This is a genomic window from Pseudomonadota bacterium, from assembly GCA_036339585.1.
GTDB lineage: Bacteria > Pseudomonadota > Alphaproteobacteria > UBA8366 > UBA8366 > UBA8366.
Genome location: JAYZAS010000004.1, coordinates 1 through 57,671, shown reverse-complemented (window position 1 = coordinate 57,671; position 57,671 = coordinate 1). Strand labels below are relative to the sequence as shown.

General features: G+C 45.5%; 52 protein-coding genes, 1 tRNA gene and 2 riboswitches (1 of these 55 running past the window's edge). Of the genes, 31 read left to right on the top strand and 22 right to left on the bottom strand.

Going from position 1 to position 57,671, the window contains the following annotated elements; genetic code table 11:
- Positions 1-175, bottom strand: partial view of a tetratricopeptide repeat protein gene (locus VX941_03155; GenBank protein MEE2932403.1) — the start only. Its footprint begins 1,595 nt before the window's first position; only the first 175 of its 1,770 coding nucleotides appear in the window; its start codon is at positions 173-175; its stop codon lies beyond the left edge, outside the window.
- Between the two features lie 99 nt (positions 176-274).
- Here VX941_03155 and VX941_03150 point away from each other — a divergent pair.
- Both VX941_03150 and VX941_03145 read left to right on the top strand, forming a co-directional pair.
- A tRNA-Leu gene (locus tag VX941_03150) sits at positions 275-361 on the top strand.
- A gap of 202 nt (positions 362-563) precedes the next feature.
- Positions 564-2,228 carry an acetolactate synthase large subunit gene (locus VX941_03145; protein ID MEE2932402.1) on the top strand — a complete coding sequence of 555 codons (1,665 nt, stop codon included), beginning with the start codon at positions 564-566 and terminating at the stop codon, positions 2,226-2,228.
- Positions 2,229-2,412: 184 nt separating this feature from the next.
- Here VX941_03145 and VX941_03140 read toward each other — a convergent pair whose 3' ends face one another.
- Positions 2,413-3,378 carry a hydroxymethylglutaryl-CoA lyase gene (locus tag VX941_03140; protein ID MEE2932401.1) on the bottom strand — a complete coding sequence of 322 codons (966 nt, stop codon included), beginning with the start codon at positions 3,376-3,378 and terminating at the stop codon, positions 2,413-2,415.
- Positions 3,379-3,620: 242 nt separating this feature from the next.
- On the opposite strand from VX941_03140, the gene VX941_03135 reads away from it, so the two are divergent.
- The 3 genes from VX941_03135 to VX941_03125 all read left to right on the top strand — a co-directional run bounded on the left by VX941_03135 (position 3,621) and on the right by VX941_03125 (position 7,404).
- Positions 3,621-4,706, top strand: a complete 1,086-nt coding sequence (locus VX941_03135) for an iron-containing alcohol dehydrogenase (protein ID MEE2932400.1) — start codon at positions 3,621-3,623, stop codon at positions 4,704-4,706.
- Between the two features lie 642 nt (positions 4,707-5,348).
- Positions 5,349-5,936 carry a cysteine hydrolase gene (locus VX941_03130; protein MEE2932399.1) on the top strand — a complete coding sequence of 196 codons (588 nt, stop codon included), beginning with the start codon at positions 5,349-5,351 and terminating at the stop codon, positions 5,934-5,936.
- Between the two features lie 247 nt (positions 5,937-6,183).
- On the top strand, positions 6,184-7,404 hold the full coding sequence (locus VX941_03125; protein ID MEE2932398.1) for a CoA transferase: 1,221 nt from the start codon (positions 6,184-6,186) through the stop codon (positions 7,402-7,404).
- A gap of 135 nt (positions 7,405-7,539) precedes the next feature.
- Here the strand turns inward: VX941_03125 and leuD are convergent, their stop codons facing one another.
- Both leuD and leuC read right to left on the bottom strand, forming a co-directional pair.
- On the bottom strand, positions 7,540-8,169 hold the full coding sequence (leuD, locus tag VX941_03120) for a 3-isopropylmalate dehydratase small subunit (GenBank protein MEE2932397.1): 630 nt from the start codon (positions 8,167-8,169) through the stop codon (positions 7,540-7,542).
- Positions 8,170-8,179: 10 nt separating this feature from the next.
- Positions 8,180-9,580, bottom strand: a complete 1,401-nt coding sequence (gene leuC / locus VX941_03115; GenBank protein ID MEE2932396.1) for a 3-isopropylmalate dehydratase large subunit — start codon at positions 9,578-9,580, stop codon at positions 8,180-8,182.
- 134 nt (positions 9,581-9,714) lie between these two features.
- Between leuC and typA the strand changes: the two genes are divergently transcribed.
- Together typA and VX941_03105 are read left to right on the top strand one after the other, a co-directional pair.
- On the top strand, positions 9,715-11,523 hold the full coding sequence (typA, locus tag VX941_03110; GenBank protein MEE2932395.1) for a translational GTPase TypA: 1,809 nt from the start codon (positions 9,715-9,717) through the stop codon (positions 11,521-11,523).
- A 20-nt stretch (positions 11,524-11,543) separates the two neighbouring features.
- The gene (locus VX941_03105) at positions 11,544-12,371 is read left to right on the top strand and encodes a DUF547 domain-containing protein (GenBank protein MEE2932394.1); all 828 of its coding nucleotides are present in this window, start codon (positions 11,544-11,546) and stop codon (positions 12,369-12,371) included.
- On the opposite strand, the gene VX941_03100 is transcribed toward VX941_03105, so the two are convergent.
- The gene (locus VX941_03100) at positions 12,368-13,165 is read right to left on the bottom strand and encodes an SDR family NAD(P)-dependent oxidoreductase (protein ID MEE2932393.1); all 798 of its coding nucleotides are present in this window, start codon (positions 13,163-13,165) and stop codon (positions 12,368-12,370) included. The two genes, VX941_03105 and VX941_03100, sit on opposite strands and share 4 nt — an antisense overlap.
- 183 nt (positions 13,166-13,348) lie before the next feature.
- Here VX941_03100 and VX941_03095 point away from each other — a divergent pair, with 183 nt between their 5' ends.
- The 3 genes from VX941_03095 to VX941_03085 all read left to right on the top strand — a co-directional run bounded on the left by VX941_03095 (position 13,349) and on the right by VX941_03085 (position 17,433).
- Positions 13,349-14,317 carry a threonine/serine dehydratase gene (locus tag VX941_03095; GenBank protein ID MEE2932392.1) on the top strand — a complete coding sequence of 323 codons (969 nt, stop codon included), beginning with the start codon at positions 13,349-13,351 and terminating at the stop codon, positions 14,315-14,317.
- A gap of 491 nt (positions 14,318-14,808) precedes the next feature.
- Positions 14,809-15,777 carry a sterol desaturase family protein gene (locus VX941_03090; protein MEE2932391.1) on the top strand — a complete coding sequence of 323 codons (969 nt, stop codon included), beginning with the start codon at positions 14,809-14,811 and terminating at the stop codon, positions 15,775-15,777.
- Positions 15,778-15,783: 6 nt separating this feature from the next.
- Positions 15,784-17,433 carry a glycosyltransferase gene (locus VX941_03085; protein MEE2932390.1) on the top strand — a complete coding sequence of 550 codons (1,650 nt, stop codon included), beginning with the start codon at positions 15,784-15,786 and terminating at the stop codon, positions 17,431-17,433.
- Here VX941_03085 and infA read toward each other — a convergent pair whose 3' ends face one another.
- Both infA and VX941_03075 read right to left on the bottom strand, forming a co-directional pair.
- Entirely contained in the window at positions 17,434-17,652 is a 219-nt protein-coding gene (infA, locus tag VX941_03080; protein ID MEE2932389.1) for a translation initiation factor IF-1, read from the bottom strand. It lies immediately after the preceding gene.
- Between the two features lie 83 nt (positions 17,653-17,735).
- On the bottom strand, positions 17,736-18,209 hold the full coding sequence (locus VX941_03075) for an Lrp/AsnC family transcriptional regulator (protein ID MEE2932388.1): 474 nt from the start codon (positions 18,207-18,209) through the stop codon (positions 17,736-17,738).
- Positions 18,210-18,340: 131 nt separating this feature from the next.
- On the opposite strand from VX941_03075, the gene VX941_03070 reads away from it, so the two are divergent.
- Positions 18,341-20,713 (top strand): transketolase, encoded by a 2,373-nt coding sequence (locus tag VX941_03070; protein MEE2932387.1) that lies wholly within the window; start codon positions 18,341-18,343, stop codon positions 20,711-20,713.
- Here VX941_03070 and VX941_03065 read toward each other — a convergent pair.
- From VX941_03065 to VX941_03055, 3 genes are read right to left on the bottom strand one after another with little or no spacing between them, the layout of a single operon-like run.
- Positions 20,710-22,050 carry a TldD/PmbA family protein gene (locus tag VX941_03065; protein ID MEE2932386.1) on the bottom strand — a complete coding sequence of 447 codons (1,341 nt, stop codon included), beginning with the start codon at positions 22,048-22,050 and terminating at the stop codon, positions 20,710-20,712. The two genes, VX941_03070 and VX941_03065, sit on opposite strands and share 4 nt — an antisense overlap.
- A gap of 13 nt (positions 22,051-22,063) precedes the next feature.
- Complete coding sequence (locus VX941_03060) at positions 22,064-22,354, bottom strand: hypothetical protein (GenBank protein ID MEE2932385.1); 291 nt, start codon at positions 22,352-22,354, stop codon at positions 22,064-22,066.
- Between the two features lie 2 nt (positions 22,355-22,356).
- Positions 22,357-23,871 (bottom strand): UbiD family decarboxylase, encoded by a 1,515-nt coding sequence (locus VX941_03055; protein MEE2932384.1) that lies wholly within the window; start codon positions 23,869-23,871, stop codon positions 22,357-22,359.
- A gap of 80 nt (positions 23,872-23,951) precedes the next feature.
- Here VX941_03055 and VX941_03050 point away from each other — a divergent pair, with 80 nt between their 5' ends.
- The gene (locus VX941_03050) at positions 23,952-24,707 is read left to right on the top strand and encodes a hypothetical protein (protein MEE2932383.1); all 756 of its coding nucleotides are present in this window, start codon (positions 23,952-23,954) and stop codon (positions 24,705-24,707) included.
- A gap of 28 nt (positions 24,708-24,735) precedes the next feature.
- Here the strand turns inward: VX941_03050 and VX941_03045 are convergent, their stop codons facing one another.
- Both VX941_03045 and ubiA read right to left on the bottom strand, forming a co-directional pair.
- On the bottom strand, positions 24,736-25,377 hold the full coding sequence (locus VX941_03045) for a 50S ribosomal protein L11 methyltransferase (GenBank protein MEE2932382.1): 642 nt from the start codon (positions 25,375-25,377) through the stop codon (positions 24,736-24,738).
- Between the two features lie 12 nt (positions 25,378-25,389).
- A complete protein-coding gene (gene ubiA / locus VX941_03040; protein ID MEE2932381.1) occupies positions 25,390-26,310 on the bottom strand; it encodes a 4-hydroxybenzoate octaprenyltransferase in 921 nt (306 codons plus the stop codon).
- Positions 26,311-26,513: 203 nt separating this feature from the next.
- On the opposite strand from ubiA, the gene VX941_03035 reads away from it, so the two are divergent.
- Together VX941_03035 and VX941_03030 are read left to right on the top strand one after the other, a co-directional pair.
- Entirely contained in the window at positions 26,514-27,281 is a 768-nt protein-coding gene (locus VX941_03035; GenBank protein ID MEE2932380.1) for a 16S rRNA (uracil(1498)-N(3))-methyltransferase, read from the top strand.
- A 47-nt stretch (positions 27,282-27,328) separates the two neighbouring features.
- Positions 27,329-28,693, top strand: a complete 1,365-nt coding sequence (locus VX941_03030; protein ID MEE2932379.1) for a glutamate--cysteine ligase — start codon at positions 27,329-27,331, stop codon at positions 28,691-28,693.
- A gap of 96 nt (positions 28,694-28,789) precedes the next feature.
- On the opposite strand, the gene tldD is transcribed toward VX941_03030, so the two are convergent.
- Entirely contained in the window at positions 28,790-30,223 is a 1,434-nt protein-coding gene (gene tldD / locus VX941_03025) for a metalloprotease TldD (GenBank protein ID MEE2932378.1), read from the bottom strand.
- Between the two features lie 264 nt (positions 30,224-30,487).
- On the opposite strand from tldD, the gene coxB reads away from it, so the two are divergent.
- The 12 genes from coxB to VX941_02965 all read left to right on the top strand — a co-directional run bounded on the left by coxB (position 30,488) and on the right by VX941_02965 (position 42,325).
- Positions 30,488-31,456 (top strand): cytochrome c oxidase subunit II, encoded by a 969-nt coding sequence (coxB, locus tag VX941_03020; GenBank protein MEE2932377.1) that lies wholly within the window; start codon positions 30,488-30,490, stop codon positions 31,454-31,456.
- Positions 31,457-31,491: 35 nt separating this feature from the next.
- Positions 31,492-33,108 carry a cytochrome c oxidase subunit I gene (gene ctaD / locus VX941_03015; GenBank protein MEE2932376.1) on the top strand — a complete coding sequence of 539 codons (1,617 nt, stop codon included), beginning with the start codon at positions 31,492-31,494 and terminating at the stop codon, positions 33,106-33,108.
- Positions 33,109-33,129: 21 nt separating this feature from the next.
- Positions 33,130-34,047: a heme o synthase gene (cyoE, locus tag VX941_03010; GenBank protein MEE2932375.1), complete on the top strand. Its 918-nt coding sequence runs from the start codon at positions 33,130-33,132 to the stop codon at positions 34,045-34,047.
- 10 nt (positions 34,048-34,057) lie between these two features.
- Positions 34,058-34,225 carry a hypothetical protein gene (locus VX941_03005; GenBank protein MEE2932374.1) on the top strand — a complete coding sequence of 56 codons (168 nt, stop codon included), beginning with the start codon at positions 34,058-34,060 and terminating at the stop codon, positions 34,223-34,225.
- A gap of 5 nt (positions 34,226-34,230) precedes the next feature.
- Positions 34,231-34,812 carry a cytochrome c oxidase assembly protein gene (locus tag VX941_03000; GenBank protein ID MEE2932373.1) on the top strand — a complete coding sequence of 194 codons (582 nt, stop codon included), beginning with the start codon at positions 34,231-34,233 and terminating at the stop codon, positions 34,810-34,812.
- A gap of 56 nt (positions 34,813-34,868) precedes the next feature.
- Positions 34,869-35,732 (top strand): cytochrome c oxidase subunit 3, encoded by an 864-nt coding sequence (locus VX941_02995; protein ID MEE2932372.1) that lies wholly within the window; start codon positions 34,869-34,871, stop codon positions 35,730-35,732.
- A 333-nt stretch (positions 35,733-36,065) separates the two neighbouring features.
- The gene (locus VX941_02990; GenBank protein MEE2932371.1) at positions 36,066-36,764 is read left to right on the top strand and encodes an SURF1 family protein; all 699 of its coding nucleotides are present in this window, start codon (positions 36,066-36,068) and stop codon (positions 36,762-36,764) included.
- Between the two features lie 5 nt (positions 36,765-36,769).
- The gene (locus VX941_02985; protein ID MEE2932370.1) at positions 36,770-38,257 is read left to right on the top strand and encodes a carboxypeptidase M32; all 1,488 of its coding nucleotides are present in this window, start codon (positions 36,770-36,772) and stop codon (positions 38,255-38,257) included.
- Positions 38,257-39,000: a sulfite exporter TauE/SafE family protein gene (locus VX941_02980; GenBank protein MEE2932369.1), complete on the top strand. Its 744-nt coding sequence runs from the start codon at positions 38,257-38,259 to the stop codon at positions 38,998-39,000. Before VX941_02985 ends, VX941_02980 begins: the two co-directional genes overlap by 1 nt.
- A gap of 66 nt (positions 39,001-39,066) precedes the next feature.
- Positions 39,067-40,458 carry a threonine synthase gene (gene thrC, locus VX941_02975; protein ID MEE2932368.1) on the top strand — a complete coding sequence of 464 codons (1,392 nt, stop codon included), beginning with the start codon at positions 39,067-39,069 and terminating at the stop codon, positions 40,456-40,458.
- Positions 40,459-40,466: 8 nt separating this feature from the next.
- A complete protein-coding gene (locus VX941_02970; protein MEE2932367.1) occupies positions 40,467-41,729 on the top strand; it encodes a pitrilysin family protein in 1,263 nt (420 codons plus the stop codon).
- A gap of 11 nt (positions 41,730-41,740) precedes the next feature.
- Positions 41,741-42,325 carry a GNAT family protein gene (locus VX941_02965; GenBank protein MEE2932366.1) on the top strand — a complete coding sequence of 195 codons (585 nt, stop codon included), beginning with the start codon at positions 41,741-41,743 and terminating at the stop codon, positions 42,323-42,325.
- Between the two features lie 85 nt (positions 42,326-42,410).
- Here the strand turns inward: VX941_02965 and VX941_02960 are convergent, their stop codons facing one another.
- Complete coding sequence (locus VX941_02960) at positions 42,411-43,001, bottom strand: YqgE/AlgH family protein (protein MEE2932365.1); 591 nt, start codon at positions 42,999-43,001, stop codon at positions 42,411-42,413.
- Positions 43,002-43,202: 201 nt separating this feature from the next.
- On the opposite strand from VX941_02960, the gene VX941_02955 reads away from it, so the two are divergent.
- Complete coding sequence (locus tag VX941_02955; GenBank protein MEE2932364.1) at positions 43,203-45,302, top strand: protein-disulfide reductase DsbD domain-containing protein; 2,100 nt, start codon at positions 43,203-43,205, stop codon at positions 45,300-45,302.
- Positions 45,303-45,423: 121 nt separating this feature from the next.
- On the opposite strand, the gene rnhA is transcribed toward VX941_02955, so the two are convergent.
- Together rnhA and VX941_02945 are read right to left on the bottom strand one after the other, a co-directional pair.
- Positions 45,424-45,882 (bottom strand): ribonuclease HI, encoded by a 459-nt coding sequence (gene rnhA, locus VX941_02950; GenBank protein MEE2932363.1) that lies wholly within the window; start codon positions 45,880-45,882, stop codon positions 45,424-45,426.
- A complete protein-coding gene (locus tag VX941_02945; protein MEE2932362.1) occupies positions 45,879-46,841 on the bottom strand; it encodes a homoserine kinase in 963 nt (320 codons plus the stop codon). The genes rnhA and VX941_02945 overlap by 4 nt, the downstream gene beginning before the upstream one ends.
- A gap of 273 nt (positions 46,842-47,114) precedes the next feature.
- Here VX941_02945 and VX941_02940 point away from each other — a divergent pair, with 273 nt between their 5' ends.
- The 4 genes from VX941_02940 to gcvP all read left to right on the top strand — a co-directional run bounded on the left by VX941_02940 (position 47,115) and on the right by gcvP (position 52,415).
- Positions 47,115-47,672, top strand: coding sequence for a hypothetical protein (locus tag VX941_02940; protein ID MEE2932361.1), 558 nt, complete (start codon positions 47,115-47,117; stop codon positions 47,670-47,672).
- 85 nt (positions 47,673-47,757) lie between these two features.
- Positions 47,758-47,853, top strand: a riboswitch (glycine riboswitch).
- A 3-nt stretch (positions 47,854-47,856) separates the two neighbouring features.
- Positions 47,857-47,946, top strand: a riboswitch (glycine riboswitch).
- Between the two features lie 59 nt (positions 47,947-48,005).
- Complete coding sequence (gcvT, locus tag VX941_02935; GenBank protein MEE2932360.1) at positions 48,006-49,124, top strand: glycine cleavage system aminomethyltransferase GcvT; 1,119 nt, start codon at positions 48,006-48,008, stop codon at positions 49,122-49,124.
- A 22-nt stretch (positions 49,125-49,146) separates the two neighbouring features.
- Positions 49,147-49,524, top strand: a complete 378-nt coding sequence (gene gcvH, locus VX941_02930) for a glycine cleavage system protein GcvH (GenBank protein MEE2932359.1) — start codon at positions 49,147-49,149, stop codon at positions 49,522-49,524.
- Positions 49,525-49,526: 2 nt separating this feature from the next.
- Positions 49,527-52,415 carry an aminomethyl-transferring glycine dehydrogenase gene (gcvP, locus tag VX941_02925; protein ID MEE2932358.1) on the top strand — a complete coding sequence of 963 codons (2,889 nt, stop codon included), beginning with the start codon at positions 49,527-49,529 and terminating at the stop codon, positions 52,413-52,415.
- Positions 52,416-52,511: 96 nt separating this feature from the next.
- On the opposite strand, the gene VX941_02920 is transcribed toward gcvP, so the two are convergent.
- The 6 genes from VX941_02920 to VX941_02895 form a co-directional block, all read right to left on the bottom strand.
- Positions 52,512-52,991 carry a F0F1 ATP synthase subunit B gene (locus tag VX941_02920; GenBank protein ID MEE2932357.1) on the bottom strand — a complete coding sequence of 160 codons (480 nt, stop codon included), beginning with the start codon at positions 52,989-52,991 and terminating at the stop codon, positions 52,512-52,514.
- Positions 52,991-53,482, bottom strand: a complete 492-nt coding sequence (locus VX941_02915; GenBank protein ID MEE2932356.1) for a hypothetical protein — start codon at positions 53,480-53,482, stop codon at positions 52,991-52,993. Before VX941_02915 ends, VX941_02920 begins: the two co-directional genes overlap by 1 nt.
- A gap of 35 nt (positions 53,483-53,517) precedes the next feature.
- The gene (locus VX941_02910) at positions 53,518-53,742 is read right to left on the bottom strand and encodes a F0F1 ATP synthase subunit C (protein MEE2932355.1); all 225 of its coding nucleotides are present in this window, start codon (positions 53,740-53,742) and stop codon (positions 53,518-53,520) included.
- A 74-nt stretch (positions 53,743-53,816) separates the two neighbouring features.
- The gene (locus VX941_02905; protein ID MEE2932354.1) at positions 53,817-54,554 is read right to left on the bottom strand and encodes a F0F1 ATP synthase subunit A; all 738 of its coding nucleotides are present in this window, start codon (positions 54,552-54,554) and stop codon (positions 53,817-53,819) included.
- Positions 54,555-54,556: 2 nt separating this feature from the next.
- Positions 54,557-54,919, bottom strand: coding sequence for an AtpZ/AtpI family protein (locus VX941_02900; GenBank protein MEE2932353.1), 363 nt, complete (start codon positions 54,917-54,919; stop codon positions 54,557-54,559).
- 182 nt (positions 54,920-55,101) lie between these two features.
- Positions 55,102-57,671, bottom strand: a 2,570-nt coding sequence (locus VX941_02895) for a chromosome partitioning protein ParA (protein ID MEE2932352.1), incomplete at its 5' end; no start/stop codon positions are given.

The following is a 57,671-nucleotide window of genomic DNA, read 5'->3' as shown; positions in this document are numbered from 1 at the left end:
TAAGTGCAACGCCTAGCAGGCAATGGATTTGTGCATTATTAGGCAGGGCGTCAATAGCTTTTTTGTATAATGGCACTGCTGCAGCTGGGCTGCCATTTTTGTGGAGATCAAGCGCTGCTTTAAACACATTAGCCACATCGGTTGCCGTATCATTTATTTTTATCTCATCAGTCATAATTTCAACAGGTTAACGGCTTTTCTTGAAATGTGCTTCTGCTTTGTTTTATTGACCCAACAATATGCACAAGTATTATGTAAACAAATAGCGAACGAGGCCCCTGTGGCGGAATTGGTAGACGCGCTGGATTCAAAATCCAGTTCTGGCAACAGAGTGAGAGTTCGAGTCTCTCTGGGGGCACCATTCTTGGTTCAACCATGGGAGGTAGACCCAAGATTTTCCTTTGAAAAATCATTTATTAATTAATCACCGAAACGCCTAGGTTGTTGTTTGTTTGCCATCACTGTTTATCAAGGGAACTCGAATTTGGCGATATTACTTTGGTTTTATCAGCTGCTTGTAATTGAAATATGGTTCAATATTGTTCTAGGGAAGGATGATATACATGAAAGCCTCTGATCTATTTGTGCAATGTCTTGAGGCGGAGGGTGTGGAGCGTATCTTTGGCGTGCCGGGCGAGGAAAACGCCGATATGATGATCTCACTGATGGACAGTAACATTGACTTTGTCCTCTGTCGTCACGAGCAGGCAGCTGCCTTTATGGCAGATGCTTACGGTCGGTTGACTGGTAGAGCTGGCGTGTGCCTTGCTACTTTGGGCCCGGGAGCCACCAATTTGGTTACAGGTTTGGCTGATGCAAATATGGACCGGGCGCCCGTAATTGCCATAATCGGCCAAGGCTCAACTATGCGGTTGCATAAAGAAAGCCATCAAATAATGGACTCGATTCGAATGGTGGAGCCAATTAGCAAGTGGACACAAACCATTGTTGCGGGAAGTAATATTACAGAATGTGTTCGGAAAGCTTTTAAAATTGCTGAGACTGAGAAGCCGGGGCTTTGCGTGCTCGAGCTACCTGAAGATGTAGCAAAGGAGGAAGTCGAAGGTATGCCGATGGTGCCCACTAAGGTGCGTCGTCCTGGTGCTGATTATAAAGCAGTAGCATCGGCGGTTGAGCTAATAGTAAATGCCAAGCAACCAATTATACTAGCAGGAAATGGAGCTATTCGCAAACGTGCTGCGGCTCAACTAAAACGTCTTGCTCATAATACAGGTATTGGCGTTGTAAACACATTCATGGGTAAGGGCGCGATTCCCATGGATGATGAACACTGTCTTTTCACCATGGGATTAGGCTCTGGCGATTATAATAACTTGGCATTCGACGACTCAGATTTAATCATTTCTTGTGGGTACGATCTTGTTGAATATGCTCCTTCGGCATGGAACCGCACAAATAAAAGATCGAAGCGTATTGTCCACATTGATTTTTTGCCAGCCGAAGTAGATAGGGATTATGTCCCAACGATTGAGGTTATTGCTGATCTTGCCGATGCATTATGGCAGATCAACGAAATGCTTGAGACGCGATATAAGGCAAAGCTGCCACTTTTTGACATTAAAGGTCGTGCGAGCCTGCGCAAAAATATGGCTGATGATTTCATCGCAGAAAAAGATGACCTATCTTTTCCGATGAAGCCACAGCGCATCATTTACGATGTACGTAAATTTATGGGTGATTCCGATATTCTGTTATCGGATGTCGGGGCTCATAAGATGTGGATTGCACGATATTATCAATGCAAGGAACCTAACACTTGCCTCATTTCAAACGGGTTTTGCACCATGGGATTCGCAATGCCTGGCTCAATTGGTGCAAAGTTGGCATTCCCAGAACGAAAGGTTCTATCGATTTCCGGCGATGCTGGCTTTGCTATGAACCTTCAGGAACTAGAGACCGCGGTTCGGCTAAAACTTAATATTGTGGCCATGGTTTGGATTGATGGTGAATACGGACTGATAAAATGGAAGCAACAGGTAGGATTTAATGGTAGACACAGTAATTTAAAATTCGGCAATCCCGATTTTAGAAAGTTAGCTGAGGCTTATGGTATGTGGGGCACTGAGATTAAGAAACCAGAAGAACTGTGTCCGGCTCTCGAGGCTGCATTTAATCAAAACGGCCCCGCGTTGGTTGCTGTCCCTGTAGATTATAGCGAAAATATGAAGCTAACAGAGCGACTTGGAAACGTATCTGTTAAAATGTAATGCTGTAATCTGTTGTTGTTATATTAAATAACAGTTATGTGATTCAGTGGGAGCCCGAACCAACGCCTAGGCCGCCTCAGCAACTGTCGCGCTGTGTGCACCCTTTTCAATCTGTAGCACGTTTCCACGTTCCTACTTGGCCTACAAGATGTAAGCAAAAACAATAAGCATTAGGTTTATTACCTTAGGGCGTTACATTAAGCCGCTGCCTGATTGCTGCTAATGATCCACCTTTGGCAACACACGCTGGAGTGTCATGGCCAACAACTTTGGTAGCTACATTCGAGGCCTCAATCAATGCATCAAGATCGAGACCGGTTTCAATACCCATTTCACTGCACATAAATGCGAGGTCTTCAGTAGAAACATTACCAGCCGCACCTTGATGCTTTGCAAATGGACATCCGCCTAACCCAGCTATGGATGAGTCAAATCTGTCAACGCCCATCTCCAAGCCAGCATAAGCATTTGCGATCCCCATTCCTCGAGTATTGTGAAGGTGCAACCTAATGGGCATGTCGGGGTATTTATCTTTCACCGCCCCCACGCCGCGCTTGATGCTTAGCGGTGTGGCCCAGGCCATTGAGTCTGCTAAACTAAAAGATTCAATATTCAGCTCAAATTCTTGAGCTAGGGAAAGCGTGCTGTCCACCGCTTGCAAAAGATTTTTTGCAGAAACGTCTCCCTCAAAATTACAGCCAAATGCGGCATTAATGCCAGCCCGAGTTACAGAAACATTTTTTTTCAAACAGAATTTGATAAGCGCGCGTGTTTTTTCTAGGTGTTGTTTAAAGTCTCGGTTCAAGTTGCTGATTAAGAAATGCTCAGAAGCATACAAAGTGATTTTTAGGTCTACACTCAAGTGCTGGAATGCCATTGCTTGTTCGAGGCCGCGTTCATTAAACCAAAGAGCCGAATATTCAACTTTGGGGTTTACCATAATTCCGTCAGCCACTGCTGCGGCATCAGCCATGCCTGGAACTCGCTTTGGATTTACAAATGAGCAGATCTGGATGTGCTTAAGCCCAGTATTTGACAGTGAGTTTATAAGACGGATTTTATCATCTGTTGATATTGGACCCTTCTCTATTTGAAAGCCTTCCCTAGGGCCCTCTTCTGATATGTGCACGTATTTTGGATAATCACTCATTTTTCACTCCAACATACAATAATAAGTTACGGGATTCACCTTCGTGTCGAGAAAAGTGCAAAAACTTGGCAAACACCTATATTGCCACAAAAGTATATGGTAAACCTCGCAGACGCCGCTATCAAAATATTTTAGGGCGTTTTGTGAAACTATGGGCGAAACAAGAAATTCCAATATATGAATGTTACCTAGGTTTCAAATGACATTGAAACTCCGGTGGAGGGTAACGCGGAGGTTGCTGTATGAATGAATTCTATAATCCGGTTAAAGCGGTTTTTGGACCTGGTAGCTTTGATAAGTTGCCGGAACTTATTGCAGATCGGGTTTATGCAATCGTAACTTACGATGAGGAATTTTCAATGCAACTCGTTCGCCGGCTGGAAGATGCTGGTAGAAGTGCAGCAATCATTATTAATAATGTAAAAGCTAACCCTGACTTTCCAGAAATTGAGGCTGGGTGTGAGGCATTGAAAAAACTTCCATATTTGCCTGAAGTTTTTGTAGGCCTTGGCGGTGGGTCTGCCATAGATACTGCGAAAGCACTTGCAGTATCCGGGGGTGATTGGACGCTTCTCAAAGAACATTTGATCACCGGCGGTGGGCGCGCTGACGAACTCAAAAAACCTTGTGTCATAGCGGTGCCCACCAACGCAGGTACTGGTTCGGAGATGTCGCTTGGTGCTGTTATCTGGGACCGTGCAAACGGAGGCAAATGGGGTGTGCGCTCTAATTATGGTTTTCCTGATTACGCCATAGTAGATCCAGAACTCACTCTCACTCTTCCTAGAGATCAGACAATCTCGACCGGTCTTGATGCACTGAGCCATGCTCTGGAGAGTATATGGCAAACCAAGCGAAATTTCATAACTCAGCCAATTGCAGAACAAGCGGCCCGTGATGTAATACGGTGTCTTCCTCTGTTGGTCGATGACCTAACTAACCTAGATCTGAGGAAGACGATGTCTGCAGCTGCAATGAAAGCAGGCATTGCCCTTTCACAGACGCGTACGTCGATCGCACACCAATTATCCTATGGATTGTCACTAAACTACGGAATTCCGCACGGTATAGCGTGTGGTTTCTCTTTGCCGATGGTAATGAGCTGGTCAATAGGTTTTGATCGTAATTGCGATGTAAGTCTGAAAGCAATATTTGGTGATAATCTTGACACTGGCGTTCGTGATTTTGAAGAGTTCTTCGATAGATTGGGAGTGTCCCGTAACCCAACTACATATGGGCCATCACAGAGTGAATGGGACAAAATGGTCATGGATGCTGCATCTGGCATAAAAGGCCAAAATTTTCTTGGTAATCCCAAATCATCATAATTTAATACTAGCGCCAAAACTGTTTCTTAACCTTTCTTTGAACTCGACGCTTGAATGCTAGGGATTGATAAGAACTGCCACAACAAAAAAGGTTATTTATCCCACAGTATGCCTTCGTCTGTTGCGTCAGTGCGCGACGCCGTACATTATTTGTTAAGAAACATAATTAGAGAAATAGCAAGCTTGTTTATAGGTTTTTCGCCTCGAATTTGTGCAGGCTGACCGACTATGCTGGCATTTGCATTAGCTTATCTAAGTGGGTCCGGGCTGGCCCATGGGCAAAAAATGAGCAGAGCTAGATCGAGTTTCAAGGCTGTAATGAATTATATTGATTATATAATTGGCGGCGTGCACGAAACGTCAGTTTGGAATATTATTGTCTGGTTTGGGTTGGGTGTTGCCATCGTGTTGGGTTTATGTTCGCTTGTTCTGTCAGTCATATATCGCTGAAGAAAGAATTGAAAAAGTGTAATTATCAACCACGGGCATACAAAAACATATTGAAATATTTGAGATGAGGGATCCATCAATATCACTTTCTTAGTTGCAGTGATGGCTGGGCAAAAAAATCCGGGATAGAGAAATAATAGGAACCATGACCATCGTCGGTTTGGATGCGTTAATAATATATGGGAGTAATGTATGGCTAAGTCAGTCTTGTTAATAGGAGATATGATAAATGATCTCGTCCACGAAGGTGGTCCCAGCCCATATTTAATGGAGGTGAAGCGGCGCAAAATTATTGAAAACAATGCTTTTACAATAGATAAGGCTCGCGAGGCTGGCATTCAAATTGGTTTTATTCGGATTGGTTTTTCCTCTGATTATCGTGAGGTTTCCGAAAATTCTCCATTGTTTACCGGCGCTATGAAGGCCGGGCGATTTAAGCTTGGGACATGGGGAACTGAAGTGCACCCCGATCTATCACCGAAAGATGGTGACTTTGATATCATCAAGCACCGCGTAAGCCCATTTTATGGAACCCGCATGGACCCGCTTCTTAAAGCGCAAGGCGTAAAGAATATTTATATAACTGGTATTTCGACGTCTGGGGTTGTTCTATCGGCGGCTAAAGAAGGCCATGATCGGGATTTTGTAGTAACGATTATAGAGGATTGCTGTTGCGCCGGCTCAGAGGATGATCATCAAGCAGTGCTTCATATCTGTAAGAGGTTTGCTTCTATAACTAAGAGTGACAAAGTGGATTTCAAATATCACTTGGATGATTAGAGCTGCACCAGCTTCCGGCGATAACTAAAGTATGAGTGCTACGGCTTTAAATAACATTAGTTGAATATGCCCTGTAAGTTATCGGGGAATATAAGAAATAGCGAAACGGATTTTGAAATATGAATTACTACGAACAAGTGCATCCTACGTGAGATCTGGGTTATCGGGTGCTGCATAGTGAACACTTGAAACAGAGAATTGATGTTTCTCGGGCGATATGCCGACTGTCATGGAAAGGTTGCTAGGAATGGATGAGAGAAAAAGACTCCCGCCACTTGATGGCATTCGGGTGGTTGATATGACCCAAGTAATTGCTGGGCCATTTTGTTCGACAATGTTAGCTGATATGGGGGCGGAATTAGTTAAAATCGAGCGCGCCCACATTGGCGATGATACTCGTCACATGGGTCCTTACAAAGGCAGAAAATCAGAAGATCAAGACTATTTTTTTGCAAACAATAGGTCACGCAAGAGTATTGCACTCGATTTAAAGGATCGGCGTCATCAGAAAATTGCCCAAGCACTTGTGGGAGAGGCTAATGTGTTCGTTGAAAATTATGCTCCGGGGAAAGTTGAAGCTTTAGGGCTCGGCTGGAATAAGCTCAAAGCTGTTAATCCACGTCTAGTTTACTGCTCGATTTCGGGTTTCGGACAGACTGGGCCAAATTGTAATAGGCCCGCACTTGACCCAATTATCCAAGCTGCTTCTGGGTTAATGAGTGTTACGGGCGAACCCTCTGGAGAGCCAATGCAAATTGGTGCGCCAGTGGCGGATGCTATTGCTGGAATGAACGCTGCATATGCGATAGTAAATGCAATCCGCGTAGCAGAAAGAGATGGCGAGGGGCAGCATATCGATATAAGCATGCAGGATGCTATGATAGCAGCGCTTGGCCCACGTATGGGGCAAACGCTAAACGCAAATGAGCAACCCCCTAGAGTGGGTAATGCAAACCCCCTTCGCGCGCCTGCCGATATATACAGGGCTAATGATGGCCAGTATGTCAGCATAATCTGCCATCATGATGGGTTTTGGTCAGGAATTTGTCGTGCGCTTGGTAAGCCGGAATGGATACTGGATGAAAGCCTACGCACTTCTGCTCAGCGGGCAGAACGGCGGGATGAAGTGAATGAGATGGTCCGGGAGATAATTCAGACACGCACGGCTGATGAATGGATTAAACTATTGGATGCAGAGCGTGTGCCTGTCTCCAAAGTTTTAGATTATGGTGGGGCTCATGCGGATAGCCAGGTAGTTCACAGGGGTCTTATAAGAGAATTTGACCACCCAAAATCCGGGCGGATACGCATTATTGGGCCCCCTTGGATAACGACTATGGAAGAGCCGGAATTTTTTCCTCCACCACTCTTGGGCCAGCATACAGCAGAAGTGTTAGTAGATTGGCTTAGTTGGGAAAGAGATGAGGCAGAGCATTTTGCAAAGGATGTTGGCGCGGAGGAAGCGTGATCTTCTTTTTTGATATGAAAATTAGTATACGCGAGTAGGTTACGCAGAATGGGATGGTGTCATTGCCCCTTGTATTTTCAAACTGAAATATATCCTATCAGATGAAACTCGCTCTATCTCCTTCCAAAACAGAAGCTAAGTTGGCTTTTGCACCTTCATGAAAGGCTTTGACTTATGATGGTTTGCTTCAAAAGCTTTAATTGCATCCATATACTGCTTTGTAAGAGAGATGTCGTCCAAACCTTTTAAAAGGCAGCGCCTTTTAAGTGGGTGCATATTGAATTCATACTCAGTTCCATCAGGCGCTATGACCTTTAATTCCTCGAGGTCCACAGTTATTTTGGCGCCAATATTTTTAAAAAGCTGCGAGCGAAGCTCATGGCATGCCTCTTGGCTTAGCTGTACAGGGCACAACCCGTTCTTAGTCATATTATTATAGTGGATATCACCAAAACTAGCTGCGATGACGGATTTTATACCGAATGATGCCATGGCGTAAACTGCGCTCTCACGACTTGACCCAATCCCCCAGTTGTGATCGGCAACTATAATTTCTGCTTTTTTATAGGGCTCTCGATTGAATATAAAATCGGTATTTCTTGGCTTGCCATCGTTAGTAAAGCGTTGGTCATGGAACATTACCTTTTTTAAATACGGATCCCCGATAGGAAGCTTATTGAACCGAGTAGGACAAAGTTGATTAGTGTCTACGTTGATTTCATCAAATGGACATGCGATCGCGGTTAATTTTGTGAATGACTTCATTCTAATTCAGTTACTCCAAGTTACGAACATCGGTGAGTTTGCCGGTTATTGCTGCGGCTGCAGCCATAGCGGGACTTGCGAGATGTGTTTTACCGTTCGGCCCCTGACGTCCTTTGAAGTTGCGGTTTGATGTTGAGACACAGCGTTGCCCATCATTCAATAAGTCACCGTTTAATGCGGTGCAAAGTGAACATCCGGGTTCGCGCCAATCGAAACCGGACTTAGTAAAAATCTGATCCAAACCTTCTGCTTCTGCTTGGCGCTTAATCGACTTTGATCCCGGGACCACCCAAGTTTCAACCTTCGCAGTACCTTTTGCTGCGACTTCTGCTGCGGCGCGTATGTCCTCAATACGTGAATTTGTACAGGATCCTATGAAAACTCGCTCAATTTCTATTTCTTCCATGCCCATGCCCGGTTGAAGGTCCATATAATCGAGTGCTCCTTGAATTTCGCGACGCTGGTCTTCATTTTCAGCATCTTCGGGAAAGGGAATAGTCCCGGTGATCGGCAACGTCATTTCCGGATTAGTCCCCCAGGTAACCATTGGATCCAATTTCTCAACTTCAAGTGTTTTTTCATCTGCAAATACAGCATCCTCGTCGCTGGGTAGCGAGCCCCAATATTCGACGGCCTCTTTCCATAGTTCCCCTTTTGGTGCGTAAGGTCGACCCTCTATATATTCATATGTTGTTTCATCTGGAGCGATCATGCCCATCCGGCCAGCTGCTTCAATTGTCATGTTGCAAACTGTCATTCGTTGTTCCATGCTCATGGTCTGTATGCAAGAACCGGCAAACTCGATTGCCTTACCCACACCGATCCCAACTCCGAATTTTGCAATGACCCCTAATATTATGTCCTTGGCATGGACTCCAAACGGCAGAGTTCCGTCAATATTTATTCTTAAGGGGGAAGGCCGTTGTTGCCACAGGCATTGAGTAGCCATGATATGCCCTGCCTCTGATGCTCCAACTCCAAAAGAGATACTACCAAACGCCCCATGTGTCGATGTGTGTGAGTCTGCTCCGCACAGAAAAATACCGGGTTGCGAAATACCCTGTTCCGGCGGAACTACGTGTAAAATTCCTTGATCAGGGTCATGAAATCCGAAATAGCGCACACCAACTTCAGATGTGTTTTTTTCCATAAGTTCAAGCATTCCGCGAATTTTATTATCTCTTACTCCGGGGATGCCGCCCTCTGTAGTCTCCGTTGGCATGTAGTGATCGGCAAAGCCGAATACCTGTTCTGCTCTGTATGGGGGCATCTCGATGTTGCGTAACATTGTAAAAGAATGCCGCGATCCCTCATGTACCAATAGGCGGTCAACGTAAACAAGTGTTTCGCCTTCCTCCTCAGCTACTACATGGCTATCCCATATTTTATCAAATAGTGTTTTGCCTGGCATGATTATACTTTGTCTCCTTGCTCTCTATATTTATCGCCCAGCTGGGTAACTAGGGCAAGTTCCGACATCGTTTTTAATTGAATTATTCAAAAGCTTCGCTTGCGATAAGTGTGTTGCATCGGTATATCCCAACTATGGATCTCCGTAATATCGCTATTATTGCACATGTCGACCATGGGAAGACGACGTTAGTTGACTGTTTGTTACAGCAAGCAGGCGCTTTCCGTGAAAACCAACATGTTGCGGAGAGAGCCCTGGATTCTAATGATCTGGAGCGAGAGCGCGGTATAACGATTTTGGCAAAATGTACCTCAGTCGAACGCGATGGGATCCTTATTAACATCGTCGATACACCCGGGCATGCAGATTTTGGTGGTGAAGTAGAACGGATACTGTCGATGGTTGATGGTGTGGTAGTGCTTGTGGATGCGGCTGAGGGCCCCATGCCACAAACCAAATTTGTACTTTCAAAGGCACTTTCGTTGGGCCTCAGGCCGATTGTGTTTATCAACAAAGTTGACCGACCTGAACAAGAGGCCGACAGAGTTCACAACGAAATATTTGACCTCTTTGCAGCTTTAGATGCAGATGAAAGTCAACTTGATTTTCCTGTGCTTTTTGGGTCGTCGAAAGAAGGTTGGTGTGCGCGCGACATCGAAGGACAGCGGGAGGATATGTCAGCATTATTTGACATGGTGCGTGACCATGTGAGCCCCCCAGAAATTCAAAATGATGGCGATTTTCGGATGTTAGCCACTACGCTTGAGGTTGACCCTTATCTTGGCAGGCTCCTTACAGGTCGGATTGTTGCCGGGAGCTTAAGACCAAATACGACCCTCAAGGCATTGGGACGTGATGCTAACGTTGTAGAAGAGGCTCGAGTTACAAAAGTACTCGCCTTTCGGGGGCTCGAGAGGGTTGCGCTTGAGGAGGCCGAAGCCGGCGACATAGTTGCTATTGCGGGTTTTGAGAGTGCCACAGTTGCGGATACAATCTGTGATAATCACTATAATGTGCCAATTCCTTCGCAACCTATCGACCCTCCCACGCTTGCAATGACATTTTCAATAAATGACTCCCCACTTGCGGGACAAGACGGTGATAAGGTTACGTCTAGAATGATATGGAGCCGACTGAAACGTGAGGCCGAGGGAAATGTTGCCATCCGTATTTCGGAAACTGATAACCAAAATGCTTTCGAGGTTGCAGGGCGTGGGGAGTTGCAATTAGCTGTCCTAATTGAAACAATGCGTCGTGAAGGCTATGAGCTCTCAATAAGCCGTCCAAGGGTATTATTTAAAGAGGACGAAGAAGGTAGCGTCATCGAGCCTGTAGAGGAGGTGGTGATCGACCTTGACCAAGAATTCTCGGGCGTTGTTGTTGAAAAAATGAATAAACGCAAGGGAACATTGCAAGATATGCGCCCCTCGGGCGCTGGAAAACAGCGGCTTTCCTTTATAGCGCCCTCACGGGGGCTAATCGGATATCACGGTGAATTTCTGACGGATACTCGAGGTACCGGTATTATGAACCGATTGTTCAATGGTTATGAACTTTTCAAGGGAGAGATTGAGACGCGTCGAACCGGTGTAATGATTTCGACAGAAACTGGTAAATCAGTCCCATATGCACTTTGGAACCTTGAGGAACGCGGCGCGTTATTCATAGGCGCTGGAATGCCTGTATACCAAGGAATGATAATCGGTGAACATGCGCGAGGTCTTGATCTCGAAGTCAATCCTACGAAAACAAAGCAACTGACAAATATTCGTGCCTCTGGGAAAGATGATGCGGTAACGCTTACAACTGCAACCACCATGAGTTTGGAACAGTCTTTGGCATACATAGCCGATGATGAACTGGTTGAGGTGACACCCGGTGCTATTCGAATAAGAAAGAGATATCTTGACCCACATGAACGCAAGCGCAAAGCCCGAAAATAGCTTAAGTTGTGGGCTTTGATATGGCTCGGCATATTATTCTTTTAGTATGTTGGGGTGTCATTTTTTTTACTTCAATAAGCGAAGCGGCACCAAAAAAACAGCTGTGGAAGCGGTGGTTAGAACACGATCCACAGTCACAATTTATCATTGACCATCAATCATGGAACGCCTTCCTAAGTCGGAATGTTTTGGTTGGCCGAGATGGAATAAACCGGATCGATTATGCTAATGTGCCCCATGCAGACCGTAAGAATCTTAAGTATTATATAGAATTTCTGGGAGCGGTTACCATCAGCCGATACAGAAGATCCGAACAGCTTGCTTATTGGCTAAACCTCTATAATGCGCTTATCGTTAGGCTGGTAATCGAGAATTACCCTATTAAATCTATCAAAGAAGTCGACATCTCACCAGGGTTCTTTGTTAACGGACCATGGGGCAAAAAATTATTTGATGTGGAGGGTGTTCCTATAAGTTTAAATGATATAGAGCACAGAATACTTAGGCCTATATGGCAAGATCCGCGAATTCATTATTTAATTAACTGTGCCTCTATTAGCTGCCCAAATTTGCAGCCGATAGCATTAACCGGACGGAATGTCTCGGCCATACTAGAGGCAGCGGCTAGGGAATTCATAAATCATCCACGCGCAGTATCTCATGATGGAGATCAACTAATACTTTCAAAACTATACCAGTGGTATGCGGAAGACTTCGGAGGGGATGATGACGGTGTAATCTTTCACATTTTGAAATATGCAAACCCGCGTCTCAAAGAACGTCTTAGGCAACATAAAAGTATAACAGATTTTAACTATGACTGGAGCTTAAATGAGGGCCAACTTTAGCGTTGCCGCCTGAAAAATTGGCCGATGCCTCGCGCGAAGAGCTGGCGTGGCAGGACTGTCGGAGCGAGAGCAAGACGTATAATATTATTACTTATTAAAACCGTTCGTTTTCCTAGGGACTCCAATGCTTTCTTAACGACAGCGTTCGGTTCCTCCATTGACATTGGCATTGTTCCAAAAAAACCGGCTCGTTCGAAAAATTGCGTGCGGGTTGTGCCTGGGCACAGAACTAAAATGTCAATTGGTTCCTTCCTCATTTCCTCGGCTATAGCCTCGCCCCAATGACGCTCGAAAGCTTTAGTGGCAGCATATGTGGATAGATAAGGGATAGGCATTACGGAGGCGGTGCTAGACACAACAATCATACCTGCTCGGCTATGATTTTTCCGTGCACGGGAGATCATCTTAGGGAGTAATGTGTGGCTAAGCTCCAAGACGGCTGTGATGTTGACATCTAACATTTCGCGTTCTCGTTCCAATGGTGTTTCAATGAAAGCACCGTATGATCCCAGGCCGGCATTATTAATAAGGAGGTCTATGGGCGATGACTTTACTTTTGATATTAGTTTTGACCGGCCACTAGCCGTCGCCAAATTTGCCTCTATAGTTTGCACAGTGCGATGATCATTTGAAAGCTGATCTGATAGTTCAGCAAGTTTTTGTTTGTCTCGCCCTGTTAAGATTAAGTTGGTGGATGTTGGCAACAGTCTCGCAAAACTCTCTCCAATCCCGCTAGTGGCGCCAGTTATTAGGACGCAGGCGTATTGAATATTTGACATAGCATCGTTTAACATTATGCAAATTCACTCCACGTATTTTATACTCGTTTTTAAAAGTATTGAGCTTAGAAATGCTTTTCCGTCAATATTACACTTTTCGGTGCGCGGTAATGTAATTTACTTTTCTCGATAATCGACATCTTTTCATTTTATTGTTAACTGATTTATTTTTTTAGACATTGCTTTGGCATTAGAACCATGAATGACCTTTTAAGTCTGGCTGATATTAAGACAGCACAATCCAAGTTGCCGGAAGTTATTCGAACGACTCCAATCGTTCCTGTCTCCCGTGATGCGAAAGAAATCGGCAATGAAACTCTCTTTCTTAAATGTGAAAATATGCAGGTTACTGGAGCATATAAAGTGCGCGCTGCCTTCACTGCAATGCAAACATTGAGTGATGCCGATAGAGTTGGTGGCATAGTTGTGGCATCATCTGGGAATTTTGCCCAGGCCTTTGCCTATGCTGGTCGATTAATGCAAACTCCCGTTGCAGTGGTAATGTTAGAGTCTACAAGTCCATATAAAATTGCACAAACTAAAGGGCATGGCGGTGAGGTAATTTTTTGCGGTAGCGATGCTATGAGTCGCCAACCGACGGTTGATCGTGTAGCCCGGGATCGCGCGATGAAAAGTATCGACACATGGGAATATCCACCATTAATGGCCGGTCACGCATCGATAGGCATGGAAATCCTCCAGCAATGTCCTGACGTAGAACAGGTATTGGTGCCAGTCTCTAGTGGTGGAGTAGCAGGAGGTGTTGCGACAGCAATCAAATTACAACGTCCAGACGTGCGTGTGGTCGGGATTCAACCAGAACAAGCGAATGCAGCGTTTTTGTCTGTAAAGGAGGGTAAGCCAGTTGAAATTGATAACTGGGATACAATTGCTGATGGTTTGTCAGCGAGGAGACCTGGCGAGTTTCCCTTCAGACATCTGCAAGCATATTTAGATGATATTGTGCTAGTGAGTGAGCGAGAAATAGCTAACGCTTTCCGAACCATTCTTTTTCGTGCAAAGCAGGTTGGGGAGCCGGCAGGTGTGGTTGCGGCAGCCGGATTTCTATCTGGAAGGGTAAACACAAAAGTTGTGACTGTAGCTGTTCTGACGGGCGGTAATGTTGGGGAAGACGTCGTACAGGTTATGTTAAAGATGGGTGCGTAATATTTTTGTCCCGGAATTGACTCCTATTATGCGAGATCGTTGTGGCATATTACACCCCTGATGATTAACGCAATGAGACAATGTATATCCGAATTAAATGACACATCGCGTTAACATTCAAAAATTTATAGCCTTTAACTTCTCTCCTGTTAATAATTCAATAGAGCTCCGAAAAATGCAGCCATACGTATATGGTTGACGCACTAATCTGGGATTAACATGATAACTATAATAGTTTTTTAAAAGGTTTAAAAAGGTTGCTCAACGTTATTGTGGTGTAATGAAAGGCGAGTTCCATAAAAAGGAAGGGGTTAGTCTCGTTCGTATCCACCTTGAGAATATAACTCCTAACGGTAGGCTTAAGGTTAAAAGAAGTGAGGGGTCAGAAAGCGACACCTTCGCGCACAAATTAACAATACCCCTGTGAAAAGGTTAGTGTGTATAGATGCAAACTTGGTAGCGAAAAGTAAAATTCTCAAGAGTTAGTCAATATGGCCATTACAAAGGATGTAACTCATAACAAAACGGGATGGTTTCGTGATCTCATTAGGTCTATCACATGGCCTACGTTAGTGATTGCTTGTGTATGGATGGTCCATTTGGGGATCTCAAAAGGTCAGCCGGTAATTTATTTCAACATCACTTATTTTTCACTCGCGCTAATTATTTGCGTTTTGGAGCGAATGATTCCTCATGAGGAGGTCTGGTTGAAGAGCGATGGTCAAATCGCTGCAGACCTTGGTCATACAGTTCTGAGTAAAATGCCTGCACAAATATGGGCAGGTTTGATAATAATCGGTATTTTGGAAGTTGCTGGTAACAATGGGGGAGTTCTGTGGCCAAATACCTGGCACCCAGCAATCCAAATTGTTTTAGGGCTTTTGGTGGCTGAATTTGGACTTTATTGGGCGCACCGATGTGCCCATGAATGGCCCATCCTTTGGCGATTCCATGCAGTTCATCACAGTATTGTGCGGCTCTGGTTTGTGAATACCGGGCGATTCCATGTCTTGGATGCTATGGTAAGTATCTCGCTTGGTCAGGCGATGTTATTAATGGTCGGAGCACCCGAGTTTGTGATGTTGTGGGCAGCTATGTTAACTCCTTTCATTGGCTTTCTCACGCACTGTAACATTGATATGCATTTTGGGCCTTTGAGTTATATCTTCAACACTCCTGAACTTCACCGGTGGCATCATTCGAGATCGAAAGGGGAAGGAAATAACAATTATGGAGAAAATTTTGTGCTCTGGGATCAACTTTTTGGAACTTTTTATAACCCACCCCGCCGTCCATCACCAAATATTGGGATTGACGATTATATGCCACAGAGTTTTTGGGGTCAGTTAAAAATCCCCTTTGTCTGGGAACGACAGCAAGCAGAGACACCTACCAAAGAGGCATCCTCAATGAATAACCTAAGAGTAAAAAAAAGTCCTAAACATCTAAGAACATCATAGTTCAAAATGACTACAGCCCTTCATTTCACCCATGCGATTCATCACGATAGTCAAGTGACCGGCATCCGGGTAGCAGTTGACGGCATAGTTGACGCTTTTTTGAGATACGCCGCCCAAGATAAAATGTGGTGCGTAGCCCCAGAAGAGGAATTATTTCAATTTTTTGTTGAGAAAGCAGTACATGCAGGTCGATCAGCAGATTCTTGCATTCATTTAACGGATACGCAGGCTAAAGAATTTTCAAAGGTTAGCTGTCTACTCAAACCAGAGCCATCGATTGCGCATATGGCGTGGAATCGGCGACAAGGTAGCCAGAGAGCTTACAGTTTATGTGGAGTGAGTCATACAATGTCCACCTCCAACGTAATGAAGGCGGTTGGTGATTGTATTACTAATCCTCTGCAGAGCTGGGATGCCATAATTTGCCCCTCAATGGCTATCCGGGACTCAATCCATTCTCTTTGGAATGGCTGGCGGGAATATCTTGGGCAGCGATTTGACTCTAGAATCCGTTGCCCTATTCAGACACCTGTGATCCCGCTCGGTATCGATTGCCAAAAATTTTCTAAAAACCGTGATCCAATTTTAAGAGTCAAGCAAAGGGAAATTTTGGGTGTCAGCAAAGACCAGGTGGTTGTTTTATTTTTAGGTAGGCTGAGTTATTTCGCGAAGGCACATCCCTTGCCACTTTTCTTGGCTGCAGAGCAGGCTGCTAAAGAAACCGGTAAGCAGATACACTTAGTCTTCTATGGATACTTTCAGAGTGAAAAGTTTGAAACAGAATTCCGCGACGCGGCTTCTAGCTTTTGCGAAAAGGCGATGGTATCATTTGTGCTAAACACAGAGTCTGAATTCACAGAAGGTGTGTGGGCTGCGGCAGATATTTTTGTATCTCCTTCAGACAATATCCAGGAGAGTTTTGGGCTTACACCGATCGAAGCAATGGCCTCGGGTTTGCCAGTAATAATCAGCGATTGGGATGGTTATCGAGATGCAATTTCGCACGGAGTCGAGGGTTTCCTGATCCCAACGCTTATGCCGGCACCTGGTAATGGGGTAGATCAAGCTCACCGTTATTTGTCAGAAGAGGATAATTATGGGGAGTACTTAGCAGGTGTCTCCCAATCAACAGCTGTTGATGTGCGTGCATTAGTTTCGGCGCTTGTAACGCTGATTGAAAATAAAAGTCTGCGGCAGAGTATGGGTAACGCCGGCATTTTACGAGCAGAATCTAGGTATGATTGGAAGCAGGTGATTCCTCAATATGATGCATTATTCGCAGAGCTTGCGGAGCGACGCAAGGTTGACCCAGAAAGTGCGGAGCGAAAGGTTGGGAGCTCTGCCTTCCCCTTAAAGCCAGACCCTTTCCAAATGTTTGAGGGCTTTTCGTCTGCAACACTCTCGTGGGACGATCAATTGGAGCTATCACAAGGGTCTCCGAATGCTCTCACTCGCCTTATAAAGCATAGAATGAACTATTTCGCTCCAACCCTTTTAGTTCCACCCAAGGAGCTACCTACTGTTCTATACGTTATTAAGAACAACCCAGGCATTACGTTAGCCGACCTTTCTAAAAAACTTGGCAATTCAACAAAAGCACAAGTTATGCGTACGGCTTCCTGGTTAATAAAGCTAGGTATTTTGGAGCGAAGATAATTATTTGAACCGGTACGTAATCCGCCCTTTGGTAAGGTCATAAGGGGTCATTTCAACGGTCACGCTGTCACCGGCGAGAACACGTATGCGATTTTTCCGCATTTTCCCTGAAGTATGTGCAAGCACTTCATGATCATTTTCTAGCGTCACACGAAACATAGCATTAGGCAGCACCTCGGTGACTGTGCCCGAAAATTCAATTGGTTCCTCCTTGGCCACGTACATTCCTTTCAGCCATATTGTTAATTCCTGAACATTAGGCAAGGCAGAGAAAAAAACAAGGTTTACTTTTCTCTCGGTAACTATTCTAACGTTTCTAGCGGCAACGCTGTTCTATATTTTACTTGTTTGAGGGCGAAACTAGAATTTATTGAAGCAACGCCATTGATTCTAGTTAAATGATTGATCATAAATTTTTCGTAGGCAACAAGGTCGGCTACAACTACTCTAAGTAGATAATCAGAATCGCCCGTCATCAGATAACACTCCATAACTTCAGACCTTGACAGTACAGCATCCTCAAAAGTTTCGAGTGCGGATTCAATTTGGCGTTCCAGGCTTACTCGTACAAATACACTCACGGGAAGGCCGACACTTGCAGGGTCAAGCAATGTAACCCGGCGCTTGATAACCCCGTCCTTTTCGAGTCTCTTTACCCTTCGCCAGCAGGGAGAGGGAGAGATCCCAATGCGCTTAGCTAGTTCGGCATTGGATATTTGTGCATCCTCTTGCAGAACATTGAGAATTCGGCAATCAATAATGTCAAATTGAAACAAAACGGTATTTTATGGAGCTAAATAGGTTAAACATTGCTAAGGATGAACATATTATTGGAATTAAAGCAATGAAATTCCTCTTAAGTTGGGAGTATTATTAACCACTAATATTTCACTTTTGGAAAAATCTCATGGCAGAACAACACCAGTTCTCAAAAAATGGTACAGCCAAGGTTCTTTTACAGGAGCGGTTATCGGATCTTTGTGAAATTGAAAAAAAGGTGCTTTGGCTATCGTCGTGGATGATACACAACGCAAATCATATTCGGCCAGGACGCGATGGCTTAAAAGTAGGGGGGCATCAATCTTCCTGCGCTTCAGCGGTAACTCTTCTTACAGCACTCTTTATGGAAATTTTGAGGCCGGCTGATAGAATCGCAATAAAACCGCACGCGAGTCCTGTCTTTCATGCCTTGATGTATCTTTTCGGGAGACAAAGTGTCTCTAATCTGCAGGGTTTTCGCGCGATGGGTGGGGCTCAGGCATATCCCTCCCGCACTAAAGACACTGATGATGTTGATATTTCAACTGGATCAGTAGGGCTCGGGGTTGGGTTTACTCTCTGCGCTGCCTTGGTTCAGGATTACGTTAAGTATCAAAAGCGCATGGGCGATGATATTGAGCCGGGACGATTTGTTGCTCTGATGGGCGATGCGGAGCTCGATGAGGGCAATGTATTTGAAGCTTTACTTGAGGGTTGGAAGCACAAGGTTCGAAATCTCTGGTGGATAATAGATTATAATCGCCAGAGCCTCGATGGAGTTGTTAATGATCTCTTGTTTCAGAAAATTCAGAGATTTTTCGAAACGGTGGATTGGGACGTAGTAACACTAAAATATGGGAAAAAATTGGAGCAGGCCCGAAAAGGTCCCGCCGGCGAAGCATTACTGCAGTGGATTGATGATTGTCCGAATGACCTTTATTCCGCACTTACCTACAAGGCCGGCGCTTCATGGCGCAAACATCTCAAAAAGGGACTTCGTGGCACGTCGGGTTTGGAAGAGTTACTTGATAATCACGATGATGACGCTCTCCATAGTTTGATGACAAATTTAGCGGGCCACGATATGGAGTCCGTGCTTGAGGCCTTTAATAAGGCATCCCCAGAGCATCCAACTTGCTTTGTAGCTTACACGATTAAGGGTCATCGTATGCCTTTTGCTGGGCACAAAGATAATCATGCTGGCCTCATGAACGCAGAGCAAATGGCCGTTTTTAGAAACGAAATGGGTATCAAAGATGGTGAAGAATGGTCATTTGATTCTGGCTTGAACCTAAGGGGTGAAAGACTCGAGCAATTTCTCGCTTCCGCGTCTTTCAATGATGATTCGAATCGTCGGCATGTTGCAGCTAGGGTGGAGGTGCCAAAATACTTCGACATTCGCACGAACACACAAAGTTCAACTCAGCAGGGATTCGGCCAACTAATGAACCAGCTTGGGCGCACTGAAAGCGAACTGGCTGATGCCATCGTCACAACGTCACCTGACGTGACAGTTTCAACGAATCTCGGTGGGTGGGTAAATCAGCGCGGACTTTTTGACCGGCAAGGCAAGAAAGATGTATTCAAGGAACAAGATGTAGCATCACTCCAGAAATGGTCAAAATCTCACTCAGGCCAACATATCGAACTTGGGATCGCAGAAAATAATTTATTTCTGATGCTTGCCGCAATGGGGCTTTCGGAACCGCTTTTTGGCGCGAGGGTATTGCCTGTGGGAACTCTTTATGACCCTTTTATCAACCGTGGACTCGATTCGTTGCTTTACGCTTGTTATCAGGACGCTCGTTTCATGGTGGTGTCCACTCCGTCAGGAGTCACCTTGGCGCCTGAGGGTGGAGCACATCAATCTATCAACACTCCTTTGATTGGTATGGGCCTTGATCGCCTTTCCTATTTTGAACCAGCTTTTGTGGATGAGTTGGGCATCATAATGGCTTGGGGTTTTAGGCATATGCAAGCACCAGTAAGTGAAGGTGGGGGCTCAGTATATTTGCGGCTTTCGACCCGTCCAGTGCAACAACCGGACAGGAAGGTAACCCAAGAACTGATAGATGGAGTAACGGCTGGGGCCTATTGGGTCAAGGCACCATCTCCAGGTGCTGACTTAGTAATTGCATTTTGTGGGGCACTTGCTCCTGAAGCGATTTCTGCTCATTCAGCGGTTATTGAAGACGCTCCAGGCGCGGGACTGCTTGCTGTAACCTCGCCTGATCTTCTTCATCAAAACTGGATTAAAGCAAAACGAAGTAAAAATGAAATTTCGCACATTGAGAGAATTTTAAGACCCTGTGCTGGTGATGCTGATATTTTGACCGTTCTGGATGGTCATCCGGCAACACTTTCATGGCTTGGTTCCGTGGGGTCATATCGATGCACTGCACTGGGTGTGGAAAAATACGGCCAATCGGGAACCATCAGTCAACTGTACCGAGAACACATGATAGACCGGGACTCAATATTGGAAGCTGCCGCAACTATTTTCTTACGTCGATTAAACTAACTGCCAGCGACTGTCATCCCATCTACACGGAGTGTGGGGCAATTCGTGCTATAACGAAATTCGAGATCGTTTGCGGGTGTTAAGTTTAAAAACATATCTTTTAAATTACTCGCCACTGTCATTTCGCTCACTGGGTATGTGATTTGACCGTTTTCAATCCAGAAGCCTGAAGCTCCGCGACTATAATCGCCTGTAACCCCATTGATGCCAAAACCCATCATGTCGGTAATGTAAAAGCCCTGCTTAATTTCTTTAATTAAGTCTTCTGGTGTTTTAGTTCCTGGTGTCATGTGTAGATTCGTTGTTGCTGGGCTAGGAGGGGAGGACGTACCGCGGGATGCACGACCGTTGCTGTGGACGCCAAGTTGCCGCGCTGATCTTAGATCAAGAACCCATTCAGTTAGAATCCCGTCTTTTACAAGTTCAATTAGGTGGTTTTCTAAGCCCTCAGCATCAAAGGGCTTGGATGCGAGACCACGTTTGCGGTGTGGATCGTCAATAATGGAAATATTGTCAGGGAGGATTTTTTCTCCTAATTCATTTTTTAAAAAACTTGTCCCCCTAGCAATTGCACTTCCATTAATAGCACCGGCCAGATGCCTAATAATGGAATTTGCGATCCTAGGTTCATATACCACTGGTACTTTAGCACTTTGCGGTTTACTGGGGTTGAGCCGCCGCACGGTTCTTTCACCAGCTCGACGACCTACTGCCTCAGGGTCATCTAAATCGGACCTAAATACAGCAGATGTATAATCGTAATCCCGCTCCATCGCAGTCCCTTCCCCTCCGAGCACGCATGCGCTTATGCTAAAGGACGAGCTTCGGTAGCTACCTACGAAGCCATTGGTCGCTGCTAACAAAACTTCACTCTGCATCCATCCAGCTTCTGCACCCTCAGAATTAGTAATTCCGTTCACTTCTAATGCAGCACCTTCAGCAGATCGAGCCCACTCAATAAGGGTGTTTGTGTCAGGTTTTGACTCATCAAACATTTCTAGCTCTGGAGGCTCTTTTTTTTGTAACTGGTCGGGGTCAGCAAGGCCGCAGTATTCATCCTGAGGAACAGCTTTGGCCATGGCTACTGCTCGCTCGGCTAAATTATTAAGTGCGCTGGGTGTTTGATCTGAAGAGGAGACCACGGACTGTTTTTTGCCCTTAAAAACACGAAGTCCTATATCTGCATTTTCTGCACGTTCTATGTTTTCAGTTTTCCCAAATCGTTGAGAATGGCTTAAAGATTCTTGGTGCACATAAACCACCTCGGCAGCATCGGCGCCTAATCCAGTGGCTTTTTTTAGTAAACACTGCAACTTGTTGAAAGTTTCCTCGCACACAAATATTCTCCCATTAACCAGTACGAATGCATGACACAACACTAAATGTTGCAACTAAGATTAAAATACCGCTACACAAGATCACCTGACGCCGGCCTCTGGTCCAATCGTCAGTAGTTATTACTTTGGACTCCTTCTCTTGTGTTTGTAACGTTTCATCGCCGCCGGCCAGTCGGCGTGTAATTTTTTTATGAGTAGAGGCAAAAGTCTTGTCAGCTGAACGCATGCGACGTCGAATGTGAAATACAAACCAGAAAGCAAAAACTCCAAAAAGAGCAGGAATAAGCAACTCAGTTGAATTCATGTTCATTTCCATATGGCCCGTCCCTTGCCAGGCAAGCCAAATTCATCCCACATCTGATCAATTTTTTCGATGACAGTGTCACTCATTCGAATAGTGCTGCCCCAGTCACGTTTAGTCTCTGGTGGCCACTTGTCGGTCGCATCCAAGCCAATCTTTGAGCCTAAGCCCGGAACGGGACTCGCAAAATCTAGATAATCTATCGGTGTATCCTCTAGAACCGTTATGTCACGAGCTGGGTCCATTCGTGTCGAGATAGCCCATATAACATCATTCCAATTTCTGGTGTCTATCGTATCATCAACCACCACCACCCACTTCGTGTATGTAAATTGGCGTAGGTAAGACCAGACTGCCATCATTACACGTTTCGCATGGCCGGGATAGGCTTTCTTAATTGCGACAACAGCTAGACGATAAGAGCAGGCCTCTGGGGGCAGCCAAAAATCAACTATCTCAGGAAATTGTTGCTGAAATAAGGGTATAAAAACTTCATTCAAAGCTTCGCCGAGTATGCTTGGTTCGTCTGGCGGTCGCCCTGTAAAAGTGGAGTGATAAATTGGATTAGCTCGCTGTGTTATTGCCGATACAGTGAAAACTGGGAATGGCTCTTGTGCATTGTAATAACCTGTATGATCCCCATACGGACCTTCCGGCATTGTATTGCTGAGATCCACATGGCCCTCCAGTACAATCTCTGCTTCGGCGGGAACTTTAAGTGGGACTGTTTTGCAGTCTACTAAGCTGATACTTTTCCCTTTTAGGAGGCCTGCAAATTGATATTCTGATATAGTATCTGGCACCGGTGTAACTGCTGCTAGTAATGTTGCTGGGTCGGCTCCGATCACCGCTGCGACTGGTATGGGATCGCTTTTTTGCTCAGTCCAGCGCGCGGCCTGTTGCGCACCGCCGCGATGAGCAAGCCATCTCATGAGAGTAGTTCTACGGCTTTTTACCTGCATGCGATAAATGCCGAGATTGTAGCTGTCTGACTTATTTCCAATTGGATCAGGGCCTTGAGTAACAACCAACGGAAAGGTTATAAGGGGCGCTGGTTCATCGGGCCAGCAAGTCTGGATAGGATATCGTGTTAGATCGATTTCTTCTCTCTCAAACAGTACTTCTTGACACGGCGCCACCTTAACTTTTTTTGGTCTCATAGCAATTATTGATTTGAGGAGTGGAAGTTTTTGCAAAGCGTCGCCTATCCCCACTGGTGGTTCTGGCTGTCGAAGAAAGGCCAGCATCTTACCCACTTCTCGCAACTCTTCGGGCGATCTCCCCATCCCAAGCGCCACTCGTTCCACCGTGCCAAAAAGATTTACCAACACTGGCACATGAAATTCTTTTCCATCACCCCCGAGTGGATTTTCGAAGAGTACTGCTGGACCTTTCTCTGCTAATAAACGAGTTTGTATTTCGGTCATCTCTAATTCGGTTGAAACCGGCGTTTTAACTCGCTTTAGTAGCCCGCGTTGTTCTAAGTCAATAATAAAATCTCTAAGGGAATTGTAAGTCATGGTAATAAACTAGTGCAAAAATAACCTAGAAGCGAAATTTGTTTTTTAGCAATATTATGCCACTTATTGGAGACCACTTCATGGCAAATGATGTGACCGAATTGAGCAGCATTTTGAAACGAGCACGAGATTACCCCTATTGGGCCCCAAAACGCTCTTATACATGGGATACGAGAGCTGAAATGGATAATGTTAGACCATTTGATCCAAATTTGGTGCAACATTGCTGGCCGGTCTTGGCGGTCGGGTCAAATCGCTCTCCCCAACAACTATCGCGCAAATTTAAAGAATTCGATGCGGGGCCAATAGCAGTGCAATACGGAAGAATTGCCGATTTCGACGTTGTGTATGCTGCCCATATCAGCGCATACGGTGCTGTGCCAGCAATGCTTCAGCGTGCACCCGGCGTGCAAGCTAAGATAGCGATAACGTGGTTGAGTGATGAGCAATTAGATATCATGCATCACACCGAAGGTAATTATCATTTCGGCGAAATAGAGCATGTGCAGCTTTCACTCGAACACAGCGATCCAATTGAATCGGCTTATCTATACGTTGGTAAGCATGGTAGTTTGAACATAAGTAATCAGGCTATTGGGGTACACGATATAGCAGCTGTCAACAGGCCCTACACGAGCGCCAAATCCGTTGAAATCATAGAAATGTTAAGAGAACGTCTTGGGGCCTCCGAGAATCCTGACAACTTCATTTTACGTTTGGTGAATGATGACCACTATCGTAATACTATTATTTCCATTTTAGCAGCAAAGGCTCAGCCTTTCGATTACCCCGTCAATATAATTGAAAAGGATCTTTGCGGGTCTCGAGAGTGCTAGTTTTTTAAAAAAAACCTGGAGGCCTTAGTCATAAAACTCGCCAAACTTGCGCATTTCGTAAATCAGTATCTTCCAGTCGGGATTCGGTTTTCTTGCGATATTTTATAACTCTCTTTAAGCCATTCTTTGGTAGGTAGATACGCTGAGGATCGCCAACAAAAACCTTTGACCCGCTACCTACAAGTGATTTAAGCCATGTAGTTATTGTGAGAGACATATTGTAATCGTAGTATACATCTGCTGCGAACACTGTCGCCCAGTTCTTGTCAATCCCGATTAAATTTTCCCGTGTTATTTCTATATCCACCTTATTATTCTTAGCGTTGATTTCTATTGCTGCTTCTGCATATTCATCGATATCACTCGCAATCACATGCGCAGCACCAGCTTTTGCTGCCGCGATAGCAACGATTCCGCTGCCTGAACCAAAATCAAGAACCGTCTGTCCGGAAACGATTGCCGGATTATCAAAAATGTATCTTGCTAATGCTTGTCCTCCTGCCCAAGCGAAAGCCCAGAATGGCTCGGATATTCCCAATTTTGAAAAATATTCGGGTGTTTGCAACCAAATGGGGCATGTTTCATTTGCGAGATTAAGTTGAATTTCAGGAACTAGCGAAGGAGTTACTGTTGCAGTATTTTCCCGGACAAAGGCTTTTTGGGATGTCATCACTAACGCCTTTTAGAGGAGTTGCCCGATAACTAGAGCAGCCAATATCCAACAGCCTATCTGTGTATTTGCCCGAAAGTGCGAAAGGCAACTCTTGGGGTCGTCGAGATCTACACTGTACAATTGTATCATCAACAAAACTGCGGGAACTGCAAGCACCATAAAATATAGCGAGCTGAGGTTGGCGAGGAGCCCGGTTAAAATGAAGCAACCCATTGCTGAAATATAGAAACCACTGATCCAAGCCTTACTCGTTGACCCGAATTTTAGTGCAGTGGACATTACTCCGATAAGGGCATCGTCTTCCTTGTCTTGGTGGGCATATATCGTATCGTAGCCTAATGTCCAGAAAAATGCAGCGGCATATAGGGTGAAGGTTGCGGGCACAAGTGTGCCAGTTATTGCTGAAAACCCAACCAATACCCCCCAGTTGAAAGTTATCCCTAGGAAAGCTTGTGGCCAAAAGGTTACACGCTTCATCATAGGATAGATGGCAACAAGGGTCAGCGATGAGATTGCGAGAATCCTTGTAAAATCATTAAGAGCAATTAGGATAAATGCAGAAATTAATAACATAAAAAACATGAAAATGGTTGCTCGGGCCACGCTGATGGTACCACTTGCGAGAGGACGCGAAGCAGTGCGAGCCACTTTGGAGTCAATATGTCGATCCAAAATATCATTCCAGATGCAGCCAGCAGAGCGCATCAGGGTTGCGCCTATCAGAAAAATTAGTGCTAGAAGTGTAGCGTCCCAAAACAGGAAGATATTTATTGAATTGTAGGCCAAACCCATTCCCCACCAGCAGGGTATTGCTAGCAGCCAGATGCCAATGGGACGATCAATGCGAGCTAACCGTAAATAAGGCTGAACGTAACTTGGAAGTTTTTGATCGATCCAGTCACCTTTCACAATGTCACTATTCTGTTTCATAACTCCTCTAATCTGCGATGGTTGCTGCCGGAAGGCAACAAAGTCTGTAAAAAAATTTGAAGTGGCGGCAACGTGTGCTGAGTTCAAAATGATTATAAGACTGTTTTTGTATTTAAACGCTGATAAGATTTTGTACGTTTCACAGTGTCCAAGTGAAGATTGTGGCTAATTAGTTATAGGTCTGGCAAAAAAAGGTGAGTTATATGACACGGTCCCCGCCACGTTTGTTCGTTGATTATTCGCTTACAAGTGGCTCCATTATCCGCCTTCAAAAACCCCATATTCATTATCTAAAAAATGTACTCCGTCTTCGGGGGGGGGCAGCGGTATCTCTTTTCAACGGGCGCGACGGTGAATGGCGTGGATCACTCGCGATGGATCTTAGTCACATCTCTGTAAAAGTTGAAAAATTACAGCGTCCGCAGCCGGTCCCTTCGGGACCAGGTCTTTTATTTGCACCGATCAAGAAAGGTCCCATGGAAGTGTTATCACAGAAGGCCACAGAACTTGGTGTCTCTATCTTTTTACCGACAATCACGGATTACACTGATGTAACACGATCGAACTTTGACCGAATCAGAGCAATAGCTGTTGAGGCGGCAGAGCAGTGCGACCGCTTAACTGTCCCAGTAATCGAACATCCTAAAAAGCTTAATGACCGATTGCAGGTTTGGCCTAAGAACACCAAGCTGCTATTTGCTGCGGAGTCAGGCTTAGTCAAACCAATCGATGCGGCTCTCAGAGATATAAGGGATAAAGATACCCGAATGGATTGGATAGTAGCGGTTGGGCCTGCCGGGGGCTTTAGCCCGGCCGAGCATGAAATGCTGCGCAGTTTATCCTATGCAATTCCCGTGGGGCTTGGTCCCAGGCTACTAAAGGCTGAGACTGCTGCCATTGCAGCATTGAGTTGTTGGCAGTCGATCTTGGGAGATTGGGCTAATCGGCCCATTGACAGAAATGAGGAATAGGTTAGGAACTCGATAACACAAGCTTTCATGCGAGAAATATATTTGTCATGTCTCATAAAGTGCCTGCCGTCGAACCCGTTACCGATAAGGATACGCTGATCAAGTATCTTGAGAAGGGCATCAAGCCGCGTGAAAGTTGGCGAATTGGCACTGAGCATGAGAAATTCGTTTACCGTTTGTCGGATTACGCGCCGCTGGCTTATGATGGACACCCCGGAATACGCCAAATCCTTGAGAAGTTACAGCGATATGGCTGGGCTCCAGTGATGGAGAAGGATAATGTTATCGCTTTAAAGAAAACTGATGGATCCTCTGTGACCTTAGAGCCTGGGGGCCAGTTTGAACTGTCTGGTGCTCCATTAGCTAACATTCACCAGACATGTAATGAAGTACAGTCGCACCTCACCGAAGTTAAGGCAGTTTGTGAAGAGATTGGCGCAGGTATGTCCGGGATTGGATTTGTGCCGAAATGGCGTCGCGACGAAATACCGTGGATGCCAAAGGGCCGTTACAAAGTTATGCGAGACTATATGTTAACAACTGGTTCACTCGGTCATGACATGATGCTTCGAACTTCTACTGTGCAAGTTAATTTAGACTTTTCCTCTGAGGCCGATATGGTGCAAAAAATGCGCATTGCTGTTGCTCTGCAACCCGTTGCAACAGCACTCTTTGCCAACTCCCCTTTCACCGAAGGACGCCCCAATGGATTTTTGAGCTACCGGAGTCACACTTGGACTGACACTGATCCCGATCGTTCAGGTATGCTGCCCTTTATCTTTGATGATGATTTTGGGTTTGAGCGCTGGGTGGATTATGTGCTCGATGTTCCAATGTATTTTGTCTATCGCGAGGGTGTCTACAAGGACGTAGCCGGCCACTCTTTTCGAGATTTTATGGCTGGAAAGCTGAAAGGATTTGAGGGAGTCTACCCTAGCCTGCAGGACTGGGAAGATCACATGACAACACCATTCCCAGAAGTGCGGCTCAAGCACTTTATTGAGATGCGTGGCGCCGATGGGGGACCGTGGAGCCGTCTATGCGCATTGCCGGCTCTTTGGGTGGGGTTGCTATACGACTCTGAGTCTCAGAATGAGGCGTGGGACCTTATAAAGGATTGGACAACCGGGGAGATGCAGTGCCTCCGTGCGTCCGTTCCTAAATATGCTCTTAAGACGCAATTCCGCGGCCGACCGCTGCAGGATATAGCCACATACATGGTGGAAATCGCTGGAAATGGGCTCAAAAGACGTAGGATTGCAAGCGGCACTAAAAGTGACGAGTGCAGTTACATAGAAACATTGCAAGAGATTGCTGAAAGTGGAATAAGCCCGGCGGAAAAATTACTTGAAAGATTTGAGAATGATTGGGACGGCGACATAAGCCGAGTGTATGAAGAAACTACCTATTAGGCTATCTCCAAATGAGAAGGACTGTATTTTTGCGTATTCTGATAGGAGAATTCGCCACTTTCTACATTTTATTTGCTAAAATAAATATTTAATTGATCAAGCTGCAGTCCCACCAACAGTCAATCCGTTTAAGCGGAGCGTTGGTTGCCCAACACCAACTGGAACACTTTGCCCATTCTTTCCGCAACTCCCTATGCCAGGGTCCAATTGAATATCATTTCCTACCATTGCAATTCGTGTGAGTACGTCTGGGCCATTTCCAATAAGCGTAGCGCCTTTAACTGGAGGGCCCAATTTCCCGTTTTCAATCAAATACGCTTCAGTGCAGCTGAATACAAATTTACCGCTTGTTATGTCAACTTGTCCGCCACCAAAATTAACTGCGTAAATACCCTTTTCGACTGACTGTAAAATTTCACTTGGATCTTTATCGCCGTTTTTCATGTAGGTGTTGGTCATTCGAGGCATCGGCAGGTGCGCATATGACTGACGGCGGCCATTCCCTGTGGTCTGCATTCCCATCAATCGAGCATTCATCCGATCTTGTATGTAGCCGGTAAGAATTCCATCCTCAATCAGGACGGTTTCATCCGGTGCCGTACCTTCGTCATCAATTGTGATAGACCCACGACGATTGGCTATTGTACCATCATCCACAACTACCACACCAGGGCTTGCCACGCGTTCCCCAAGAAGCCCCGAGAATGCCGAGGTTTTTTTCCTATTGAAATCCCCCTCGAGCCCATGTCCAATGGCTTCGTGTAATAAAATGCCGGGCCATCCCGGTCCTAATACCACCACCATTTCGCCTGCGGGTGTTGGCACAGATTCTAAGTTGACCAACGCTTGTCGCAATGCTTCGTTGGCTTGATTTTGCCACGCACCAGGCTCAATAAAGGCCGAATAGCCGGACCGTCCGCCAGTGCCCCGAGAACCGTTTTCCATACGACCGTTATCAGCGACCGTGACTGAGATGTTAAGTTGAACCAATGGACGAATATCTGCGGTGTGAGACCCATTAGGCCTCATAATACGTATCGCCTGCCATTCGCCAGAAATGGAGGCCATTACTTGCACTACACGGTCGTCAATGCTCCGTAAATACTCATCAATATCTGACAGAAGCGCTACTTTTGAATCAAAGTCCATCTCGGTCATTGGGTTTAGGTCTGGATAGAGAGGTTTGTCTGTCGCGGTAGGAGGCAGCGCAAGTTTTCCACTATGACCAGACTTTACAGCAGAAATAGTCTTTGCAGCGCGTTGAATTGCGTTGAGGCTCAGCTCTGGTGAATGCGCGTAGGCTGTTGCTTCGCCCAAAACTGCACGTAATCCGAATCCCTGCATTGTGTCGTAATGTGCATTCTTTATTTTACTATCATCTAACGTGATGGCCTCAGATTGGCAGTACTCAAGATATAACTCACCATCGTCCGCCCCCAAAAGAGCCTCACTTATTACTGCATCTAAACGCGACGGGTCTAGGCCGCCGCGTTCGAAAAAGATCTGGTTTGTTGAAAATAAATGATCCATTTGGTCTAGCCATTACTGTGGTAGGGCGCTTCTAAAATATGAATTTACTAATAGAGTCATAAATCTTGAAAATATAGGTCTTTTTGCGCAAAGATGTCGATATAAGAAACGACCTACCGCACTACTGTTAATTTCTCCCAACTTGGGTATTCTGCATTAACGGAAATAATTGGGGGTAATTTTGCGACATAGTGTCACGCAGAATAGGCCTATAGCCCAGCGAGTGATATATTGAGCGATGCAAGGATGTCTAGGCTGGAGTAGATGAAGTCGTCGTTTTCAACCACACGACCACAGATGGTTGGGGGAGTTATGAATTCACATTTGATCAATGCCGTTATTACGGTCCTTTTTGGTATAACAGGTTTTGCGACAAATAGTGTTGCAGAGATGTCGGCAGGTCCGCAACCGTGGCAGCTCGGATTACAACCTTCTGCATCACCTACGATGGATATGATAGAAGGGTTCCATTTTCAGCTAGTCATAATTATCACACTAATTTCATTGTTTGTGCTGGGTTTGTTGGTTTATGTAGCGGTTAGATTTCGCGAAAAAAGAAACCCCATTCCATCTAAAACAACACACAATTCTGTCATCGAGGTTTTGTGGACAGCGATACCCGTTGTTATCTTAGTGGTAATTTCAGTACCTTCGTTCAAGCTTTTGTATTTCGCTGATAGGATCGAAGAGGCTGATATGACGTTGAAAGTTACTGGAAACCAATGGAATTGGACTTATCAATACCCAGATCATGGTAATTTCGAATTCACGGCCAACTTATTACAAGGCGAGGACCTAAAAGAGGCACAAAATGCTGCTGATAAATCCAAAGAAAAACGCCCGGTACTTCGGCAGCTCAGCACAGACAACCCGGTTGTACTGCCCGTCGGTAAAAAAGTGCGTTTATTGGTTACTGCTACCGACGTGTTGCATAATTGGGCCATCTCGCCACTCGCAGTTCGTATTGATACCGTGCCTGGGCGTCTCAATGAAACTTGGGTGGAGATAAAAAAACCTGGAACCTATTTTGGGTTTTGTTCTGAATTGTGTGGCTCCGGGCACGCTTTCATGCCGATTGAGGTTCATGCGGTGACTGAAGTTGAATTTAAACAATGGGTTAAAAAAGCTCAAAAAAAGTATGCCAAAGTTGATAATATAACACTACCCATAGCCACGAGAAGCAAGGACATAACGAATTCAATCAATTTGGCGGGCGGAACTGCTAATCAATAAACAATATGGATTAATTTTAATGCAAGGAAATTACCATGGCTGAAGCACCAACTGCCGACGCGCAAGGACATGAAAGTCATCATGAGCCCAAGGGCTGGCGGAGATTTGTTTACTCCACCAACCACAAAGATATAGGGACCATGTATCTAATATTTTCAGTTACTGCCGGATTGATCGGAGGTGCTTTCTCCGTATATATGCGCATGGAACTTCAGTCGCCTGGGGTGCAGTTTATGACAATGGAGGATGGTTCGCCTGATGGCCATCTTTGGAACATGTTCATCACCGCGCACGGGCTCATAATGGTATTTTTCGTTGTAATGCCAGCTTTGATAGGTGGGTTTGGTAATTGGATAGTCCCGCTGATGGTTGGTGCCCCCGACATGGCTTTTCCTCGGATGAATAACATCAGTTTTTGGCTCCTTCCTCCTGCCTTTCTTTTATTGTTGGGATCTGCTCTTCTCGGTGGTGGTGCTGGAACCGGTTGGACAATTTACCCACCACTCTCAAGTGATACTGGACATCCCGGTCCTGCTGTGGACATGGCGATCTTCGCACTTCATGTGGCTGGAGCTTCATCAATATTAGGAGCCGTTAACTTCATAACTACAATTTTTAATATGAGAGCTCCGGGTATGACCCTCCATAAGATGCCATTGTTTGTGTGGTCGATGCTTATTACAGCATTTCTGCTCTTGCTCTCGCTACCAGTTCTGGCAGGTGCGATAACCATGCTGCTGACAGACCGAAATTTCGGCACGTCATTTTTTAAACCTGAAGGAGGAGGCGACCCAATTTTATTCCAACATCTTTTTTGGTTTTTTGGGCATCCGGAGGTTTACATCATGATCCTGCCGGGCTTCGGCATTATAAGCCATGTGGTCGCCACTTTTTCAAAAAAACCTGTTTTTGGTTATTTGGGCATGGCTTACGCGATGGTGTCCATAGGGTTCATTGGATTTATAGTGTGGGCACACCACATGTATACAGTTGGGCTCGATGTAGACACTCGAGCGTACTTCGTTGCGGCCACAATGGTAATTGCTGTACCAACGGGCATCAAAATTTTCAGTTGGATAGCAACGATGTGGGGAGGATCGATCCGTTTTGACACTCCAATGTTGTGGGCAGTCGGATTTATTTTCTTGTTTACTGTTGGGGGAGTAACTGGCGTAGTATTGGCAAACGCGGGCGTTGATTTGGTCTTGCATGATACGTATTACGTTGTTGCTCATTTTCATTATGTGTTGTCTCTAGGAGCCGTGTTTACAATTTTCTGTGGGATATACTATTGGCTGGGGAAAATGAGTGGTAGGCAGTATCCTGAATGGGCTGGAAAGTTGCACTTCTGGACAACCTTTATTGGCGTGAATATATGCTTTTTTCCACAACATTTCCTTGGTCTTGCAGGCATGCCGCGGCGCTATATCGATTATCCTGACGCATTGGCAGGATGGAACGCCGTTTCATCTTTCGGGGCATATTTTTCATTCGCTTCGACGCTGTTTTTCGTCGGAATGTTGATATACACGATCAATTGGGGCCGAAGAGTGGGGGATAATTATTGGGGTGAGGGAGCAACAACCCTTGAATGGACAATAAGTTCGCCACCACCATTTCATAGTTTTCATGAGATACCGCAAATTAAATAAGCAGGTTTTGGGGAGCATCACGTGGCGGAAACTGCCTTTAACCTAGATAGAAGAAATGGCTCACAGCTCGTTGATACAGAGCTTGTAGATTACTTAAAACTGCTTAAGCCGCGCGTGATGTCCCTTGTAGTGTTTTCGGGGCTCGCGGGACTTTTGTTAGCCCCGGGAAATCTACATCCGATTCTTGCCATCGTTGCTGTCTTATGTATCGCAGTTGGTTCTGGGGCAGCAGGTGCCATAAACATGTGGTATGACCGTGATATAGATGCTGTAATGGAAAGGACCAAATTACGGCCAATACCAAATGGGCGAATCGCGCCCGGAGATGCTCTTGGTTTTGGCATTGTGTTGGCTGTGGGATCTGTTGCAATCATGGGGCTGACTGTCAGTATTCCTGCTGCTTTGCTGCTAACCGTAGCCATCCTCTTTTACGTTTTTGTCTACACGATATGGCTCAAGCGCCGCACACCGCAGAACATCGTGATCGGTGGCGCAGCTGGCGCGTTCCCACCTATGATTGGGTGGGCAGCGGTTACTGGTAACATTTGCGTAGAATCCTTAGTTCTCTTTGCGTTGATATTTTTCTGGACACCACCTCATTTTTGGTCGCTGGCTCTGTACAGGGCCGGAGATTATGAAAAAGCAGGTGTTCCAATGCTGCCTGTGGTCGCCGGCAAGCGTGAGACTAAACGCCAAATAATTATTTATACTCTGGTGCTTCTACCTTTGGCCGTTGCTCCTGCACTCCTCGGCGTAACAGGTTGGCTGTACGGTAGCTTTTCATTAATCCTAGGTTTACTGTTCCTGGGCTCGGCTTTAGCAGTTTGGGTGGATAAGACGGAACGGGCATCAAGGCGTATGTTTACTTTTTCAATAATTTACTTATTTCTTTTATTCACGTTGATGATTGTAGATGGATCAACTGTGTTTAGTGCTTGAGGGATAAACGGTGGTAGTGGCAAGAAACAACGGCAAGCAAACTCCCAAAGATATCGGCCAAGATTTTATCGATCCTAAACGTCGTTTGCGGGCGAAAAATTTAGCGGTTGCCGGTGTGCTTGCAGGGCTAGCTCTTTTGTTTTACTTGGTTGCAATTGTTAAAATGAGTGGGGGTTAGGGTAGTTGGCACGATCTTTGGAGTCTAAAAATCGTCGTTTACTTGGTGCGCTTGCTCTTCTGGTAGTGGCCATGATTGGAATGTCATATGCTGCGGTGCCACTCTATGATTTGTTTTGTCGAGTCACCGGTTTTGGGGGGACTACCCAAATTGCTCAAACGCCAAGCGGAGAGCGCATTGATCGCGTAATTAAGGTGCGTTTTGATGCTAGCCTGAACGGTTCGTTCCCTTGGGAGTTCCAACCTGTGCAGCGGGAAATGTCTTTACAGGTAGGTGAGACGGGTTTGGCATTTTATCGTGCTCGAAATGATTCAAATATTCCTTTGGTTGGTACAGCTACGTTCAATGTAACTCCACTTAAGGCGGGACTTTATTTCAGCAAGATCGAATGTTTTTGTTTTCAAGAGCAGAAACTAGACTCGGGAGAGCAAATAGATATGCCAGTAACGTTTTTTATCGACCCGGAGATTGTGAAAGATCGAAATTTGGATGATGTGAATACAATAACCCTGTCCTATACTTTTTTTGAGGCTGACAAACCTTCTGCTAGTCTTGAAAAAAATGCGGCGACGGCGGTTGTAAAATAGTAGAAGAGGTGACTCCAAGATTTTACGTCTTGGATACAAGTAAGGAGGCTACATAGATGAGCTCCGAAGCGCATAATCAACAAACGCATGATTACCATTTGGTAGACCCAAGCCCGTGGCCCGCAGTTGGTTCGGCAGCCTCATTTTTTCTCTTTTTCGGCGTGGTTGTATTCTTACACCCGGACATGTTAGGCGTTGATCTTGAGGGGGTTGTTAGTAAACTTGGGGTCTGGGTATTCATGCCTGGGCTTGTTGGTGTGCTCGCGACAATGTGGTTTTGGTGGCGCGACGTTGTTCGCGAGGCCACCCACGAGGGGCACCATAAGCCGGTAGTGCAGCTGGGGCTTCGTTACGGCATGATGTTGTTCATAGCATCGGAGGTTATGTTTTTCGCTGCTTTTTTCTGGGCCTATTTTGACGCTAGCCTATATGCCAATGAGATCAAACAATTTAGTCGGGTTGAATCGACTGGAGGTGTGTGGCCCCCCAAGGGTATTGAGACACTTCCGACATTCGGCGTCCCATTTATGAACACGCTTGTGCTGCTTCTCTCCGGCTGCACCGTTACGTGGGCTCACCACGCTTTACGAGAAGGCAATCAAAAAGATTTGGTCGCTGGGCTTGGGTTTACGATTATCCTCGGCATTATATTTACAGGGCTACAAGTTTACGAATATGTGCATGCTACCTTCACTATGGAGAGCGGCATATATGGTTCTACTTTCTTTTTAGCTACCGGCTTTCATGGTTTTCACGTTATCGTTGGCACTTGCTTTTTGACCGTGTGTTACTTCCGTGCTCGGAGGGGGCATTTCAAAATTGATCAGCACTTTGGCTTGGAAGCTGCCGCGTGGTATTGGCATTTCGTTGACGTTGTTTGGTTGTTTCTGTTTTGTGCAATATACTGGTGGGGAGCTTAATTAACGCTGCTTGACGTTGATTGGTTTTCATGTCATCGACAATACTTCTAATTTACTTATTGTTCTAACGCGTGGATGGTAATTGGTTTCGGGTCAACCTGTCCCGCACAAGCTTTTCACAATCTTGGGCTGTCTACTTGGCGTTTTATGTCTTTTTTGACAGAGTATAGTTCGGCTAACGTTCCGTAAATGTTTTGAGTTGACTGACCTTTCGCGCTTATGCTCGTGTCACGCGAGAATACGAGCTTTACCGTATCACATTTAGATTGAGCTTTTGCAACGTCACTAATTAAAATGCTCTACTTTTTTAGCAAATCGTTTTGAGAATAAGATATGTCTTTTCATTTCAAGCTTTGGCCAACAATCCTTACGACTATAATGTTCTTTGTTCTTGTTGCTTTGGGTTCTTGGCAAATTCAACGTTTAAATTGGAAGAACGAGTTGATCACGAAAATACAAACACGGGCTACGGAAAGGCCGGTGTTATTGGCAAAACATCCAGTTGACATGGAGGAACTTGAATTCCAAAGGGTAAATGTTCGTGGACGGTTTGACCACAGCACCGAATTTCACCTTGTAAATCGGTCACTGAATGGAAACCCAGGGTTGCATATAATCACGCCTTTTTTAAGAAGTGACAAGAGTGGGGTCTTACTTGTCAATCGCGGTTGGGTTCCATTTGAGAAAAAAAATGCAAAATCCCGGCGTGAAGGCTTAGTCGCGGGTGAGATTGAACTAAATGGTATAATTCGTCTTATAAAAGGTCCAGGAGCATTTACGCCTGCGAATGATCCAGGGACAAACCACTGGTTTTTTATTGACCCTGCGGCAAAGTCCAAGATAAGCGGCCACTCATTTTTATCCGGTTTTTATTTACTTGATGGTAACGTTGAGGTGCCGGGTGGTTTTCCTGTTGGTCATCAGTGGACACTAGATATTCGAAATGATCACCTACAATACGCAATTACATGGTACTCATTAGCATTGGCCTTGTTAGTGATATTTTTCGTTTATCATCGGCAAAAAGACTAGTTTTTATGAAAAATGCCTACCGGGAGTTAGAGAAACGGTTTCGTCGAGTTAACTTGCTACGTCAGGCTGTGGGATTGCTGCAATGGGATCAGTCTGTCACGATGCCGCCAGGAGGGGCAAATGCACGCGGCGCACAACTTGCAGAATTAAAAGTTATTGTTCATGAGATAGTTACCGACAGGCGCACAGAAGAGTTATTGTTGGATGTGGATATCAGTCGTCTTGGGAAGTGGCAAGCGGCTAATGTCAGGGAGATTCGGCATGCATGGTCTCATGCAAAAGCAGTACCCAAGGACCTTATCGCGGCACGTAGTAAAGCTTGTACAGCCTGTGAAGCAAACTGGCGTACAGCACGTGCTAGCGCTGATTTTAAAAAAGTCCTGCCAGATTTCAAAGATGTAGTTGATCTCACTAGGGAGGTCGCTGAAGCAAAGGCGGCAGCTTTAAATGTCTCTGCTTATGATTCTTTGTTCTGTCAGTATGCGCCGGGCATGTCCATTGATGAGGTTGATCCAATCTTCGATGACTATCTTTCCTTCTTGCCTAAATTTTTAGGGCGAGTGTTAGCACATCAGGGCTCCGTTCCACCCCCGCGTGATTTAAAAGGGCCCTTTGAGTTGGAGGAACAGCGCCAAGTTGCTCGACGTCTTGCTGAAGTAGTGGGGCTCGATTTCGGATCGGCTCGTCTTGACGAGAGCGAACATCCTTTTTCAGGTGGAGTGCCGGGTGATAGTCGTATTACTACTCGCTATAAAAAGGCTGATTTCTCTGAGGCAATGATGGCGGTTCTGCATGAAACTGGACACGCCATGTATGAACGCGGTCGTCCACCGGAATGGCATGAACAACCAGTCGGCTGCTCACGTGGCATGGTTATTCACGAAAGCCAATCTCTTATAGTTGAAATGCAAGCTTGTAGATCAAGGGAATTTTTTGAATGGGCTGCGCCGATGTTTGCGGATGCATTTGGCGGCATTGGGCCTGCTTGGGGTGCTGACGAATTTTATAAAAGGGCTACTGCAGTGAGGCCAAGCCTAATTCGTATTGATGCTGATGAGGTTACTTATCCTGCGCACATAATATTGCGGACGCAGCTTGAACGCGCTTTATTAGCAAAAGACCTTTTGCCCGTCGACTTGCCGGGAGCTTGGAATGAAAAAATCCGGCAACTTCTCGATGTTTCTCCATCTAACGATGCTGAGGGCTGTTTGCAGGACATTCACTGGTATGATGGAGCATGGGGATATTTCCCCACCTATACACTTGGCGCGATGGCAGCGGCTCAGATTTTCAAGGCCGCTATCGCCAAAAATCGTAAGATACTCCACTCCATCGCTAACGGGGATTTTAAACCACTTATGACGTGGTTGTTAAGTAACATCCATAAGCATGGTTGTTTGTTTTCCGCCCAAGAACTGCTGACCAGAGCTACCGGCCGGAAACTAGATCCAGATGCATTTAAATTACACCTCCATGAAAGGTATTTATCTTAATGGCGGAGACTCAATTTTTTTTTATTGTGGGGGCCACATTATTTCTAGCGGGGCTCACTAAAGGTGTAATCGGACTTGGGCTGCCGACCGTTTCGCTGACCATTTTAACAGCTTTCTTCGGGCTAAAGGATGCAATTCCATTGATACTAATACCCTCTTTGGCGACCAATCTTTTCCAAGCACTTTCTGGTCCACACCTTAAGGAACTGATAACGCGTTTTTGGCCATTGTTATTAGCAGGAGTTATCGGAATTTTTGCAGTATCAGAAGTTTTTGCGAATTCAAGTAGTGAGCAGTTATCGCTAATACTCGGAATTTCTATCATCATCTATTCAGGGTTTGGGTTGTCATTGACTAATCGCCTAAATTTAACAAAGCGAGAAAAATGGTATTCACCGATTATTGGAATTTTCACTGGGGCCTTGACCGGATTGACGGGTTCTTTCGTAGTGCCGGCGGTGCCTTATCTTCAATCTCTTGGGTTGCAGAGGGATCAATTTATTCAGGCCATGGGTATTTGGTTCTCAGTTGCAACCGGAGCGCTTACCGTTATGTTAGGAATCAGAGGCTTATTGCTGATGGATCAAAATATCATTTCAACAGCGGCATTGCTTCCAGCGTTGATAGGCGTGTCGATTGGGCAGGTTATTCGTCGTAAGCTTTCAGAAACACGATTTCGCAGAATCTTCTTTTTCTCATTGCTGTTCATGGGCATATATATAATCGTGGGTTCGGCACAATGAGGATCATGTATTATCACTTCGCGCTATCACTATGGTGCTGGCCTTATGTTTTAAGAGGGTAAATTTTTGTTTTACATTAGCACTCGCGGTTCTGCTCCCGCCCTAGCATTCGATGAGGTTCTTCTAGCGGGGCTTGCTTCCGATGGCGGGCTGTATGTGCCCAGTGCTTGGCCACAGGTTTCCTCGGTAGAACAAGTTGAATTAATTAATCTCAATTATTCTGATCTTGCTTGTCGGCTGATGTTTCCTTTTGTGGGCGACTCCATCGCTGAGGACGATTTTGCTGAGATAGTGAGTGCATCATATTCAGAATTTACTAATGACCAGGTAGCTCCACTAAAAAAACTAGTTGATGGGGTTTGGTTGCTTGAACTGTTTCATGGACCAACGTTAGCGTTTAAGGATATAGCTCTACAATTACTAGGGCGTTTATTCGATTACATTCTCACTCGTCGTGGCGAGCGCATCACGATTGTCGGGGCTACTTCTGGTGATACTGGGTCTGCAGCTATTGAGGCTTGTAAGGGGCGCCAGTCGGTTGATATCTTTATTCTGCATCCAGCAGGTCGTGTTTCCGATGTCCAGCGTCGGCAGATGACGACCGTATCATCAGAAAATGTTTATAATATTGCAATAAATGGAACATTCGATGATTGTCAGGATTTAGTGAAGGCTTGTTTTAACGATCTACATTTTAGAGAACGAGTGAACTTATCAGCGGTAAATTCAATAAACTGGGCGCGTATTATGGCGCAAATTGTATATTACTTTTGGGCTGGCCTCAAACTTGGAGCTCCGGATCAGGGCGCAACTTTTATTGTGCCAACGGGTAATTTTGGTAATATTTTTGCTGGATACGGAGCCCACTTAATGGGGCTTCCGGTAAAGAAATTAGTTGTGGCCTCAAATCAAAATGATATCCTTGTCCGGTTTTTTAAAAAAAATGAAATGGTGATGGAGCCAGTTGTCCCTACAGTTTCTCCTAGTATGGATATACAAGTTTCAAGTAATTTTGAGCGGTTGCTGTTTGATTTGTTGGGTCGTAAATCCGGCGATGTGTCTGAGGCAATGCACAATTTTCGCAAAACGGGCAAATTAGTAGTTCCAAATTTTGCATGGAAAGAGGCAAGAAAATTATTCGATGCCAGAAAGGTTGACGACAACACAACCCTTAGGACGATTGCTAAGATTTCTTCTGAACAAAATGTGTTAATTGACCCCCACACTGCTATTGGTATTGAAACTGCGTTTGAAATGAGCTCAAAGCTCTCTCGTCCCATTGTTTCTCTTGCAACCGCGCACCCAGCAAAATTCCCTAATGCTGCAAAAAAAGCCGTTGGTCAGATCCCTGCACTTCCGCCATCTTTAAGCGATTTATACGAGCGTAAAGAAAATTTCACCGTATTACCGAATGAATTAGATATACTTCAGGATTTTATTTGCGCAAAAAAGTACTGAGGGGCCCAATGAGCGTAGAATTTACAGCGTTGGAAAATGGACTAAGAGTTGTGACCCATGAAATGCCGGGAGTAGAGAGTGCTTCAATTGGCGTGTGGGTTGGATCTGGTACGCGTCATGAGTCAAATGAGAATAACGGGGTGGCCCACCTTTTAGAACATATGGCTTTTAAGGGTACTCGGCGGCGCAATGCTAAGGATATTGCTGCTGAAATCGAGGCTGTGGGCGGTCATTTAAATGCATACACGGGCAGGGAAAGCACCGCTTATTTTGCTAAGATGCTGGCGCCCGATATCGCACTTGCTGCAGACATAATTGCAGACATTCTTCAGAATGCAACCTTTGACCAAGTTGAGTTGGATCGCGAAAGGCAGGTCGTCCTGCAAGAGATTGGTCAGGCTGCGGACACGCCGGATGACATCATTTTTGATTACTATCAGGCTGCCGCTTTCCCGGATCAGTCCATGGGTCTTCCGGTTCTGGGTCGGCGCGAAAACGTACAGGCAATGAGTCGCGAAACTATTAAAAGCTTCCTCCAAAGTAATTATGGATCCGAACGTGCAGTGTTATCAGCCGCAGGCAAAGTGCAGCATGAGGATATTGTGGGCATGGCGGAGGAATTATTTGCTTCTTTCCCAACCTCCAAGATTGTTACAAAGCATGAGCCAGCGCATTACTGCGGGGGCGAAAAGCGTGTTGAATCAGACCTTGAGCAGGTACACTTTTTAATTGGATTTAAGGGTTTTCCTTTCGGTGATCCAGATTTCTATGCTTTGAGCGTGCTGTCGACGATCTTAGGAGCTGGTATGTCCTCACGTTTATTTCAGGAAATAAGAGAAAAACGCGGGCTTGCGTATTCAGTTTACTCATTTTCTGCTGCCTATAGTGATGCTGGCACTTTTGGGATATATGCTGGCACTGGCCCTGATCAAGTTGATGATCTGGTGCCCGCTTTATGTGATGAAATTGTAAAATTTGCATCCAGTATTCAACATGAAGAAGTGAGGCGCGCCTGCGTACAGTTGAAGGCCGGCACATTAATGTCATTGGAATCAACTGGTGGCCGTGCTGAACAACTGGGCCAACAAACACTTGTTTATGGAGCTCCCCTTTCCTTACATGATCTGATACAGCGTATTGAGGCTGTTGACTTGGGGCAAGTGCAGCGGACGGCTGCACGCTTATTCACAAGCAGACCAACATTAACCGCTACAGGCGTTCTAAAAAAACTTGAGAGTTACGACAAGATTTGTAGCAGGCTTCAACTCTAAGGGGCGGTGGAATGGTGCTATTAAAATCCCTGTTTGAGCGCCATACGCCCCACATTACTGGTGTTAGGGTCTTCATTCGTCCGCCGAGTAGGTGGGATTGCAAGCAATGGGTTGCTCTTCGGGGCGAAAGCCGAGAGTTTTTAGTTCCTTGGGAACCAAGTTGGCCTGTTGATGGTGCGTCAGCGATAGCATATAGAAGACGGCTTCAGCGATTTAAGGCTGAGTGGCGATATGCTACTGGGTATCCATTTTTTATTTTTGAACATGAACGGCAACGATTGGTGGGAGGTATAACTATGTCCAACCTGCGGCGTGGAGTGGCCCAAAGCGCTAGTATCGGATATTGGATTGGTGCGCCATTCGCCCGAAAGGGATATATGTTCGACGCGCTGCGCCTTATCATCTCCTATGCCTTCGATAATTTGGCATTAAATCGTGTCGAGGCAGCTTGTCTTGTGCACAACGAACCAAGTCGAAACCTTCTTAAGAAAGCGGGATTTTATGAAGAAGGACTGCTGCGACAATATCTCTGTATTAATGGTCGGTGGCAAGATCACATCTGTTATTCCCTTCTAAAGACCGACCCGAGACCGTGATGTTTTCATCTCAGGGGGCAAAAATCAATTATTCGATGCATGGACAGCGGAATGTTTTTAACAACATATTCGTGTTTGGTAATAACTAAGCGTGTCCAGTTTCAGCTGAGAGAAAGCTCAAATCTATGCCGATAGAGGAGATAGCACATTCCCACTTTTTGTCATTTTGCAAATTAAATATTAGCTCTCGGTCTGCCGAGGATTGTAGCCATGCGTTCTGCTGTATTTCATCATCTAGCTGGTTGGGACCCCATCCCGCATAACCGAGCGCGAGCAGAGATTGTGCCGGGCCACGGTTCTGAGCGATATCACTCAGAACATCTATGGTTGCGGTCAATCCCAAACCTTCGGTTATGCTGATCGTACTGTCCTGTTGATAATCGAGTGAATGCAAAATAAATCCTCGTCCTGTGTCCAGAGGGCCGCCGTGATGAACTGGTCGATCATCAATTATTCCATGGACGCCTATGTCCAGCTGTTCGAGTAATTCCGGAAAAGCTAAAGAGTCTATAGTTTTGTTCACAACCAGTCCCATTGCGCCCTCCTCGTTGTGCACACAGATGTATATCACGCTTTTAGTAAAGCGAGGATCAGTCATTGCAGGCATAGCGATTAGTATCTGCCCTGTTAGATAGCCTGGATTTGTGCTGGCGACGGTCTTATTTGGCTCATTCATGCGACTATTTTCCATATTTCATATGATCCTCATGATAGCGACTAGAGGGTAATAAGGGAACTAATGCAGTTGCGAAATTATGCTTATGGGATTGCTTAAGTAACCTATGCATCAAAATTTTGGTTTTTTACATTAGCCATTCTATTTTGCGAGATAAAAGCTATGTTATTGGTGAAAGGCGTGGTCTGCGGAAATCGTAATATGAAGCTGAGAATACTTTTTTTGATCATTTGCTTGTATTTTCCTATTGCAAATGCAAATGGCGCTTCAAGTGAATGGCAGCGTGAAGAGCAAGTTGCTGTGAGGTTAGTGAGTGCATTTATTTCAACTGGTTCAGCAACTACGATACCGCTAGGGATACAATTCAAGTTAAAACCTGGATGGAAAATATATTGGCGGTCGCCGGGTGATGCAGGGCTACCTCCAAAGGTTACATGGGATAGGTCCGAAAATGTTAAAGATTTAGTTGTTGGTTGGCCGGTCCCAAAAAGATTTTCCGTACTTGGTCTTGAAACACTGGGATACCTTGATGAAGTCATTCTGCCATTGGAGTTGAAACGCATATCATCTGGGCCGACTATCGTTAGGGTACAGCTAGAATACCTTATTTGTGAAAAAATTTGCATCCCATACGTCAACACTCTGGAGTTGAGAATACCTGCAGGTAGGGCAGTATTATCTGATTATTCGAATCTGATCGCCAAGTATACTGCGCGCATACCAAAGCGTGATGGCCGTCATGGCCTTATCATAGAAAGCTCTCACTTGACTAAAAGTGGGGACAAAAATGAAGTTATTTTTTTCGCGCAGACAAAAGATATTTTCACACAACCAGATATATATATCGAGGGTCCGGCCGGTAGCCATTTCGGAAAACCGGAGGTTAATATTGCTCAAGATCGGAAGTTGGCAGAACTGCGAGTTCTGATCAGCGGCGTTGGGCGGGCGGCACTTGAGCAAGACGGCATAACAGCAACCTTAGTAGACGGTGATAAGTCGGTTGAGGCAAAACTTTATCCTAAATATAAGCCGTTAAATATAAATGTCTCATCTCGCTTTTCCCAAAATAAAGAATTAACTTTAGCAACTATTATAATATTGGCCTTGCTGGGTGGCTTAATTCTCAATGTCATGCCATGTGTCTTGCCAGTCCTATCAATTAAGCTTCTAGGTGTCATATCTAATTTAGGGAAAGATAGTAAAATAATTCGAGCGGGCTTTCTGGCTTCAGCTGCAGGCATCCTGTTTTCATTTATGACTCTAGCTGTCGCTTTAATTATTTTGAAAGCCGGAGGTGCTTCGGTCGGTTGGGGGATTCAATTTCAACAACCGATTTTTCTTGGCTTTTTGAGCGTGGTGTTAGGCCTTTTTGCATATAACCTTTTCGGCTTGTTTGAGGTTAAACTGCCGGCTTGGGTAGGAAGCATTGTCGCTAAGCGCATGAATAGAGATAACTTGGCGGAGCATTTTCTTGCAGGTGCGTTAGCGGCGCTTGTTGCTACTCCCTGCTCAGCCCCATTCCTTGGCACCGCCGTTGGCTTCGCGCTGAGCCAAGGTTGGCTTGAGATCCTTCTAGTGTTTTCTTCTCTTGGTGTTGGTTTGGCATCGCCGTATTTGTTAGTAGCTCTTTTCCCAGGATTGGCATGTTTTCTCCCGCGCCCTGGACCTTGGATGAACACAGTAAAACGTGTGCTTGGCGTCGCTTTAATAGCTACTGTGCTATGGCTGCTCTATGTATTTTCTAACGTACTTGATATGGGCGGGGCTGCCGCGCTCGGTGGATTTATAGTGACCATGGGTGTGATTTTATCCCTAAAAAAACTACCGGGCTCAACTCTAGGAAGGCGTTCGGGATTAATTGTCATCTTTCTGAGTGTAGCAGCAATTACTTTTCCAATAATGTGGAATACAGGGCTGAAGCCGACAGGTGACCGTTCTAATGTTTCGACAGCTGTGTGGCAAAAATTTGACGCGGTACAGATAAAAAAGTTGGTGGCTGATAGAAAGACTGTTTTGGTTGATGTTACGGCCGATTGGTGCGTTACTTGTCAGCTTAATAAGCGATTCGTTCTTAATGCAAACCGAGTTGTGGAGGCCCTTAAAACAGGCTCTATCATTGGTATGAGAGCGGATTGGACCATGCCAAATGATGATATAGCGCAATATCTTGGATCATTTGACCGTTTCGGCATACCATTTAACGTTGTATATGGTCCTCAAAAACCAGACGGTATTGTGTTGCCGGAATTACTTACGAATTCACTACTCAGTAGAGTTTTTAGTGAAGTGTCTGGTATGTGAGGACCAGTTTAATGGGTTCGACGCATCTAAAAAATATTTCAATTTATGGAAGCTTCTCACGAATCCAATATCGCTACTGCAAATATTACTCTCCGTAGGGGCTGGTTTGTTTACACTTGAACTACATTGTATCGGTTTGGTGTGCTAATGCAGCATCGCGGGCTAACGCGTCTGCGCGTTCATTATGGAGGTGTCCAGCGTGTCCCTTGATCCAGTGCCATTGTATTGAGTGGCTACTCGCAGCCTTTTCAAGTCGTCGCCACAGGTCCTCGTTCTTTACGGACTTCTTGGACGCGTTCTTCCACCCGTTTTTCTTCCATCCATGTATCCATTTAGTAATTCCGTCACGCACATAGATGCTATCCGTGTAAAGGTCGACCGAGACAGGCTTAGTAAGCATTTCAAGGGCGCGAATTGCGGCCATAAGCTCCATGCGGTTGTTGGTGGTATTTGTGTCGCCGCCAGACAGTTCTTTCTCGGTTCCCGCAAATTGTAAAATAGCACCCCAACCGCCTGGCCCCGGATTGCCGGAGCAAGCACCGTCGGTAAAGATTTTTACACTTTCATTTTTTCCACTCATTCAAGGCCAAGCTCAGCTATTTCAGAAATCTTTTGGTGAAAACTCAAAATATAGTAATACTCAGAAGGATTTTTTGGTCGTACTAATGCATCGGTTGGATTGTTAATCCAGTCGAAGAGCCTTGTCAGCAGAAAGCGGACAGCTCCACCCCGAGCTAGTGTGGGAAATGCTTTTAGTTCCGTCACTGACAATTGCCGGACACTGCAATAGCCTGTAAGCAGCGAATGTGCCCGTGATAGATCGATAGACCCTTTTTCATCGAAGCACCAAGCGTTAAGGCATATAGCAAGATCGTAAGCTAGGAAGTCATTGCAAGCGAAGTAGAAATCGATCAAGCCCGATAATTTTTTTCGCAAGAAAAATACGTTATCGGGGAATAAGTCAGCATGGCATGTGCCAGCGGGAAGGTATGTCGGCCAGTTCTTATGTAAATACTCGAGTTCTATCTCTAGAAAATTTCTTAGGCCCGGTTGTACTTGATCAATGGATTGACCACACGAGTAAAGTAGAGGACGCCAAGCCGCAAGTGAGAGACTATTTTTTCGCGTCATGGGAAATTGGAGGCTGGCGATATGCATTTTGGCAAGGGCCTCACCGACCATTCTGCAATGGTCTACATCAATTCTGCGGGGAGACATGCCATCAAGAAAAGAAAAAATTGCGGCTGGTTTTCCGCAAACTTTGCGCAAGCCTTTACCATCTCGCCCGTGTAAAACAGAAGGGCATGGTATGTCTCTCTTCGCTAGATAATCCATCAATTTAAGGAAGTAGGGTATGTCTGAGGGGTCTACCCGCTTCTCATAAAGTGTGAGGATAAATCGTCCGTGACTGGTTGTAAGAAGGAAATTACTATTTTCAACTCCCTCCGCAATACCCTTGTATGATAGTACAGAGCCAATATCATATTCGGCGACAAAATCGTCTAGCGCATCATCCGGCACTTCTGTGTATACAGCCATTTTTTACCAACAAGTGAAGCTTATAGTTATTTTTACGAAATCGATTTATTTGGCCTTCTTGGGTTTAATTGATGTAGATTTACTTTTTTTGTTCGATGTTCCTGATGAAAAAAGGAACGCATATGTCAGTTCTTTTTAACGCGGGTTATTTGTGTCGCCATCAGCTCCTTCCTATAACGAATATTATTGGCCGAATTTACGTTAGCAAAGTAAAAAGTTTTCTGTACGCTTGTTCTGATTTTTAAAGTTGAGTTATTTATTATCGTGATTTCAATGTCTATGTTCCACTCATTCATTCGCCAAACAATAGTAGCGATGATATTAATATCGTTGATGGGTGGTTGTGCCTTATTGGACGAAACAACCGGTGATCCCGACGTGTGCCCTATGCCTACAATATTGAAAACTGGGCAAGAATTAGTGAGGTTCAGACCTGGTGTCGGATACGACCTCAACAAAATTGTTTTCCATGTTAAACTTAATACTTTTGATGGCGAATGCGATATTGGAGAAAAAGAAATAACTCTGAATATTGCTCTTAGTATGACTGCTCTTCGGGGTGCCGCAATGCTAAAAGATAAGGCTGAGTTTGCTTATTGGGTTTGGGTTGTTGATCGTGAAAAGAAAGTTCTAACCCGCAATCGGACACCAGTGATTGCAAAGTTTGAGGGGCGCGACTCGCAGATTGATTTTAGTGACATTTTTGACGTTATAATCCCGCAACGTCCCGATCATTCGCCACCGGACTGGCGTATCTATATCGGCCTTGAACTGACTAAGGAGGAATTAGCGTATAATCGGCGTCGACTCGGTAGTTTGCGCCGACGTTGACTACGTGAAATTGGAAAAGGATCATTTTTTGGCCCGAAGACGTTGCGTTACTGGACGGGTGTCGTTACATTATAAAAAATACCCTGCGACCCTAGCGGGAGAGACCGACGATTAGAGTGTGTCGGCGCCGAAGGAGCAACCTACTCGGGAATCTCTCAGGCAAAAGGACCGTTAGGTGAGGGGCCTCTGGAAAGAAGGTGTGCTCATACAGGTGCACCTCACCGAAGGGGTAAATCGGTAGTTGCCGGTGATACTCTCAGGTTCCGTGACAGAGATGGGTGGCGCTCATAATTTGGGGTGAGTGCTCTCGGTTTGTTAACGGAGACTCGGTCAGTGGCAGAGGATAAATTACTTTCAAAGACACCGTTGCATAACCTGCATGTAGCAAACGGCGGTCGCATGGTTTCTTTTGCAGGGTATTCATTACCCCTTCAATATCAGGGTGGGATTGTCAAAGAGCATCTACATACCCGCAATGCTGCTGGATTGTTTGACGTTTCGCATATGGGTCAACTTGAGGTTTCTGGAGAAAACCGTGCAGCAGTACTTGAGAAACTGGTTCCTGCGGATGTGGGTGGTCTGGAAAAGGGGCAAGTTTGCTACAGTCAATTTACTAATGATAAGGGTGGGATTCTCGATGATCTTTTGATCTCTAATAATGGCGATCGGCTAGGCCTCGTCGTGAATGCCGCTTGTAAGAATTCTGATATAAAACACTTGAAAGAGCATCTCCCGGAAGGTTGTGATCTTCATTACCTAAAAAAACAAGCGCTCCTCGCTTTGCAAGGGCCTAAAACAGCACAAGTGCTCAAAAGACATTGTGATATAGACTTCGGTCAATTTGGTTTTATGACGCGCCGCCATGCGGTCCTTTTTGGGGTTGAAGTAGTAATTAGTAGATCAGGTTATACGGGGGAAGATGGCTTCGAGATTTCTGTTGAGGGCGAAAGTGCAGAGAGGGTAGCCGAACGTTTGCTTGGTGATAAGGAGGTACAATTGGCTGGCCTTGGCGCTCGCGACTCACTTCGCTTAGAAGCTGGGCTGTGCCTTTATGGCCAAGACCTCGATGCGTCGACCACCCCCGTCGAGGCTAATTTAGAATGGTCAATAGGGGTTCGCCGACGTAATTCCGGTGATTTCATTGGAGCGGATGTTGTTTTAGAACAGCTTGCCTCTGGGACCAAACGTAAGCGGGTCGGGCTAGCACCAGAAGGCCGAGCACCTCTAAGAGGAAATACTCAATTAAGAGACTCAGCTGGCGTTGAAGTAGGCATTGTTACAAGTGGGAGTTTTAGCCCCACACTGGGAGCTCCCGTAGCGATGGGTTACGTGTCATCTTCATATTCCGCAATCGGCACAAATTTGTTCGCAGAACTTCGCGGTAAAACTATATCTGCTACTGTTGTGCCGATTCCAATGGTTCAGACACATTATTTTAGGGTTACAAATTGATGACTAGTGGAGGTTGAGAATCATGACAGACGTAAAATATAGCAAAGACCATGAATGGCTTACCATAGATGGAGAAATTGCGACGATTGGTATTACCAGCTTTGCTCAGCAGCAACTAGGAGATGTGGTGTTTGTAGAATTGCCGGTAGTCGGGAAGACAGTAGCTAAGGGGGATGAAGTTGCTGTGGTTGAGTCGGTGAAGGCAGCAGCGGAAGTGTATACTCCAGTTTCAGGGGAAGTTTTTGAAGTCAATGCCGCATTAGACAGTGCTCCGGAAACTGTAAATAGTGATCCACATGGAGGAGCATGGTTCTTTAAAATTAGGCTTTCGGACACAACTGAACTAGATGGTTTAATGGATAGTGCTGCTTACGACGCATTTGCTGCGGAGGAGGGTTGATAATGCCTAGAGGTGATGAAATGACACAGGGTAAGATAACTCTAGAAGAATTAGAGCAACGTGACGACTTTATCAGTCGGCATATTGGTCCGAGGGACATTGAGATACAGCAAATGTTGGGCGAGCTGAAGGTAAGATCGCTGGAAGAGTTGATGGAAAAGATCGTGCCCGACTCCATTCGGGATACAAGTGCACTTAAATTACCCTCTTCAAGGGGAGAAAAAGAGGTAATTGAGAGGCTTCGTGATATAGCAAAATCAAACAAAGTCATGCGCTCTATGATAGGTTGCGGTTACTACGATACGGTCACCCCGAATGTAATAGTCAGAAACGTTCTCGAAAATCCGGGTTGGTATACTGCTTACACTCCATATCAACCAGAGATAAGCCAAGGCCGATTGGAAGCAGTGTTAAATTTCCAGACCATGGTCTCTGAGCTTACTGGAATGAGCATAGCTAATGCTTCTCTACTTGATGAGGCGTCAGCAGCGGCAGAGGCGATGACATTGCTCAATAAGTTATCGAAAAAGAAGTGTAACTGCTTTTTTGTCTCAGCAAACTGTCATCCACAAACCATTAACGTTTTGAAGACGAGGGCCGCACCACTAGGGATTGAGTTGAAAATTGGTGATCCTTTTTCAGAGTTAAAATTTGAGGATCTGTTTGGTGTATTGCTGCAATATCCGACCACAGATGGTGCCGTAAATGATTACTCGTCACTGGTAGCAGAGGCCCACAACAATAATACCTTCGTTGCTGTTGCAACGGATCTTTTGAGTTTGATGCTGCTACAGCCACCGGGCGATTGGGGCGCAGATTTAGTTTTCGGTAGCGCTCAGCGGTTTGGAGTGCCGATGGGCTGCGGGGGACCACACGCAGCTTTTTTTGCAACCTCAGATGCCCTAAAACGCTCTTTGCCCGGGCGCTTAGTAGGGGTGTCAGTTGATACAAAGGGCAATACAGCGCTCAGGCTGTCCCTGCAGACAAGGGAACAACATATTCGACGGGATAAGGCTACTAGCAATATATGTACGGCACAGGTATTGTTGGCAGTGATGGCGGGTCTCTATGCAGTTTACCATGGACCTATACGATTGAAAAAAATCGCAGAGCGCGTGCACCGGCTCACTACAACACTAGCTTTTGGGTTGAGTAAAATCGGCTTCAATCTGTCAAACAACGCCTACTTTGACACTCTTTCAGTGATTACGGACGATGCCGACAAAATTGTTGCCGATGCGGCATCAGAAGGAATAAATTTACGGAAAATAGAGGCTGGTAAAATTGGTATAGCCGTCGATGAAACTACCACCCGCGGTGACATTGAAGTTCTTTGGAGGGTGTTTGACCCTGTTAACGGTGATAGGCTGGATTTCAATCTGATAGAGGACGATGTTGTTGACGCCATCCCCGATAATTTACGGCGCCACGGACCAGTGCTCAACCATCCAATTTTTCACAAATATCACTCTGAGACTGAAATGTTGCGATATTTGCATCGACTTCAGGCTAAAGATATGGCGCTCGACAAAGCCATGATACCGCTTGGCTCCTGCACTATGAAGTTAAATGCAACTGCTGAGATGATGCCAATTACTTGGAAAGAGTTTAGCTCTATTCACCCATTTGCACCAGAAGAACAGACCAAAGGTTACCAGGTTTTGACAGATAGCCTAATCGATATGCTTTGCCGGATTACAGGCTTTCATTCGTTTTCATTGCAGCCCAATGCGGGAAGCCAAGGAGAATATGCTGGGTTACTAGCAATCCGCGCATATCATGAGGCTAATGGGAACCCTCAACGTGATATCTGCCTAATTCCTAGTTCCGCTCATGGTACTAACCCTGCAAGTGCAGTGTTGGCAGGAATGAAAGTTGTCGTGATCGATTGCGACTCCGCCGGTAACATAGATTTAGTAGATCTAACGAGAAAAGCTGAAGAGTACAGCGAGTGCTTAGCGGCGTTGATGGTAACGTACCCTTCAACTCACGGGGTTTTTGAATTTGCTATTAGCGAAGTATGTCACATTGTTCATGATCATGGTGGGCAGGTATACATGGACGGAGCTAATCTTAATGCCCTCGTTGGTGTTGCTCGGCCGGGGCACTTTGGGCCAGATATTGCCCATGTAAATCTCCACAAAACTTTTTGTATTCCTCATGGTGGAGGTGGACCTGGCGTAGGACCTATTGGCGTTGGTAAGCACCTTGCTTCTTACTTGCCTGGGCACCCTCATAAGTTGCAATCTCAAGCCGTCACCGCAGCACCTTGGGGAAGTGCGGGGATATTGCCAATTTCATGGGCATATATAGCGATGATGGGGCACAACGGATTAAAAAAGGCGACGGAGGTGGCGATTTTAAATGCAAATTACGTAGCGCAGCGGTTAAGTCCTCATTTCCCGGTCCTGTATACTGGGCCAAACGGGTTTGTTGCACATGAATGCATAATTGACGTAAGGCAATTTAAGGAAACTGCTGGGATTACAGTTGATGATATAGCAAAGAGACTAATGGATTATGGGTTCCATGCACCGACAATGTCATTTCCAGTGCCTGGCACCTTAATGATCGAGCCTACGGAGAGTGAGTCGAAGACAGAGCTTGATAGGTTCTGTGAAGCTATGATCGGAATACGTCGTGAAATTGATCAAATCATATCCGGGAAGCTGCCCAGGGATGATAATCCGCTGGTTAATGCGCCGCACACAGCTGCTGACATATCGGGCTGGGATAACTGTTATTCTATTGAGCTAGCTCTCTTCCCAACTTCAGCTCCTTTGAGCGAAAAATTTTGGCCTGCGGTTAATCGCGTTGATCAAGTATACGGTGACCGCAATTTAGTTTGTAGTTGTCTACCACTCGAAGCTTATAAAGATGCTGCCGAATAGGCTGGGCAATTAAGAGATGAGAGTTAGGTTTAATCCATGTCTGATGAAAGAAGTCTCGGGATTGGACAGGAAGCAAAGGAGATGCTGCCGATTTGCTTAAAACCTCTTACCGAGGTCAGCAATTGACTTTTCAGCTAGCTCCTTACCTTGTTTTCCAGTGAGACGATCCCCTAAAACCTTTGTTGTTGCGTCTATCGCAAGATCGACTGCCATATTCTGAATTCTCGATATAGCCGCAGCCTCTAATTGTGATATTTTTTCAGTTGCAAGTTCTTCTTGGCGTCTTAAGGCCGCCTCGATACTAATCTCAGCTTCTCTGCGGAGCTTGGCGGCATCATCTTGGGCACGAGAAACAATAGTTTCTGCTTCTTGCAGAGCCTCTCGCTGTTTACGGTGATAACTCGCAAGAAGGGCTTCGGCCTCTTCACGTAGCCCTTGAGCTTCCTCAATTTCTGTTTTGATTTGATCAATCTTTTTATCGAGACCATTCAATACAGCTTTTTTGGCTGGTTTAAAAACAGCAAGAACAAACAGAAAAAAGGAAACTGCAACCCAAGCAGTTGGGTCTAAATTCATTATTTCATCCTCACTAAAGCTGCCTCTATAGCTGCGGCAGCATTTTTATCTGATGTCTCCCCGCAGCCTAATTTTTCAGTCGCTAAACCTACTAAATCAGCCGAAAGAGAATTCACTTCGATGGTAGCGCGCCGCTCTTCTTCAGAGATTGTAGCCTCGGCCTCTTGGACACGTTTTATGATTGATTGAGCTACCTCATCTAGACGCCTTGCTCGTTCAGTGGACACTTCATCAAATACTTTATGGTTGATCTCTTGTGCTTCTGCAGTGGCCTTGGCAAGTAATTTTTCATAGGCCTGTAGAACACTTTCTGCCTCAATCTTGACAGCCCTAGCTTTTTCCAAATCAGCTTCAATTTTTGACTGTCGGACTTCACGGATACGCGATATCCTGGGCAGAGCAATCTTCCATAAAACGACGAATAAGAGACTAAATACAACAACCAGCCAAAATAGTTGTGTTGGATAGTAAGTTGGATCAAGTTGAGGCATGGCTCATTCGCCTTCTTTAGCTAATTGAACCGGCATTACTTAAACAGAATGAGCAAAGCAATCACAAGGGCGAAAAGTGCTATTGCTTCCACCAGTGCAAACCCAAGCATGGTCATTGTAAACACTTCATTCCTAGCGGCTGGATTGCGTCCAACAGCCAAGATGAAAGACGAAAATACGTTGCCTATACCGATCCCCGAGCCGACCATTCCAATCACGGCAAGGCCGGCGCCAATGAGTTTTGCGGCTTCAATATCCATGAGTTTATTCCTTTTCGATTAGAAGTTGAGTGTAAGATTTATTGTTAGAGGCGGTAACCCCAATATTGAATTCATTAATGCAACTTTAGAGCGTCGTTGATGTAAAGACAGGTAAGTATGGCAAAAACGTATGCCTGTAAAAAAGCAATCAAAATTTCAAGTCCGGTTAGTGCGGTAACAAGTGCAAGTGGAAGAACACCATAGACTCCCAACACTCCAATAAAGCTGGCAATAACTTTAAGCAAAGTATGTCCAGCCAGCATGTTGGCGAAAAGGCGCACTGACAAACTTATCGGCCGTGACAGATAGGAAATTACTTCAATAGGAACAAGTAACGGCGCCATCATCCAAGGGGTTCCAGGAGGCAAGAAAAAACTAAAAAAATGCATGCCATGTTTACAAAAGCCAAGGATTGTAACGCCAGAAAATATTGCAAACGCTAGAGCAAAAGTTACAATTATATGACTTGTGAATGTAAAACTATATGGTGTCATGCCGAGAAGATTGCCGACCAGAACAAACATGAAAACGCTAAATATAAAAGGAAAATACTTGCGCCCCTCTGCCCCAATTGTGTCACGAATTAGTCCGGCTATGAATTCATAAGATAACTCAACCATTACCTGAAGGCGACTAGGAACGGATGCACGTCTACGTGTACCCAACAATAGAAATCCTGTAATCAGAAAAAAGGTAATAGTCATAAACAGAGCTGAATTGGTATACGATATATCAAAACCGCCAAGTTCAAGCTCTATTAATGGCTTAATTTCAAATTGTGCAAGTGGGCTTTGTTCTTTGCCGTCGGCCATCGTTAACCACTTCCTAAATGTCTATTAGATTTACTGTTTAACTCGTTGTTTGGTTGGGCACTAATATACCCTGCTGCATACCCATGACCGCTGATGGAACGGAATACGTTGAGAAGTCCAGCTGCTGATCCAAGTATAAAAAATAAAATTAACATCCAAGGTTTTGTGTTTAACCAATTATCTAAAAATAACCCAATCCCTACCCCTACAGCTAAAGCTGCGACTATGTCTACTCCAATTCGTATTGCAACACCAAATCCTTCGTCACTGCGCACTCCTTTGCGCTGATCGTGTTTCCTAGCATTCACCTTCTTAAGCTTTGTGTCCAATTCCTCTAATGGCGTTTTAGACTGATTGCTCAACATGGGCCCAACACCTTTATGAAATCAACATCGCAAACAGAACTTCCCTAAACATTACCCTGCCAGACACCCAAAATAACATCATTAACCTAAACGATAAAAGCCACACAGTGCCCTGTCAAGGCAGTGGGATGTGGTGAAACAACGCACTCCTGGCCAAAAAACCTTGTGCAATGCTTCATGCATCATGCGCTATCGCGAATCTTCTGAGCACCACCAAGGTCGACTGAAACAAGCTGACTGACGCCACGTTCTCCCATGGTGACGCCGAATAAGCGATCCATTCGCGCCATAGTCATTCTGTGATGGGTAACACAGAGAAATCGAGTTGTGCCGGAGCGCGCTATTTCTTCAAGCATTGTACAAAATCGATCTACGTTTGCATCATCAAGGGGAGCGTCTACCTCATCTAGTACGCATATGGGCGCAGGATTGGTTAGGAAGACGGCAAAAAGCAAAGCTAATGCGGTTAACGCTTGCTCTCCTCCAGAAAGAAGCGACATTACCTGTAATTTTTTACCAGGGGGGCTTGTCATGATCTCCAGACCTGCTTCCAAGGGATCATCTGCTTCTGTTAGCTGAATAAAAGCTCGCCCGCCGCCAAACAACCTTACAAAAAGATCCTCAAAATGTGTTTTGACTTCATCGAAGGCCTCAAGAAGGCGCGCACGACCTTCTTTGTTAAGGGACGATATCCCGTGGCGCAGGCGGGCTATGGCCGATAGCAAATCTTCGCGCTCCGACCCCATGGCTTCAATTCGTTCGTTAATGTCCTCTAATTCAGTTTCTGCTCGAAGATTAACGGGGCCGATAGCGTCTCTTGAACGCAAGAGTTTACTGATATCTGTTTCCACCGTTTCTCGCTCTGGCAGCTCTGTAGTTGACTCAAGGCCCGCCCGCCCCAGCGCTTCTTCAGGTAGACACCCAAGTTTTTCTCTTATCCGTTCAACTACAATTTTACAATCTTGGCTAGCTTGCTCGACGAAGCCTTGCTGCCGAACCATTTCTTCGCGGGTGTCGCTAAGCGCCGCTTCAGCTGCCTGGGATTCGCGATCTGCATCGGTTTGTTCCATTTCCCCTTTTGTGAGCTCATCAGAAGCCGTTGATTGCGCCTCTTCCGATGTTCTAATTAATTCAAGTAAATCTTGCCGTTTTCTTGCTATTTCAGACGGTCTTTCAGATAAAGTTTGTGCCTGATTCTGTATGTCCTTTTGCCGTTTAAGCAAATCATCGAGCCTTTCTGTCGCTTCCAAAGTTCGTTCGCGCCAGGAAGAAAGCTCTTTTTCATTTGTGGTCACGCCCTCGCGCCGCAATTGATATTGTGTTTCGAGTCGATTGTATTTTATTTGACATTCTGACACTAGGTTTTTGCACTCATTAACAGTTTCATGTAATTTGTCGATTGAGGATTTTAATTGTAGCGGCGTTGATGCAGCATCTAACGCGTCGGCAACTTCGGTCTCCAGCTTTTGAGTTTGTGCTAAGTCATTTTTAGCTTCTGCCGAGGCTTCTTCTAATGAGGCAAGCCTAATTGCTGCACCACTGGACTCGCTTAACAAACTAGTGCGTGAGTCACGCGCACCGTCAAGCTGGCCGATAGAAACCTCAACCATTTGTCGTGATTCTTTTTCATTGTTGCTCGCCTCAGCCAGAACTTTAATAGACATCTCATGAGCTGTCTTAGCAGTTTGAAGATTAGTGTCTGCGGTTTTGAATGATCCATTGAGTGCGTCTAACCTGTTGCGTTGACTAAGTCGGGTAGCGGCAGCACTTGGCACCCCTGCAGCAACGGTAAATCCATCCCATCGCCAAAACTCGCCAGATTTTGAAACAAGCCATTGGCCAGGTTTAAGCTGTTTCCGCAAGATCATTCCATTCATGTCACTTGAGACAACTCCAATGCTGGAAAGCCTTCTCTCAAGTGCAGGGGGGCCCTTTACAAAGTCAGATAAGGGGCGGATGTTGGCCGGTAGCGCTGCTTTATCAGGCAAAGGGCCGAGTGAAGCCCAATGTCGCTCTGCTGCCTCATCGATCGGGGCTGTTAGATCCTCTCCAAGAGCAGTTGCGAGCGCTGTCTCAAAGCCTGTTGTAACTTCTAGCGCATCGATTAGTGGAGGAAATAGGTCACTATCGGGTTCGCCAAGAATCCCTGTTAAAGCTTTAATTTCTGCGGCAATCTCATTTTTGGAAGCCTGTTTTTCAGCTGCTTTAGCCCTCGCTGAATTTTCCTGTTTTTCTGCCTGCAAGCGTCCCTCTTCTGCCTTTTTCAGGTTTTCTCGAGCTGTCGCCAGTTGCGACTCAAAATTAGCAACGTTGCGCTCTGCCTCGGCAAGTCGCTGGTCTGTACTGATTTTTCCCGTAAGTTTCTCACGTTCACTGTCAATTTCCCGCACCCTAGCCTTTAAACGTAGCCCTCGTTCTGCAAGTTCGTTCGCTCGAGCTGTGATTGTTGTTTTTTTTGCCTCAGCAGCTGTGATCTGTGTAGTGACCGTGGCTAGCTTAGTTTCCTCCGTCATCAAGGCTTCACGGGCCCCTAAGAGTGCTGCTTGTGCGGCCTCTATCGCTCTTGCCTCTTCAATTTTGTTAGATTCAAGGCTTGAGCGTTCTGTTTCAAGCCGAGCAATGGTTTCAGCTGCTTCCTTCGCAAGATCATTTTCACGAGCTAAATCTCTTTCAATTTGATCAAGCCGGCGGGAGATCTCAGCACTAGCTTCTGAGATCCGAGATTCTTCATTATCAAGCTCTTTAAGGGCCA

Coding starts and splice junctions, on each gene's coding strand:
- VX941_03035 (MEE2932380.1), top strand. CDS start 26,514: ATGACACGGTCCCCGCCACGTTTGTTCGTTGATTATTCGCTTACAAGT.
- VX941_03090 (MEE2932391.1), top strand. CDS start 14,809: ATGGCCATTACAAAGGATGTAACTCATAACAAAACGGGATGGTTTCGT.
- VX941_03140 (MEE2932401.1), bottom strand. CDS start 3,378: ATGAGTGATTATCCAAAATACGTGCACATATCAGAAGAGGGCCCTAGG.
- VX941_02960 (MEE2932365.1), bottom strand. CDS start 43,001: ATGAATGAGCCAAATAAGACCGTCGCCAGCACAAATCCAGGCTATCTA.
- ctaD (MEE2932376.1), top strand. CDS start 31,492: ATGGCTGAAGCACCAACTGCCGACGCGCAAGGACATGAAAGTCATCAT.
- VX941_03125 (MEE2932398.1), top strand. CDS start 6,184: ATGGATGAGAGAAAAAGACTCCCGCCACTTGATGGCATTCGGGTGGTT.
- VX941_02945 (MEE2932362.1), bottom strand. CDS start 46,841: ATGGCTGTATACACAGAAGTGCCGGATGATGCGCTAGACGATTTTGTC.
- VX941_03130 (MEE2932399.1), top strand. CDS start 5,349: ATGGCTAAGTCAGTCTTGTTAATAGGAGATATGATAAATGATCTCGTC.
- VX941_02980 (MEE2932369.1), top strand. CDS start 38,257: ATGGCGGAGACTCAATTTTTTTTTATTGTGGGGGCCACATTATTTCTA.
- VX941_02955 (MEE2932364.1), top strand. CDS start 43,203: ATGAAGCTGAGAATACTTTTTTTGATCATTTGCTTGTATTTTCCTATT.
- gcvH (MEE2932359.1), top strand. CDS start 49,147: ATGACAGACGTAAAATATAGCAAAGACCATGAATGGCTTACCATAGAT.
- VX941_03145 (MEE2932402.1), top strand. CDS start 564: ATGAAAGCCTCTGATCTATTTGTGCAATGTCTTGAGGCGGAGGGTGTG.
- VX941_03030 (MEE2932379.1), top strand. CDS start 27,329: ATGTCTCATAAAGTGCCTGCCGTCGAACCCGTTACCGATAAGGATACG.
- VX941_03085 (MEE2932390.1), top strand. CDS start 15,784: ATGACTACAGCCCTTCATTTCACCCATGCGATTCATCACGATAGTCAA.
- VX941_03135 (MEE2932400.1), top strand. CDS start 3,621: ATGAATGAATTCTATAATCCGGTTAAAGCGGTTTTTGGACCTGGTAGC.
- tldD (MEE2932378.1), bottom strand. CDS start 30,223: ATGGATCATTTATTTTCAACAAACCAGATCTTTTTCGAACGCGGCGGC.
- leuD (MEE2932397.1), bottom strand. CDS start 8,169: ATGAAGTCATTCACAAAATTAACCGCGATCGCATGTCCATTTGATGAA.
- VX941_03050 (MEE2932383.1), top strand. CDS start 23,952: ATGGCAAATGATGTGACCGAATTGAGCAGCATTTTGAAACGAGCACGA.
- leuC (MEE2932396.1), bottom strand. CDS start 9,580: ATGCCAGGCAAAACACTATTTGATAAAATATGGGATAGCCATGTAGTA.
- VX941_02905 (MEE2932354.1), bottom strand. CDS start 54,554: ATGGCCGACGGCAAAGAACAAAGCCCACTTGCACAATTTGAAATTAAG.
- VX941_02920 (MEE2932357.1), bottom strand. CDS start 52,991: ATGAATTTAGACCCAACTGCTTGGGTTGCAGTTTCCTTTTTTCTGTTT.
- coxB (MEE2932377.1), top strand. CDS start 30,488: ATGAAGTCGTCGTTTTCAACCACACGACCACAGATGGTTGGGGGAGTT.
- VX941_03060 (MEE2932385.1), bottom strand. CDS start 22,354: ATGAATTCAACTGAGTTGCTTATTCCTGCTCTTTTTGGAGTTTTTGCT.
- VX941_02900 (MEE2932353.1), bottom strand. CDS start 54,919: ATGTTGAGCAATCAGTCTAAAACGCCATTAGAGGAATTGGACACAAAG.
- VX941_03055 (MEE2932384.1), bottom strand. CDS start 23,871: ATGACTTACAATTCCCTTAGAGATTTTATTATTGACTTAGAACAACGC.
- VX941_02910 (MEE2932355.1), bottom strand. CDS start 53,742: ATGGATATTGAAGCCGCAAAACTCATTGGCGCCGGCCTTGCCGTGATT.
- VX941_03100 (MEE2932393.1), bottom strand. CDS start 13,165: ATGTTAAACGATGCTATGTCAAATATTCAATACGCCTGCGTCCTAATA.
- VX941_02915 (MEE2932356.1), bottom strand. CDS start 53,482: ATGCCTCAACTTGATCCAACTTACTATCCAACACAACTATTTTGGCTG.
- rnhA (MEE2932363.1), bottom strand. CDS start 45,882: ATGAGTGGAAAAAATGAAAGTGTAAAAATCTTTACCGACGGTGCTTGC.
- ubiA (MEE2932381.1), bottom strand. CDS start 26,310: ATGAAACAGAATAGTGACATTGTGAAAGGTGACTGGATCGATCAAAAA.
- gcvP (MEE2932358.1), top strand. CDS start 49,527: ATGCCTAGAGGTGATGAAATGACACAGGGTAAGATAACTCTAGAAGAA.
- typA (MEE2932395.1), top strand. CDS start 9,715: ATGGATCTCCGTAATATCGCTATTATTGCACATGTCGACCATGGGAAG.
- VX941_02985 (MEE2932370.1), top strand. CDS start 36,770: ATGAAAAATGCCTACCGGGAGTTAGAGAAACGGTTTCGTCGAGTTAAC.
- VX941_03105 (MEE2932394.1), top strand. CDS start 11,544: ATGGCTCGGCATATTATTCTTTTAGTATGTTGGGGTGTCATTTTTTTT.
- VX941_03095 (MEE2932392.1), top strand. CDS start 13,349: ATGAATGACCTTTTAAGTCTGGCTGATATTAAGACAGCACAATCCAAG.
- VX941_03045 (MEE2932382.1), bottom strand. CDS start 25,377: ATGACATCCCAAAAAGCCTTTGTCCGGGAAAATACTGCAACAGTAACT.
- VX941_02990 (MEE2932371.1), top strand. CDS start 36,066: ATGTCTTTTCATTTCAAGCTTTGGCCAACAATCCTTACGACTATAATG.
- VX941_02940 (MEE2932361.1), top strand. CDS start 47,115: ATGTCTATGTTCCACTCATTCATTCGCCAAACAATAGTAGCGATGATA.
- VX941_02965 (MEE2932366.1), top strand. CDS start 41,741: ATGGTGCTATTAAAATCCCTGTTTGAGCGCCATACGCCCCACATTACT.
- VX941_02995 (MEE2932372.1), top strand. CDS start 34,869: ATGAGCTCCGAAGCGCATAATCAACAAACGCATGATTACCATTTGGTA.
- VX941_03070 (MEE2932387.1), top strand. CDS start 18,341: ATGGCAGAACAACACCAGTTCTCAAAAAATGGTACAGCCAAGGTTCTT.
- VX941_02970 (MEE2932367.1), top strand. CDS start 40,467: ATGAGCGTAGAATTTACAGCGTTGGAAAATGGACTAAGAGTTGTGACC.